The 57671-nt window shown below is 34.7% G+C and carries 29 protein-coding genes (1 of these 29 running past the window's edge); all 29 read right to left on the reverse strand.

Annotated elements, in window-relative coordinates; genetic code table 11:
- Nucleotides 1–2379 carry the 5' portion of a glycosyl hydrolase gene (locus tag JS605_RS07680; RefSeq protein ID WP_203257111.1) on the reverse strand. 498 nt of this gene lie to the left of the window's left edge, so 2379 of the gene's 2877 nt are visible here — the first part of the coding sequence; its start codon is at nucleotides 2377–2379; its stop codon lies beyond the left edge, outside the window.
- 108 nt (nucleotides 2380–2487) lie between these two features.
- On the reverse strand, nucleotides 2488–3270 hold the full coding sequence (locus tag JS605_RS07685; protein ID WP_203257112.1) for a DUF1961 family protein: 783 nt from the start codon (nucleotides 3268–3270) through the stop codon (nucleotides 2488–2490).
- A 5-nt stretch (nucleotides 3271–3275) separates the two neighbouring features.
- Complete coding sequence (locus JS605_RS07690; RefSeq protein WP_203257113.1) at nucleotides 3276–4694, reverse strand: sulfatase; 1419 nt, start codon at nucleotides 4692–4694, stop codon at nucleotides 3276–3278.
- A 56-nt stretch (nucleotides 4695–4750) separates the two neighbouring features.
- Nucleotides 4751–6244: a sulfatase gene (locus JS605_RS07695; RefSeq protein WP_203257114.1), complete on the reverse strand. Its 1494-nt coding sequence runs from the start codon at nucleotides 6242–6244 to the stop codon at nucleotides 4751–4753.
- A gap of 23 nt (nucleotides 6245–6267) precedes the next feature.
- A complete protein-coding gene (locus tag JS605_RS07700; RefSeq protein WP_203257115.1) occupies nucleotides 6268–8196 on the reverse strand; it encodes a hypothetical protein in 1929 nt (642 codons plus the stop codon).
- Nucleotides 8197–8228: 32 nt separating this feature from the next.
- Nucleotides 8229–9557 (reverse strand): sulfatase-like hydrolase/transferase, encoded by a 1329-nt coding sequence (locus JS605_RS07705; RefSeq protein WP_203257116.1) that lies wholly within the window; start codon nucleotides 9555–9557, stop codon nucleotides 8229–8231.
- 21 nt (nucleotides 9558–9578) lie between these two features.
- Nucleotides 9579–11000, reverse strand: a complete 1422-nt coding sequence (locus tag JS605_RS07710; RefSeq protein WP_203257117.1) for a BNR-4 repeat-containing protein — start codon at nucleotides 10998–11000, stop codon at nucleotides 9579–9581.
- A complete protein-coding gene (locus tag JS605_RS07715; protein WP_203257118.1) occupies nucleotides 11000–14488 on the reverse strand; it encodes a glycosyl hydrolase in 3489 nt (1162 codons plus the stop codon). The genes JS605_RS07710 and JS605_RS07715 overlap by 1 nt, the downstream gene beginning before the upstream one ends.
- Nucleotides 14489–14491: 3 nt before the next feature.
- Nucleotides 14492–17872, reverse strand: a complete 3381-nt coding sequence (locus JS605_RS07720) for a glycosyl hydrolase (protein WP_203257119.1) — start codon at nucleotides 17870–17872, stop codon at nucleotides 14492–14494.
- Nucleotides 17872–19020 (reverse strand): alginate lyase family protein, encoded by a 1149-nt coding sequence (locus tag JS605_RS07725; RefSeq protein ID WP_203257120.1) that lies wholly within the window; start codon nucleotides 19018–19020, stop codon nucleotides 17872–17874. The genes JS605_RS07720 and JS605_RS07725 overlap by 1 nt, the downstream gene beginning before the upstream one ends.
- A gap of 112 nt (nucleotides 19021–19132) precedes the next feature.
- Nucleotides 19133–22165, reverse strand: coding sequence for a sugar-binding domain-containing protein (locus JS605_RS07730; RefSeq protein ID WP_203257121.1), 3033 nt, complete (start codon nucleotides 22163–22165; stop codon nucleotides 19133–19135).
- 112 nt (nucleotides 22166–22277) lie between these two features.
- A complete protein-coding gene (locus JS605_RS07735; RefSeq protein WP_203257122.1) occupies nucleotides 22278–26327 on the reverse strand; it encodes a hybrid sensor histidine kinase/response regulator transcription factor in 4050 nt (1349 codons plus the stop codon).
- A 214-nt stretch (nucleotides 26328–26541) separates the two neighbouring features.
- Nucleotides 26542–27582 (reverse strand): GntR family transcriptional regulator, encoded by a 1041-nt coding sequence (locus JS605_RS07740; RefSeq protein ID WP_203257123.1) that lies wholly within the window; start codon nucleotides 27580–27582, stop codon nucleotides 26542–26544.
- Between the two features lie 137 nt (nucleotides 27583–27719).
- Nucleotides 27720–29153 (reverse strand): sulfatase, encoded by a 1434-nt coding sequence (locus JS605_RS07745; RefSeq protein ID WP_203257124.1) that lies wholly within the window; start codon nucleotides 29151–29153, stop codon nucleotides 27720–27722.
- Nucleotides 29154–29306: 153 nt separating this feature from the next.
- Nucleotides 29307–30839 (reverse strand): sulfatase family protein, encoded by a 1533-nt coding sequence (locus JS605_RS07750; protein WP_203257125.1) that lies wholly within the window; start codon nucleotides 30837–30839, stop codon nucleotides 29307–29309.
- Between the two features lie 25 nt (nucleotides 30840–30864).
- Nucleotides 30865–31842 (reverse strand): family 43 glycosylhydrolase, encoded by a 978-nt coding sequence (locus JS605_RS07755; RefSeq protein WP_203257126.1) that lies wholly within the window; start codon nucleotides 31840–31842, stop codon nucleotides 30865–30867.
- Entirely contained in the window at nucleotides 31842–34595 is a 2754-nt protein-coding gene (locus tag JS605_RS07760; RefSeq protein ID WP_239000298.1) for a family 78 glycoside hydrolase catalytic domain, read from the reverse strand. The genes JS605_RS07755 and JS605_RS07760 overlap by 1 nt, the downstream gene beginning before the upstream one ends.
- Nucleotides 34585–37386 carry an alpha-L-rhamnosidase gene (locus JS605_RS07765; RefSeq protein ID WP_203257127.1) on the reverse strand — a complete coding sequence of 934 codons (2802 nt, stop codon included), beginning with the start codon at nucleotides 37384–37386 and terminating at the stop codon, nucleotides 34585–34587. The genes JS605_RS07760 and JS605_RS07765 overlap by 11 nt, the downstream gene beginning before the upstream one ends.
- A 389-nt stretch (nucleotides 37387–37775) precedes the next feature.
- On the reverse strand, nucleotides 37776–38477 hold the full coding sequence (locus tag JS605_RS07770; protein ID WP_203257128.1) for a fibronectin type III domain-containing protein: 702 nt from the start codon (nucleotides 38475–38477) through the stop codon (nucleotides 37776–37778).
- 1 nt (nucleotide 38478) lies between these two features.
- Nucleotides 38479–40665, reverse strand: a complete 2187-nt coding sequence (locus JS605_RS07775; RefSeq protein WP_203257129.1) for a BNR-4 repeat-containing protein — start codon at nucleotides 40663–40665, stop codon at nucleotides 38479–38481.
- Nucleotides 40666–40787: 122 nt separating this feature from the next.
- On the reverse strand, nucleotides 40788–41102 hold the full coding sequence (rhaM, locus tag JS605_RS07780) for an L-rhamnose mutarotase (protein ID WP_203257130.1): 315 nt from the start codon (nucleotides 41100–41102) through the stop codon (nucleotides 40788–40790).
- A gap of 97 nt (nucleotides 41103–41199) precedes the next feature.
- Nucleotides 41200–42075: a T9SS type A sorting domain-containing protein gene (locus JS605_RS07785; protein ID WP_203257131.1), complete on the reverse strand. Its 876-nt coding sequence runs from the start codon at nucleotides 42073–42075 to the stop codon at nucleotides 41200–41202.
- Between the two features lie 181 nt (nucleotides 42076–42256).
- Nucleotides 42257–44431 (reverse strand): beta-xylosidase, encoded by a 2175-nt coding sequence (locus JS605_RS07790; protein WP_203257132.1) that lies wholly within the window; start codon nucleotides 44429–44431, stop codon nucleotides 42257–42259.
- 138 nt (nucleotides 44432–44569) lie between these two features.
- Complete coding sequence (locus tag JS605_RS07795) at nucleotides 44570–46153, reverse strand: RagB/SusD family nutrient uptake outer membrane protein (protein WP_203257133.1); 1584 nt, start codon at nucleotides 46151–46153, stop codon at nucleotides 44570–44572.
- A 10-nt stretch (nucleotides 46154–46163) separates the two neighbouring features.
- Nucleotides 46164–49205: a SusC/RagA family TonB-linked outer membrane protein gene (locus JS605_RS07800; RefSeq protein ID WP_203257134.1), complete on the reverse strand. Its 3042-nt coding sequence runs from the start codon at nucleotides 49203–49205 to the stop codon at nucleotides 46164–46166.
- Nucleotides 49206–50060: 855 nt separating this feature from the next.
- The gene (locus JS605_RS07805) at nucleotides 50061–51215 is read right to left on the reverse strand and encodes a hypothetical protein (RefSeq protein ID WP_203257135.1); all 1155 of its coding nucleotides are present in this window, start codon (nucleotides 51213–51215) and stop codon (nucleotides 50061–50063) included.
- Between the two features lie 17 nt (nucleotides 51216–51232).
- Nucleotides 51233–52831 (reverse strand): SusD/RagB family nutrient-binding outer membrane lipoprotein, encoded by a 1599-nt coding sequence (locus JS605_RS07810; protein WP_203257136.1) that lies wholly within the window; start codon nucleotides 52829–52831, stop codon nucleotides 51233–51235.
- Between the two features lie 11 nt (nucleotides 52832–52842).
- Nucleotides 52843–56268: a SusC/RagA family TonB-linked outer membrane protein gene (locus JS605_RS07815; protein WP_203257137.1), complete on the reverse strand. Its 3426-nt coding sequence runs from the start codon at nucleotides 56266–56268 to the stop codon at nucleotides 52843–52845.
- Between the two features lie 163 nt (nucleotides 56269–56431).
- Nucleotides 56432–57574, reverse strand: coding sequence for a FecR family protein (locus JS605_RS07820; protein ID WP_203257138.1), 1143 nt, complete (start codon nucleotides 57572–57574; stop codon nucleotides 56432–56434).
- Nucleotides 57575–57671: the final 97 nt, after the last annotated feature.

Genomic DNA, 57671 nt, shown 5'->3' on the forward strand with positions numbered 1-57671 from the left:
ATCTTCAAATATTAATAATAAAGATTGAAGTGGTTGTAAATTGATTTGTAATTCGCTTGAAGTTTTTTCAAAATAATAAGGCTTGCGCTCGCCTGTTTCAGGATTCCATAGATAAGGATATTTATTTTGAAATGGAAATATCGCTGTAAAACTTGAAGTCTCGTAACGATTGATATTTGTAAAGAAATAAATGATTTCTTTTGAAGTCGTTTGATGAATTTGAAACACGTTCTTGCTAGGGTTACTAATTTCTACATCTGTCGAAAGTTCAGATTTCTGTAAAATTTCCTTCGTCCAAGAGAATAGTTCCTTAATCGAATTTGGTTGTTTTACACTGATTATTGATGATGCATAATTACTTTGAATATCAGTCATCATATCTGAAACAATTGCATCATTGGACTTATAATTGTTATACCCTAAAGATTTATCAGGCAACCCATCAATAACAACAATCTTACCACCAGAAGCCACAAATTCTTTCAATGTTTTAGCCACTTCAACATCTACTGATTGCAAATTGGCTAAGACTAGCAATTTAAAATTCATATCGCCATACGATAGAACACCATTGTTTACCTCAGCATTAGCCAACACATTTTGGTTAATATAATCGCAAGAATATCCTAACTGACTTATAGGTTCCCACAATCTGTATAAATACTCTGGTTCCAAATGAAATGGTGCTCTTGCCAAACCTTCATCTCCCCATAAATCGGAAGTTGGTCCTAAAATGGCAATAGATTTTTTAGCTTGGGAATTTTGAAACACATAAGACAACCGTGCATTGTAATCTACCCAATTGCTTAAATGTTTCCACCATGGATTTTGCTCACTAAAATAAGCGCCGTAACGAATCCAACCAGGAAAGGGGGCGCCTTTAGGGGAATAATTATACCCATGTAAAACAGAGTGATTGATACCCGTAATAAAATTCATATCATCATGCTGTTTAATCTCTTCCAGTGTGGTTTTAAAAACACCATTGGTATTGGTCATCGCCTCGCAACTGGTTATTTTTTTTCCTGTTAAATGTGCTGCGGAAGATGCATATAAATTCCAAATTTTATCGCCTCTATGTTGGCTCCATTTTAAATCTTCATCTTTCATTTCCGCAACATAAATCCAGTTATTACTTTCAGGAATATCAGGTATCATGTAACCATCCATCATCCCCATTAAAAATGGGGTGCCATAGGCTTGATAGCGACATAAAATCCCATTTTCTTCACAGAAGGCTTTATAGGTTTTGGTAAAATTCTCCAGAAAGGTTTCAACCAACATGTCGTTATAATCAAAACGCACGCGCTTTATTTCCGTTTTAAAATCCTCTGAAAACCCTTCTAAATATGTGCTTTTAGAATATTCTCTATGCCCCTCATAGAACACAAAAGCCAACCAAGGTTCTAATTTATAACCATAAGTTTTAAAAAATAATTCTGAAAAACCATCGCTCCAATTAGCACCGGAGACCTCTATACTATCGCAAAACAGTGCTCGGATTAATTGGTTTAAAGGTATTCCTGAACGCTCAGAAATTTTTTTCATCCTGTTTAAATAGGCCAAAGTCATTTCCTTTTTATAATGGTCTATAACAGGACCCGCACCTCCCGGAGCTCCTAAAGTAACATCCCTAAAATCTTGTTGTAATAGTTGATAAGATAGCAAATAATTACCTTTACCTTCAATAGTGTATTTAATGTTACCAGCCTCATCTAAATGATCTTTAAGATTAATAATTTCACTTGGAGAATTGCAATTTAAAGGCATCAGAGAAACTCCTGCAAGACTCAATTTTGTACGGGCGCTGTTATGTCTCTCTTGGCGGTTCTTTTTATACTTCTTTTTGTAAAATGATATTAAATAGTCCTCACTTACCTCAATTACATCACCATTTTTATAAGAAATAACATCTGTCACCATCCGTTGACAGGTTTCATCCTGAGTTAGAAACTCTCCCCCAAAAGGCCATCCAGTCCCTGCAATAATATCAGCAACCATACCTAAATCTTGCGTTTTTTTACAAGCATGTACCACAAGGTCTACCCATGCATCACTCATCCAGACCAACGATTTTTCATCTGTTGACGTCTCATTAGGCATGGCAATAGGATTTATTTCAACACCACCAAAACCAACACTTTTTAAAGATTCAAGCTGTCTGTCTAATTCCTCCCTTTTAATTTTGTTGCCATTCCACCACCAACGCACAAAAGGTCTTGCCTCGGCAGGCGGATTTTGAAAACCTGAGAACAAATCTTGAGCCAAAGCTTCAGATTGATTGGATTTAGTTTCATTGTTTGAATTACAACTTAAACATAAGATTAAGAGTGCAATGCGTAAGGCTATTCTACTAAAAAAGAGCGTGAAATCTTTCATAAGGAAAGGTTAAAGTTTAGTTATTATGTTTCAATCTATGAATTGATTTAATTTTGAGAACAACAAAATAGTTATTACTGCTATATAAACCATCCTGAGCTATCTTGACTACTTGGTATAAATTTTGAAATTTTTATAAATAGCGGTACGCGTGTACATGTGCCGCAATCCTATTCTTCCCTCTGAAATTGGAGCTACTTTAGTAATATCCCATTCAAAATATTGTGCGTTACCTGCATGCTCCATGTTAAAACTTAGTTTTTTTGAAGTTTTAATGGCGGTTATATGGTAGGATTTTCCTTTTTCAAATAAACCTTGCATATCATACGACGGTTCTACCACAATACTATTAAAAGGTTTGTTATCTGGTTTGGGATAGCGACGCGCACGAATATAATGCAACCCATTACCTTTATTACCAAAAGCTGAAAAACTGATATGAAACGTGTTCATGTTTTCAAAATACAGCTTCATTTTAGGAACTTCTCGTAAGATCTTCCATTTAGATATATCTTTGTCATGAACACCCTCTTGGTCGCCTGTTGCTTGAATATACAGAATATTTACATACTTATTGGCGTCATCGGTTTTAATGTAATCAAACTCAATTTTCACATCCCCTGAAAATGATTCTTTAGTCCATAAAACTGCATGATGGGCATCATTTTTAGCTTCAGAGCCTGCTTTAAAATGCATACCGTCATCAGAGTGTTCCACCGTAGCTGTCAAACCATCCAGCGTCCACTGTTTGGACCAATCTTTAGTACAATCATCCTCAAAAGTTAATTTCCAATCCTCTTGGATATCATTATTCTCTCCGTTTAGAAGCTTGTTCGTCTTACATGATAAAAAGAAGACAAAAAACACTAATAGAAATATATTCCACTTCATAAACACTATTTACTTAAGAAATCTTTTCCCCATTTTTCTCTAAGCTCTACAGCAAGTTGATTTACAGTGTCTTGATATTCTGGTTTTTCTGCAAGATTATCCAATTCTAAAGGATCAGTTTTATGGTCGAACAGCATACGAGCGTAAGCTATTCCATCATCTTTAACCCATTCCGTATAGAACAAATCGCCTTTAATTAAGGTAACCATATCTTTAAATTTCGATACTGCCCAATCCTTTTTTGGCATTAGTCCATTAATTACAGGCACAAAACTTTGCCCTTCAACATTTTCAGGGCTATCCAATCCAACCAATTCAGCTAAACTTGGATAAACATCTATATATTCAGCTATAGCATTTGTTTTTTGTCCGCTTGTTTTACCCGGTACTTTTATGATTAATGGTGTTCTTAGAGCAGTTTCAAAAGTGACGTGTTTACACCATAATTTGTGGTCTCCTAAATTCCAACCATGGTCGCCCCATAGAATTACGATGGTATCCTCCTCTAGCTCTAAACGCTTTAACTCGTTCAAAACCAAACCTATTTGTGCATCCACATAGCTTACACAGGCATAGTAACCATGAATCAATTCTTTAGCCATAGCTTCTGGAACATCGCCTTTTTTAGGAATATTATGATATTTACGCAGTTCCCCAAATTTATGAAAGGCCTCTTTAGGCGTAGATTTTGGTTGTATGTAGCTTTCAGGAAGTTCGATAGTACTTCGATCATACAAATCCCAATATTTTTTTGGCGCATTGAAGGGCAAGTGTGGTTTCATAAAACCGAGTGCCAAAAAAAATGGTTGGTTTCCTTCTTTTAGTTTTTGTAGGTCTTCTATCCCTTTTTTGGCAATTTTGCCGTCAAAATAGGCATCATCTTCAGCAGCTATATTTTCAAAAGGTGGACCATAGCTTGTCGTTATAGCCTGCTTTATACTTTCAGATAATTGATAGTCTCTAACATTTCCTTCAGGAAACCATCTAGAATCCCAAGCATTATTGTCATCTTTTCCACTATGATAAATTTTTCCATTTGAAATGGTGGCATATCCATTTTGCTTCAAAAGCATAGGCAATGATACCGTATCTGGAGCATCTACATCCTTCTCTGTTCTGGCATCTAAAAATCGATGACGTGTTGGTCTTATGCCCGTAAGCAAGCTCGCTCGTGAAGCACCACAAACTGGCACGTTGCAATAGGCTCTGTTAAACACCAAGCTTTCGCTAGCCAATTTATCTAAGTTGGGAGATTGGATATGATTGGCTCCGTAGAAATTAAGTTCTGGCCTTAAATCATCTACGGCAATAAATAAAATATTTTTGGGCTTGTTTTCTTCTAATACCTCCGATTTGTTTTTCTCATTTTTACAAGAAACTAAAGCAAAAAGGCAGATAAAGGTACAGTTAATTATTTTAAGCATGGTTTAATTTTTACTGCTGATAACTACATAATTTAAGACTGATAGACTCTATCCCACTACTCAACACTAGTTCTCACTTTCTGCTCTACAAAATAAGGTTGAAACGTATACTTCGATTTTTCATCCCATCTAGCATTTTTAGTAGGTAATAGCTTTTTTAACTCTTTTATAGTTTCTTTATATTCTGAATTACCAGCTACATTTGCCCATTCATTAGGGTCGTTACTATGGTCGTACAATTCTTCCTTACCATCCTCATACTGAATATACCTATAGCCATTCATTTTAATAGCATGATTATTCATTCCAAAAGTAGTAATAGCCCGTGCTTCGCTAAGACCTTCATCATTTTGCATCATAGCCACCAAGCTATTGCCCTCATTTCTCTCATAAGCAGGTAAGGCACTCAACTCTAACAAAGTTGGATAAATAGATAACATCTCTACTGGTGCATCTATCTTCTTCCCTTTTGGCAAGTTTGGTCCCGCAAATAACAATGGTGCTTTTGTTGCCGTTTCCCAAAGAGCATGTTTTGCAAAAGTGCCTTTTTCGCCTAAGCGATAACCGTGGTCTGACCATAAAACAATAATGGTATTGTCGGCATATTTACTGTTTTCTAAAGCGTCTAAAACACGACCTAATTCATAATCCACAAAACTTATGCAAGCCAAATAGGCCTGTACAATTTTTTTCCACTCCCCACTTTCTTTGGCCCATTCTGTAGATGGCATCATAGGCAAATCGTTAATTTTCATACCAACGGGAGGAATATCATTTAAATCATCAGACTTGTATGGTGGTGTTTCAATTTCTTCTAAAGGATATAAATCGAACCATTTTTGAGGCACATACAATGGCACATGCACACGTAAAAAACCAAGTCCCATAAAAAATGGTTTGTCATAATTTCGTTGTAATCTTTCAGTAACCCAATTTACAGATTGATGATCAGGCAATAATGAATCTTGTTCAGGAAAAGCTCCCCAATCGGTGCTTGTTCGTCCATGTGTTCCTCTGATACCTTTTCCAAATCCATCCCAGACAAAACGTTTTTTAGGATATGGGCCAAAACCTTTGACGCGTCCTCCAGATTCATTAAACACACTATCAGGTGCATGGATATGAAACAACTTTCCTATTCCCATAGTGTGATAACCGTTATTTCTAAAATATTCAGGAAGAAACGTGATATCTTTTGTTTCAGGATTGCCATCCCGACGTACTTCATTATCAGGAGCCATACCATAAATACCTGTGGTTGATGGGCGCAACCCCGTCATAATCGATGCTCTTGATGGTCCACAAAGTGGTGCTTGAACATGCGCGTTGGTAAAGGTAACTCCCATATTAGCCAACCTATCAAAATTTGGTGTTTTTACGTTTGAAAAGTTATCGATTGGACCTATCATGTTGTTTAAATCATCTACTGCTATAAACAACACGTTTGGTTTGGTATTTTGAGTTTCGGTAACTTGTTCCTGTGATGCTTTGGACTTACAAGAGCTTGCAAACAAACCCAAAACACTTATTACAAACACTATTTTTTTCATATATGATATCGTTTAAATATTTTTTAAAATGCAAGAACCTCAATAGCAATTTTAACTTGACTACTTACATTTTTAAATTCTGCTATAATTGGAATCGCCTCTACCCCTGGCACCATATTGAATAGCCTTCCCTTTGGTGTGTCTTTTATTTTTATAACTGAACTTGAAGTGATTTTTACTACTCCATCTGGTTTCTCAATAGTAATTTCATGTTCTGAAACTTGTGTTACTTTTTCTCCTGTTGGAGATACTATTGGTAATACAAAAGCAGTTGGTGTTTTTATAGCCTCATTGGTAGTCGCAAGTATTTCTAATTTTTCAGAAGTTGCAGTATAGTCTAAATTGAAATTTGAAGCCGTTTCAGATACCGCCTCAAAAGCTTCGTTTTTTAGTTGTACTTTAGCCTTGTATTCCAAACTATCCGTCTCATCTTTTGATGTAAAAGTGGCTTCTAAATCAAATAAATTGGTGTACCAAACCTCATTTTTAAATGTTTCAATGCGTGGAGTTAGCGCAAAATCCTCTCCCGGTTGTTCCTGCTGATTGTGCGCTTCTAAGAGTTTATATATCGCCAAACTTGTAGTACACAGTAATCCCACTTTCATGTGATATAGTGTACAAAGCGATGCGCCCGTGGCTTGCCTTACATCTTTTCTGGTACTGTAAATGGAATCGTAAGCGGATACCGTTCCGCACCAATCGCCTTTGCCAAATAACGACACATCTAACTCTTTAAAATAGGTTTCCCCGTTTGCTACTGCCCTTGGTAGCGGAGTAGACGTATCAATTTTAGGTAAGTCATCCCAATGGTCTAAAATGGCGGCTAATGGTTTAGCATGTGTAAAGGTGTGATGCACACTAGCCTCAACACCATGAGACACATAATGTAGTCCCCCATAGAGCAACCCATCTTTGGTACATTGTTGTAATAATTCTGTATTCCTGAATGTTGCTGTTCCCAAAGCTGGATTATGCCCTGCCATAAACGTAAATGCAGGTTGCATACCATCACTGGTTCTACCGCCCCAATAGGTCCACTTAAACATGCGGTTTCCAAAACTGTTATCTACACCGCCATCGGGTAATATAAATTGTAGGTGCGAGTTTAATGATTTTTTAAGCAATTGTAAAAGCTCCTCATCTTTTGCTTCCAAGGCATACATTACAAGGTTATTTAGCGATTCCTCAATATTGTATCCTAAATCTATACCTGGCAACCCTTTAGGACTCAGTGCTTTTTTATTCTTATTTTGAATTTCGCCAAAAAGTAAAGCATTAGGCTCAGAGAAATGACTTTTAATTTGATTCGCCATGTCCTTACTTCTTTTTAAATACTTTATATTGTTTAGCATATTGCCTATTAAATGCAAAGCATAAATCGTAGTAGCGCTGTAATTGATATTGGAATTACCCACTACATGAAATCTATGATACACAAACTCCATTGCTTGCCCTAAACGCTTATACCAGCGTTCTTTTCTCGTTTCATCAATTAAGTCGCCATGAAACTTCAAAGTGTCTGCTAGTGCAATGGCTGCAAAAACGGTAGTGCCCTCCCAGGATTTTGGGTCTACATCGTTAGTCCAAGCGCCATTGGGTTTGGTAACATTTTTACCCCATTCAAAAACAGCAATACCGGCATCTAAATATTTTTGCTCGCCAGTAATTTTAGCCATACAAAAAAATGGATACACAGCATCAATAACACGACCATGCATCCATCCTGTTGGACATTTAAATTGCCCGTGTAGTGTTGGGTCTGATGGATTAATGATTTGAATTTTAATCATGCCATCACACCATTCCTTCAATAAATCAAAAACTAATTTTCTGTATTCAGGAGAATGAAATTCTTTTACCTCATTGATACATGAACTTAACAAGCTAGTTGCTGAAAGCGACAACCCAACACCTGTTATAGTTGACAACTGAATAAAATCCCTACGCTTCATCTGAATATAATTTTTAGTTTAGTAATTTTGATTTATTCAGCTCTAAACGCGGTAATTTTATCCTGTAAATCTTTTACAATATCTGGGTTTGCTTCTGCAATGTTATTTTTCTCGAATGGATCTTCTTCAATATTAAATAGTTGTACTACTTCATTTTTCTTTCTTACTGGATCTGGAACAATAATTTTATAAGGAGGGAAAATCGCCATATTGTAGAACATGCTGTTTTCTATCGTATCAAAATCGTGTGCATATACCTCTCCAAAAACACCTTTTCGTTCATTTAACGCCTTTTCATCTAAAACACTAATTCCAGGTAAATTTTCAGGTTTTTCAATCCCCAAAATATCTAGAACTGTTGGCACCATATCTATACTACTTGTTATTGTATTTTCATCCATTTTAGCTGTAATTTTTCCTTTCCACTTGTACATGATTGGTGTACGAATACCCATATCATAAGGCGCACGTTTAGAATGCTTTAAATACCCACTTTTTTCTGGATTTTGCGCCCAACCGTTATCGCATACATATACAAAAAGTGTGTTTTCTGTTAAGCCTTTTTCTTCAAACATATCAAATAATTGTCCGCAAGTTTCATCAAACCACTCACACATCGCCCAATACTTTGCCAAATGCTCTGAGTCTGTTTTCTTCTTATACTTTTCAAATAAACGTTGCGGAGGATTATGAGGCCTATGTGGTAAAAATGGCGCATACCATAAAAAGAAGGGTTTCTTTTCTTTTAATGCTAAATCCACATAGCTGTTAATCGTATCTAAACCTTTTCTTCCAATTTCTAAACCATAATCACCATGTCTCCCTCCACGTGTTGGATCTCCATGCGTCATACCATAATCGAAACCACCAATTTTATGGTTACCGTGCCACCATTTACCCGTTTGAAAAGACAAATAGCCTTTTTCTTTTAGCATATCTGGAAGTGTCGTTTTCTTTTCGAAAGCAGAAATAACAGGTTTATAGGCTTCTGCCCTTTCCTTTCCACGGATATTTCCACGGTCGTAGACCTTATCATTTCCTAAAATGCCATGATCTTTAGGATACAAGCCTGTAATAATTGTTGCCAAAGAGGGAGAACATAAAGGTGTTGGCACATAGGATTGTGTGAAGGTTAAACTTTCTTTTGCAAACTGATCTATACGTGGTGTTTCAATATTTTCATCTCCCATGAAGCTGTAATCTGTCCAAGATTGGTCATCGGAAAGAATAAAAACAATGTTCGGAGTTTGATTTGTCTCTTCAGACTCCTGCCCTTTTGCTTCTAATGTTTTTGTTTTATTTCCACAGGAAAAACATATCAATAATAATACGATATAACCTAGTTTGTTCAATTTATTCATAGTTGTTACTTATTTGTTCTGTTATTTGTTATTTTTTAAAACTTTAGTTTCTGTTTGTAAACGTTGTATTGGACCACTATCTCCTAAAAGGTACATTTTTCTGAAATCTGAATCTTCTTCTTTTTGTGCTACAACGATTCTAGCATCTGGATGTGGATTATCGATAAGCGCAGATATGATAAAACCGGAATTCTTTCGACTTAAAAAAACGGTGTTCTTCTTAAATGTTTTTCCGCCATCAAAACTATCCCATCTACTAATTTCTCCAACATCTGCTTGAGTTTGACTTTCTAAATATAAGCTTACTTCAGAGGCAGATTTCACTTCAATATCTGCATCACCTTTGGGTAAATTATCGGTATTTCCTTGTAACCACTCTTGTCCATCCCATCTAAAATGCTGTATGCGCTTAGTACCACTTCTTTTAGCTCCTACATCTGGACCAACCATTACACCAACTTGAGGATTCCCATTAGAATCTATATCTGTTATAGCTTGAAATGTCCAATCATTGGGTATTTGCTTAACCAAAGTTTTTTCGTCTGCCATTTCTTTGGTTAAAGGCATTGCTAAAGGTTCGTTTTTAACATTTTTCCAGACACCTGTTTTTGTATCAAAAACCATATAATACAAATTATGTCGTTCTGGGATATGACCTCGTGGGTCTTGCGCATTTTTTTTGTCTCTGCAAATATGATAATCAAATGCTACAATAATATCGTCTCCATTCCCTTTAGAAAGCCAAGGATACCAAGAATCTTCTGCTTCTATATCAGTTCTTCTTTTATGCTTTAAAAAGGAAACTGGCTCATCAAATGTTTTTCCATTATTGGTTGATTTTTGATACACCCAATTGCTTCTGTGTGCTCCATGACGATAAAACAAATACATGTCCCCGTTATCCATTTTTATAAACTGACTGTAGGTTCCAAATAATGAAATGTTATCTAATGTCTCCCACTCAGAAATATCTAAAGGTTTTTTAGAAACTGCATGTAAATTTTTCCCATAGTGATGATTTCCTAATGGGTTTTTACCATCATCGGGTGTTCCACCATGACCTCCAAACGCAATATGAATATATCCTGCATCGTCAATAAGCAATGCCGGTTTACCATGATTGTCTATTTTTTTCTTTCTATTAGGGTCCTTACCCATTTCACTAACTCCCGCTTTAAAAGGGCCTTTCCATTCTTTAGTAGTATGATTGTAAGACGCTACATAAGGATCTTCTAAAGCCCCTTGATAAGCTACATAAGTAATGCCTTTATGATATACACCTGATGGATGTTGTACAATTGCAACTGCATTACCAAAACCATTATCGGCAAAATAGTCTACCATTTCGTTCCCTGCTTCAATTGTTTTGTCTTCTTTGGCTTTATTTACGCAACCCAACAAACAAAAACAAATAAAGAGGTGTATATAAACATAATTAGTCATTAGTTCTCTAACTTTATAGTTTCAAAAAATATCAATTTTACAGGTCCGAGCAGACCAGACTTTAGCAAATCATCATTCTTATTATAATGATTCCAACTGGCAAATGTTGTTCTTTTCGATGGTCGTTCTGTATGATTTAATAACCAATCTGGAAGCGGTTTTGCACGTTTACCTTGTCTTGGATAATCCAATTTTAGTTTTTCGTTACCAATCAATCTATTGGCCCATAAGTTTGTCACTTTAACTTCTAAGGAATTTTTACCTTCTTTCACAAATTCATCAATGTTTACTCTGAAAGGGGCCTTCCATAAAGATACAACATTATTACCGTTAACTATGACCTCTGCAATAACGGATACACTTCCTAAATCTAAGGTCACACTTTTATTCGGCTGTATCATCTCTTCGGATAACACAAACTCTTTTTTATAAGATGCTGTTCCTGAAAAATGTTTAATCGCCTCGTCTTGCACATCGGTCCACGAAATCAAATTAGGAAACGTCTCTTTATTTGAAGCTTCTGAATTTATTGGAAAAGAAACTTCCCAAGCGCCTGATAGCTCCATTGGTTTTGAAACGGATGTCACTTCTGCGGTTTTTGATTCTCCTGATGCTAGCGTGTAATTTATCTTTCCTGCATAAGGCGTTGTCCAGCTTATTGCATCATTTTTAAATTCTAATTTTGGTTTTGCTACGTCTTTAGATAATTTTAAAAATTGACCTTTTGGAATAAACATAGTGCGTTCTTCTCCATCAGTTTTATAGCTGATTTTTAAAACGGTTTTATCTCCTTCTGGAATTTTATTCTCAATTAATTGATTAGACACCAAAATATCATAAGTTCCCGAACTTACTAAGTTTTGTATCTTACTAGTGACATCATGAGTTTTATAGTGCTCAGGAATACCAATCGTTTCAGCTTTAAATTTACCGAAGACAGCTTTTAGTACTTTTAGTTTTTGATGACCTGCATCTATTTCGATATGTTCGCGTTCTTCGGCATACAATTGTTTTTTAGTATTACCAATTTGATATTCCATTCGAAACTCCTTTTTATAGCCCATTGCAGGATCACAATCGCAAAAAGCTCTGCTCATTTTAAAATCTAATGTTCCGTTTTTGATGGCTTTATTTACTTTGTCTGTAATATCAATTAAGCCCTCTTGTAAAAACGTACCGTATTCTGCTTTTATAATTTCTAAATTCGAAAGTGGTTCTGTTTGAGAAGGTTCTAGTTCTGTTGAAACTTCTAATATATGGTTAGCTTTAACAGGCTTTTTAAAGACAACAAAAACTGATTCTTCCATACCTAAGGATAACGGAACTGTGGTTGTCCCATCTTCATTTTCTTTAAAAAATACCACATCTTTTGTAGTGCCTTTTTCTGAGTCCCATAGTTCTGGTTGCTTTCCTGAAACTCGAAAACGCGCTGTAATATCTCTGGCTTCCTTTCTAGCATTTGCTATAAAATAGATATCTGCATCAGCTGTCTTTCTATGCATAAAACTCAAATCCGAATTATCACTACTTTCAATTTTAAAATCTGGTGTTGTATCGCTGAGCGCTTCTTCAATAGTCATATCTTTTACCAAACCTTTTCCCCATAATGCATCGACGAAAATTGAAACTTCTTCATCACAATTTGGATAATCAGTTAAACTTGGCGATTGCAACGGTTTTTTTCCAATGACCTTTGCGCCACCATTTACCAATTCTTTTACTTTTTCTAACGTTTCTGGTTTGATAAAGTCTGATTCCGGTAAGACCAAAAGCTTATATGTATTGCCTACGGATGAATATATTGTTCCATTTTTAACGGTTAGGTCCTTTAATTTATTCGCACCAATCAAATCATAATCAAAACCCATGGCTTTAATTTCAGGTTTAATGAAGCCTGTATTTGGCGATGATTCTCCTGTAAACACTAAAACATCGGCTACATTTTTACCTTGTTGCAATATATATTGTGAACGAGCTACGTAATCCATATAACCCTTACTTTGTTTCCACCAAGTATTTAAACGGTTAAAATCAAAACCATGGTAACTTAAGGCCAACCCTGGTGCGACATCCCAAGGTTGATGTACATAAGTATGAAAAATGAAACGGGTTATGCCTTCTGCCCAAGCACGATCGCCAATTGATTTTATATCTGCTGGATGCTTGTCCCAACCCCCAATGCCAGTAAAGGACTCTGCACCAACAATTGAGCTTCCATTTAAATGTGCTATGGATGATACAAATTTAGGCGAATCAAAAAACGGATAACCACCACTCCAAAATTCACACATAACAATATCGCCTTGAGCACCTACTTGCATATTATCAAAAGGGCCCCAATAGGGTTCTACAGAAAATTTCAAATTATTTTTATGACATAATTCTCCAAAATGCCCATAATAATTCTCTGCGATTAAGTCGCCAATAGTTCTTCTAAAATCCCAAAGAAATCGTTCTGAAACTTCTCCACTTTCTACATAATAGCCTGCTAAAGTTGGTAAATATGCTGTTAAATCATAACCTCTTAAACTTTCAAACTGTATATCGAAACCAGTAGTCCAATTGGTAGTTTCTACTTCGTAACTATCAATTAAACAATTGTTAACGGTTGTACCTACTAAATCGCCCAATTTATCAATAATGGGTTGTATACCAGCTTCCCAATACGCATCTAGTGCTTTTTTACTCATTTTATCCACTTCTAAACCTTTGGCTTCTGGGGGTGCTGGCCTGTTGGTTGTTCCTATTGGTGTATGTCCTAAACGTAAAATAACCCAGTCGCCTTGAGGTACGTCCCAATTTAAAACCCCATCATCAGATAATTTTGAAGTTATATTGATAATGGCTTCTTTTTGGATAATAGCTTCTTTTGAAATTGCTTTAGTATCAGGTAATAAATGATTTCGAACACGTTCAGAAAGCATTTTATAGTCCAAACCATCAATTTTTATAGCTTGGTTAGGCTTCGGAAATGCTAAAACTACAATGTCTTTATAGTAGTCGAACTTCGTTTTAGGTTTTGGTAATTGTTCTTTTATGGTTTTCCCGCCTTTAACTATAAGTTCACTGAAAACAACTGTTTGCATTGCATGCTCTTCAGTAACCCAAGGTCCTCCAGAAGACGACCAACCAGCACTGTTATGAAATGCCATTTCTAAACCTAAACGTTGTGCCTCTTCCGCAGAAAATTTGAATAAGTCTAGCCATTCCTCACTTAAATATTTTACTGATCCTTGCGGAAATCCCAAATGCACATTAAACAATTGTGCTTCTTGAATACCAACCGCTTTCATAGCTTCTAAATCTTTGGTAATTCCAGATTTAGAGACGTTACCACTTATCCAATGCCACCATGTCCTTGCCTTGGCTTGGTTTGGTGAATTTTTAAAGCCTTCTTCTAAGGTTACATATTGCTTTTCTTTTTCTAAAGACTGGTTATTACACCCAAAACATAAAAAGAGTATACCTAAAATGGCTAGTTTTTTCATTGCTTATTTTCTTTTTACAATTTGTGAAGTGGTAATAGTCACTGGCCCTAACAAACCTGAGGGCAGTAATGTATCTGTTGGTTTTTGAAAACCATAAACGCTAAATGTTTTGCGAGGACCTTCTGGTAATGGTTCGTTGTTTCGATACCACTCTGGCATTTTTTTAAACTTACCCCTAAATTCTGAATCGCCAAAACCTGGACTTCCTCTTCTAACGTCATAACCCGTTTGATTCGGTAATTTTTCATTACCAATTAAACGATTTGTCCATTGGTTGGTAACTTGTATTTCTAATGCGTTCTCCCCTTCTTCTAAAGCATCCGTCACATTTATATTGTGAGGTGCTATCCAACTTACGCCAACATCTTTTCCGTTTACAAGAACTTTAGCAATTACATTTACTTTTCCCAAATTGAGTTGAAATTGTCTGTTGGACTGCAACATATCTTTTTCAATATTGAATGTTGTTTTATAAATTGCTGTACCAGAATAATGTTTGATTTGATCTGTATCATGTGTTGACCAATCAAATAATTTGTCGGTTCGTATGGTGGCTTTGTAAAAGTCTTGTTCCCTAAAATTGATTTCCCAATTCCCTTTAATTTCTATGGGATTAGGAATATCGTTTACTTCAATATTCCAGTTTTCTGAATCATTTACTAGAGCTGAATAGGTTCCGTTTTCAAAAACCTCAGCCTGTAAATTATTATCGCCATCTAAACTAAATACAGGCTTGGATACATCCTCAGATTGATTATACGTAACTCTTGGTTGCACTGTTTCTGCCTCTTTAAAAACCACAAAAACCGACTCTTGTGGATGCATTTCTATGGAAATATCGGTTCTTCTATTTTTTGTAGTGTAATCCACCAACTTGGTAATTTCTCCAGTTTCGGCATTCCATAATTCGGGTACTTTTCCTTCCACTAGAAAACTACAATTTAACGTTTCTGTTTCGGTTAGATTATGGTTATACACAAAATAAATATCTTCCTTTTCAGTGCGTCTGTGGTAGAAATTAAAATCGGGTTGGCCTTCTACAGTCAAATCTTTATGAATGCTATTTTCTTCAAAAATTTGCTCCCATTCTCCTGAACTATAGGTTCTTTTACTCGACCAAATTTCATTGACCAATGTATCAAACTCCTTTTGCATTGCTTCAGTTACAACATAACCTCCCAATTTTTGAGGCTTCTTACCAACGACTAAAGCACCTTGCTGTGATAATTTATGAATACCTTTTAAGGTTTCTAAATTAATGGCTTCATTTCTCTGTAAAGACAAGGCATTATAGGTAATGCCATTAGGTAATTTCAGCTTCCCATCTTCTACACTTAATCGATTGATAATCACATCAGAATTTACACAATCGTATTTATACGACGCTGGTAATTTTGGTCGCATTTGTTTTGCATGTATCACATGACTTGGCGCTCTGTCGCCCACAAAAACCAACACATCTAACACCGGATTTCCTTGACGTAACATATATGAACCTCTTGCCAAATAATTAAACCATTCTGGTCCTGCATTGTCCCACCAAGTTTGTGTACGGTCTATATGCGAGCCAACAAAACTCATGCTCATCCCAGGTTTTACATGGGTATTGGATTGATGTGCGAAACGATGAAACATGTATTCGTTAATCCCGTTTGTCCACTCGTAATCGCCTTTTTGTTTGGCTAAAGCCGGATGGAAACTCCAATTTAATTTGGTGCTGGTAAACGCTTCTGCAGAAATAACATTTTTTCCATAAATATGCGCTGAAGATACTGGTGCTCGTTTGTGATTATTCGGTTTTCCCAACCAAAACTCTCCCATTGGTATATCGGCTTTTCGTCCCGCATCTAAACTATTAAAAGGTCCCACAAATCCGTACGGTTCCACATAGGATATTAAACCATCTTGATGACATAATTCTGTAAAATAATCGAAATAATTAGTTACCATTAAATCGCTTACCAACTGTTTCATATCCCAAAAAACGGACTCAATAGTAGCTTCATTTTCTATATGTTTTCCAGCAAACAATGGTAAAAACGGAACAAAATCATATTTAAAACGCTTTTCAAATAGTTGTTCCATATCGTCAGTCCAATTTTGTGGACCAACTTCATAGCTATCAATTTCTACATATTGTAAGGCATTTGGTGCATCAATTTTGGCTTGCTTTACAAGTTTCCCAACAAAGGCATCATAATGTATTTTTAATGCTTTTTTGCTGAATTTATCTACTTCAAGCCCTGTGCCTTCATCAGACGCTGGTTCGTTTGTTGCTCCTGAGGCTGTAAAACCGAAACGCATAATAGTCCAATTTCCTTTAGGTAGTGTTGCTTTCAGTACACCATCTGCATCCATTTGGCCGGTTAACACAATGATGTCTTCTTTTTTGATATAAGCATTTGCATCTGCTTTTGTAATAGGGCGTCTATTTTTTCTGTATGACGTGTATTCCATTACATTTCCTAACACTGGACTTGCAGAAAGTTGCATTTCATAAATACCTGCATCCATTTCGGTTTTTATTCTAAAATAACGGGCTGTAATAGGTTTAAAACTTTCATAGAAATAACATTCGTCTTTTCCAATGCGTTCTTCCTTAGGCTTGTGAGCTATTGTAAAATTAATACCATCATTTGATTTTAATAAGGTAAACCTTCCTTTTCGTTTATTGATAAAAACATTCATGGAACATATGGTGTGTGGTTTCCCGTAATCGTATTGCACCCATTGGTCCGCCTTTAAATCGGCATGGGTATTGGTTTGTTTGTCTGTGGCTAAATTTACTTTAAACGCTTTGTCTGAAGATGTGATTATAGGATTTACATTGTCGTCAATCAATTCCGTTTCTAACGTTGGATACGCCACAACAGCAATATCCTTATAAAAATTATGTCTTGCTGGTGGTTGCGGTAATTTTAGGTTGATTTGCTTACCACCTTCCGCAATCACTTGACTATTAACAACAACTTTCATGGCATTTTCTGGGGTAACCCATGGGCCACCACTAGACGTCCAACCATCACAATTATGCACACCAAAACTCAATCCTAACTTTTCGCATTCTTTAGCCGCATGTGTTAAAATATCTCGATGTTCTTGAGAGTTGTATTTTACATACCCTTCTGGCAAACCCATAGACACATTAAACACTAAAATACCGCCAATACCAGCCTCTTTTATGGCTTTTAAATCTTTAGTAAATCCTTCTTTTGATGCATTACCACTATTGATATGATACCATGTTCTGGGTTTGGTTTCTTGTGGTGGGTTTTTAAAACCTTCTTCAAGACTGATTTTTTTTTCTGAATTACTGTTAACTTTCTGATTTTTACAAGCTATTACAATAATAAACAAACAAATTATATGTACTATTTTTTTCATTAATGATGCTTTAGTATTTCATCAAAAGTGTCTTCTTTAAAAATTTTATGCGCTTTCTTTAAATCGGAAACTAATTTCTGTTTTGAATATTTTTTACTTTTAATTTGTGTGTATTCCCATTCTTTTTCACCTGTTAAATAGGGTAACATATACTGATATCCAGCTTTTATACTTCTGCCATCTTTAGAAGAGGCATCCCAAAGATTAACACCTACTTTTTTACCAATAATTGCCAACTCTAAAAAACCGTGTAGATTCATAACTGAATATGAAAACGATTTGGTTCTAGCTAATTCTAATGGTTGTCGACCATCTGGTTCGATTTGACTGTAAATTCTATTCTTTGATATTGTTAAAAGGTGATTTTTTACTTCCTCAATTCGATTTAAATACAACAAAATATTAAGCAATAGGACATCATAATGAGTGCCATGGTTGTTTTTTCTTGTAGCCTCTTGTTTACCTAAATCACTATTTTGTAACCAGTATGCAAATTCTGAAAACCATTGGAACATCGCCTGTTCTGTTTTGATACTTAGTATTTCTTTTTGTTTAGCTATTTCTAAAAATTTTAGAATCTCAATAAAATCTCCAAACTCTATAATTCCAAAACATCTTCCATCAAAACGCCCAGGAACACCTTGACCAAAATTCACATTAGGATTCATTTTAGAAGCATCATTAATAAACCACGCTTCAATAAAAGCTATATTTTTTCTAGCATACTTATCATCTTCACTAAAAAAAAATGCTTTTGTCAATGTTTTTACAGCCGAAACAAAATTGCTTTTTTCTAAAATATCTGTGAAGTTATTTCGTGTTTCTGGGTTAACTTTTCCATCTTTTCTGATGTAGGGTAAACCATTTTTACTTTTTGGATTTGGCCAATAGTATGGAGCAATACTCAAGTAATCGTGTTTGCTTTTGCTTGGAGGAACACCTGTTTTATGCACTACAGAAAACACATCTCTACTTAATAATTTATTTGCCTGTTTGATTAATGCTTTATACTCTCTTTTTGTAATAAATGCTTTTTGCTCTTCTAACTCATCAAAAGCAGTAACGTGGACGTTTTGATTTTGCTTTTGGGCAATTGATAATGATGAACAAAAAAGGTATGTGCCAATAAATGCTAGAATACGTATCACTGTTCTCTTAAATCAATATTACTTACTGTCATTATTACTACTAAACTTAAATAATAAAACATTTAGCACAAGTAAAACACCTATTATGTATACAACTGTCATCAAATTTCATCTAATCTATAAATAGTTCATCTATATATGGCCCACTCTTTCCTGATGTTTCAAGTCTTATATTATTGGCTCCTGCTTTTAAGGTAATAATAGTAGGTACAAATTTCCATTCCTTTTCCCAACCTCCTGTGGGTTTGAACTCTAATGTTCTTATGTATTCATCATTAACATAAAGTTTCATAGGGTGTAGTTTTCCTTCATTATTGTGCATATATCTGAAACGTATGCTATAATCTCCTTGTTCGCCATCATTTTCTTGGTACCAAGTGATAGCACCTTCCCCATTTTGAAATTCTACAAAACCACTTCCCTTATACCGACGTGCCTTTGAACTCGCTTTTGCTGTTCCTTCAAGGCTACCATCTTCTGCAGAAATATTAACGCCTCTTCCTATCCACATATCGGCAGAGTGCTCATTTCCCCAAAACAAACCTTCGTTTTTACCAAAAGTCTCTTCCATGGTTAAAACAACGGTTCCATTTTGTTTTACTATCGCCTTTACGGTAGTACCATCATCAATGTTAAACGGTTTGGAATATTTTTTTCCGTTAGAATCAGGATTACTTCCATCTGTGGTAAATAATATTTCTAACTCAGGAAATTTTGAGTTTTCTCCAATGAGACCAATTTGCTGAGCTTCAATATTGATTAAATTAGAAATGTATAAACTCTTATCTCCTAAAATAGCTCCTGTAATAATTGACGCTTGTTGTGCATTTGGTTGTTCTTTTAAAAACAGTCGCGTTTTCCCGAAGAACATTTTCCTAAAATCTGATTTGGTACGACTAGTAGGGTCTATAGGGTCTCCATTCTCCATAGAAACCTTGGTTAAATCGCCTTTAATGTTATAATACACTCTATTTTCTCCGTATGGATATAGATTATTCGAATTATCTGTGGCTTGCGAGGTTATAATGAAGTTTGCAGGAAAACCATCTTCAGCTAATAATTTTTCTACACTTGTAAGTAGTTTTGAAGGATGCTCACTTGTGCTAAAATGTGTTCTCTTAACTTCTTTACCCTTTATGTAAGCCACTGCTTCAATAGTACCTGCCTCATATGGCACCATCCACTCACATTGCATTTCATTCCAAATGGTACCTGGCTTATCTTTTCCGAGGGACTCTCCGTTTAAAAACAACTCTACTTCATCAGCATTAGAATACACCCAAACTGGAATAACAGTACCTTTTTGCATTCTAGGGTGTGTCCAATGTGGCAACATATGAACCATTGGTGCTGAAGTCCACTGGCTTTTATAGAAGTAAAATAGATCCTTTTTAAAACCAGCAACATCAAGCGCTCCTCCCATAAACAAGTTAAAAGGTAACCCTCCATGAACTAAACCTGCTTCTCCGTAATAATCGAAACCTGTCCAGCGGAAATGACCACTATGCCATGGCGTATCACGCATTACTTCCCAATATTTTCTTGCAGACACACGTACTGTAGCATTGTCATAAGAGGAGTTAAATCGTTGTTTTCTATTTCTCCAATCTTTTGGGTTTAAACCTTCATAAAAAAAGATTTCTTTTTCTGTAAGATTTGGTAGTTCATATGTTCCGGGCAACTCATTATCCCTCCACCATGTTTGTGTTCTATAGTACCCTCTTGTTTGCCATGTATGAGGTGCTTCTGTGGAAATAAATGGTTTGTCAAAATGCTTATTTTCTATAAATGTTTTAGTTTCAGAACCACCGTTAACGCCTTGTATATCCATATCTTCTGGGTTCCCAGCTCCTGAGGTAAACAATCTGGTAGGGTCTAAACTCTTGCCGAACTTAACCAATTCTGGTGCCACATCATTATGGGTTTCATTACCCAAACTCCACACAAAAATACTTGGGTGGTTTCGGTCTCGGGTTATCCATTCTTTCACGTCGCGTTGCCACCACTCATCAAAGGCTTGTTTTCCATAATCTTCAGGTGCTTTTTTATGCCATCCATCAAAAATTTCGTCCATAACCAATAACCCAATTTCGTCACAGATATCGTAAAACATAGGTGGTGTTGGATTGTGTGACGGACGTATGGCATTAATCCCCATATCTTTTAAAGATTGTAATTTCCAACGCAACATAGGCTTTGTCCAAGCACCACCAACAGGCCCTCCTTCCCAATGTTCGCAAACACCTTTCAGTTTTATATTTTCGCCATTTAGCCAAAAGCCTGTATCGGTTTTCCATTCAACCGTTTTAAATCCGAAAGTGGTTTCAACCTCATCTATTACTTTTTTGCCATCCAAAATTTTAGTAACTGCTTTGTATACATTTGGTGTCTCTGGGCTCCACAATTTTGGGTTTTCCACTTCTAATTGATATGTTGGCTTAGTGATATTTAATTTCTCACATTTATTTACCAACTCTTTTCCCTGAGGAGAGAATAATTTCACTTCATACTTTAAACCTTTTAGTGCTCCATTAATCTCTGCATCAATTGCTACGCTTGCCTTTTCTTTTGAAATTGAAGGTGTTTTAATAAAAATAGAATTGGGTTTAAAATGAGTTTGATTTACTTCTATTAATTGTACTTGCGCATAAATACCACAAGGATGATACCATCGTGCCGATGGTTCTAAACTATTATCAACCCTTACTGAAACTATATTTTTTCCTTCTTTTAGGTATTTTGAAATATCATATCTAAAACTAATATATCCATAAGGTCTTTTGCCTAGATAATTACCGTTAACCCAAACTTCGCTATTCATATATACGCCATCAAAATTGATATAGGTAATTTTTGAAAGACTTCCTTTTTTAATTTCAAAATACTTTCTATACCAACCAATTCCCCCATCATGATAACCACCGCCCTGTCCTTGGTCTCCACCTTTACGAACACCTTTTTCAAAAGACCAATCATGTGGTACATTTAGGGTTTTCCAGGACGAATCATCATAATTTTCTTTTGAAAATGATGTATTGTCTTCCAATATGAATTTCCAATCATTATTAAAGTTTGTTGCAGTTCTTTGAGAGTAAATTGATGCAGAACTTAAAGCTAAAAATAAAGCTATGAGTATATTTTTCATTAGTTAGTTTTGTTACTAACAAACTTAATTTTTTAAACTCTAAATGTAATCCTGTTGTGTCCTGCAACCATCGATACTTAGATACGTACAAAAACGGCATGAAAAGCTATTTTTAACTACTTGTATTTGTGAATTTTTTTGAAAACTCTGAAGGTGTTAATCCAAATTTTTGCTGAAAGCGTTGGCTAAAGTATTTTGGACGTTTAAATCCTACCGCATAAGCGACCTCTGTAATATTTAGTCTATTCAACTCTAATAATTTCATAGCATGATTTAGCCTTATATCTTGAATAAAATCGTTTGGGGTAACGTTAGCCCAGGCTTTTATTTTTGTAAAGAGTATGGAACGGCTCACTCCTAACTCTTCTGAAAAATGAGAAATATTAAAATCCTGATTGGACATATTTCTATGTACTATTTCCAGAGCTTTATCAAGCAATTGCTGATCTAAGGACGTTAAAGACACATCTAGGGCTCCAAAATTTTCATTTGATGAAAACTTATCTTTTAAGCGTTCTTTAAACTCCAACAAATTCTGGATTTTAAGCTTAAACTCCTTAAGGTTAAATGGTTTACTTATGTAATCGTCTGCACCACTTTCAAGCCCTTCAAATTTATAAACCAAAGCGGAACGTGATGTCAACAAAATTACAGGTATATGGCTTGTAGCTATAGTAGTTTTAATCTTAGAGCACAACTCAGTACCTACCATCTCTGGCATCATTACATCACTAATAATTAAATCGGGTAAATATTCAATAGCTTTTTGTAATGCTACTTTTCCATTTTCGGCTTGTATGATGTTGTATTTAGGCTTGAGTATTTCTTTTATAAATGACCTGAGTACTGTATTGTCTTCTGCAATTAAAATGGTGTATTTCTTCTTCTCTAAAAGTAAATCTTTTGGACTATTGGTGTTATTAATTTCTGTATCTGAAATGCTAATTTGAGTAACGTATTGAGATACATCATCACTCATTTTAAAATTCTTTAGTATTTCGTTTTCTGACAGATGCCCTTTTCCCAGTTTTAATTTTACGATAAAAACTGCTCCCTCAGGTTTTATATTTTTAACTGATATTTCTCCATGATGGAGTTTAACAATGTTACTGGCAATAGACAACCCTATACCCGTACCTTTATTATAGGCCGTATTGGTTTCACTATTATTTGAGACTTCAAAAAAGCGGTCAAAAATCTTATCTAAAAATTCTTCTGGCACCCCATTACCTGAATCTTTAACTTCTATAACAACGTCATTGTCTTCCTTATATATATTAACAGTTATATCTCCCCCATTTTTTGTATGCTTGAAGGCATTAGATATTAAATTATAGAATACTCTTTCTAGCTTATATCTATCGTAAAAAACTAATATTTCATCGTCTGAGGTATTAAATTTATAATTGTATTTGCCATTTTTGGCATATTCACTGAAGGACAAAAATATCTCCTGTAAAAACTTAACAATATTTCCTTCTGCTGCTTCTAATTGTAATTGGTTACTTTCTAATTTTCGAAAATCCATTAATCTATTAATAAGCCGTAGTAAGTGATTGGCACTACTATCCATAACCTTTAGCTTTTTGTATATCGTCTTAGATCCTGAATAATCGTTTAGTATGCTTTGAAGTGGCCCCAAAATTAAGGTTAAAGGTGTTCTAAACTCATGGGAAATATTAGTGAAAAACTTTAGCTTAGCCTGATTTAACTCTTCCTTTTTTTTATTTTCGATATACTCCAGTTTTAACTTATGCTGTAGTCTAGATTTAGATTGTAGTATCCATACTATTCCGAACACTAATCCAAAGGAGACAATACAATAAATAACGTAAGCCCACCATGTTCTCCAGGGAGCTGGATGAACTTTAATTTTTAGTTCTGTGATTTCGTCACTCCAAACACCATCATAATCAGCTGCTTTAACCTGAAATGTATAAGCACCTGAGGTTTGTAGTGCAAAAAAGGCTTCTGTTTGTTTTGTGTAAAACCAATCGTCTTCTAACCCTTTTAATCTATATGCGTATTGATTATTTTTGGAGTTAATATAATTGGGAAAGGCATAGCTGATAGAAAAACTTGCCTTATCATGGGTTAACTCTATTTTTTTTGTGTAGCTAATACTTTTTAATAAAATTTGATTACTACTTTTTGCTGTTATCTTTTCATTTCTAATTTTTAATTCTGATAGTATGACTTTTGGTTTAAAATTATATTTTACAATCTTATCTGGATTAAACATTATTATACCTTGTAAAGCCCCAAAATAATATTGATTATCAACTTTTAAAGCGGCATTCATTATAAAGTCATTATTAGGCTCTATATTTTGTTGATTGTAAATGATACTTTCCTTTTTAAAAACATTATACCTAACTATACCTTTATCTGTACCTATCCATAAGACCCCATCTTTATCGTCTTCTAAAATTGAATTGATGGTAAATATTTTATTGTTAGCTGATATTACCACAGGCTTAAAGTCTTTACCATTGAATTTATATAATCCTCTGGTTTTAGTACCTATCCAAATAATATCATTTGAATCTTTATAAATCGTGGTAATATTAAATCTCTTTACGGATGCTTCATTGAAATAATTTGAAATTTGAAATTTAGAACCATTGCGCTCTAAAATACTTACACCTCCTAAACCACCTGCAATTACACTATTTTCATCTACATGTATTTTCCGAATGATACTTGAAGCCAATGAGGGCTTTTTATATACTTTAAGTCTTTTTGTTTTTGTGTTATACTGAAGTAATCCCCTACCATAAGTACCAATCCAAACATCATGACCTGTTCCTTTTTTAATATCTAAAACCGAAGTGTTTTCTGTATAATTTTTAAGTCTATTTGATAATATATTTTTTAGCTCTTTCTTGGTTTCTAAATCATATATTTTTAACCCCCTGTTTAGTGTACCTATCCATAACAAATTGTTTTCGTCACAGTATAAAGACCTTACAGGATAAGAAATAGTTTTGGTAGAATCTTGAATTTTTATGATCTCTGTAACCTCGTTATTTTTTTCCAAAACATTTACACTACCTCCTTCTGTTCCAAAATAGATATTTTGCTCTTTATCTGTGATAATGGTATTTGTAATATTGTTGTAACTGTTAGGGTTTTTAATCTTTTTAAAGTTTTGGTTAGACTTGTGCCATGTGGATACACCAAAACTCTCTGTTCCTAACCAAATAGAGTTACTTTTATCCTTATAAATTGTTTTGATTCTATTTTTAATACTCCCATAATTTTCATCTTCATTCTCCGCTATACGTATTATTTTTTTAGAGGATGTTACTATAAAAAGTCCGTTAGTAGTCGCTACCCACAGATTGCCATCTTCATCTTTCTCTAAATCTTGTATGTCCAGACTTTGGAGTATGTCTAAATGTTCTGGGTAACTAAATTGTTCTGTTTGCGTATCAAATAATAAGTATCCATCGTATTTACTCGCTATTCCCAAAACCCCCTTTTCTATTTCTAGTATTTTATTTACATGAAATCTATTTTTCGAATTCTCTATGCTATACGCTCTGGTAGTAAATTTTCCTTCTCTATCCCTATTTACTCTTATAATATTATTTTTTGTAGCCAACCATACAACATTTCTTTTATCAACATATATGTCATATATAGGTCTATTTTTTCCCTTTCCTTGTAAAAACCTAGTAAAAGAATCTGTTTTTTTATCATAGATTGAAACCCCGTTTGATGTTCCAAACCAAATACTACCACTCTTCATCTCTAAACTAGAAATAACAGCATCACTACTTAAAGAGTTTTTATTGGACGATTTAAAATATTTTTTGAACAGATTACTTTGAGGTTCGTATTTGTTTAAGCCATTAAAAGTACCTGCCCAAATATTACCTTCTCTATCTTCTAAAACATTAAGTATATCACTACTGCTGATACTGGATGTCTCATCAGGTATATTTCTGTATATAACAAATTCTTTTCCATTGAATTTATTTAAACCATTACTTGTTGCTATCCATATTTGCCCTAATTTATCTTGGGTAATTGATGCAACCGTATTATTTGAAAGACCATCTGAAATATTAAAATTTCTAAAATTAAAATCACTAATTTGAGCCTGTAATAAATTAATAGAAACTAAAAACAGTATGAGAAATGATCTATAATTCATTAAGAATTTAGTAAAGTATTGGTAAAACAAAAAAGTAGTTTTTTAAAAAAAATATTAATACGATATCTCAATTTAAACCAAACTCATCATTTAGTAGAAAAGTATACCTATTACACATCCTAATTTATTTACCTAATATAGACTTTATTTTATTTAAAAACGAAAAAGGAAGCCTAATTAATAGGCTTCCTTTTTTTACTATATTATTAAATATTTAGACAGATTCTCTATCGACAAAAAAGAATGGTGCCTTAACTTTTTCTTTTATATTTTCAGTTATCATTTTTGCTGTTTGTTTTCCCATATCATTAAAATCAATAGAAATAACCGTTATTCCTAATATTTGTTTTAAAGGGGTGTCGTTGTATGATATAATACCGATATCAGATCCTAATTTAAAATCATTTTCTTTAACTTGATGCATTATACGTACCAAATCATCATCTTCAATGGTAATGTATAAATTCTGTTTTTCTAACACAAACTCATTGGAAACCTCCTCAATGATTTCAAAATCACATTGATATTTAGTACAATATTTTGTAAAGCCATTTAAAATGGCTCTTGGGTATGGGTAGAATGATGCTTTAGGGTAGACAAGTGTTAGTTTATTATACTTATCTATTTTTTGTTTAGCATTTTGAAGTGCTATAAATATATCATTTTCAAAATCTTGGAAAACCTCAATAAAATTCCCTTCAATTTCATGGTTATTATTATCCAACAAAACCAAACTATCTTTTGGTATCTCATTTACTACCTTACTTACTTTACTTGTAAAACTTACATAAGATAGATCTTCAGTTCTAAAATGTGGTATTATCACATAGTAATCATAAGTATTATTGTATTTGGTCATTAGCTCTAAAAATAATGCTTCATCACAGTGATAGCTATGCAAATCGATATGGCACGTATTTCCCATTTCCTTTAGAAATGAATTGTAAACCATCGTTTTGTATGGACTCAATTTATTTACTAGAAATAAAACATTTAACTTTGATATTAACTGCGTGTTTGCAATATAAGAGCCTTTACCTTGTACGGATACTATGATATTACGTTTTCTTAAAACTTTGTAAGCCCTTTCAACTGTATCTCGAGAGAGATAGAATTCTTGACTTAATTTATTTATGGAAGGTACTTTATCTCCAATCTTTGCATTACCATTTGAAATATTACAAACTATGGAGTTAATAATTTGCAAATATTTTGGCACAGTAGAGTTTACATCTAGCGTTATAAGATCTAACATGGCTTAAATAGTTTTAGTCATGTCAAAATTATTAAAGCTTAGTAAACCAAAAATCTTAAATAGGGTAACTAAAAGTTTTTTTTAATACATCTTGTGGTTAAATTAATACAAAATTATGCTTTTATTACCTCTTTTATCTATTTTTTCCTAGGAATATCGTTTTGTAAAAAAGGGCTTGCGTTTCTCGGAAATTGGGTTTCTAATAAGCGTTTCATTATTTCTTCTACCTCTTGATACTCTGGCTTACCTGATACATTTACAAAAGACAATAAACTATTTTTATGTTCATATAATTCTACTCCTAACACTTCATGGGTGTTTGAATCCCTCCATTCTGTGTAACGCCAATTGCCATTAGTTGCTGTACAACCCATTATTTTTTTTCCTCTTGCAAAAACACTTGTTGCTACAGCATCCCATTCCATATCTGGGTTATCCAATAGCCCAACTAAACTTTTCCCATCAGAATTTAAGTGCTTAAGCCCACAAACCTCCGCAAGGGTTGAAAATATGTCTACATTTTCCACTAATGCATTGGACGTCGCTCCTACTAATCGATTTTTATAATTTGTTTCTCTACTTATTATTAAAGGCACCCTTACATCTATTTCTACGTTAGAGTGTTTGCACCAAGCCCCATATTCTCCTATTTTGTAACCATGGTCACTCATAAAAACAATCATGGTATTTTTACGAAGATTTAATTCTTCTAGTGTTTTCATTACCTTGCCTACTTGGGCATCCATATAACTTACACAAGCATGGTAACCATGAATCAATGTTCTTGTTATATCGTTATTCAAGGGGTCTTCCTTTGGTATTCCATGATATCCTTTTAACTCTCCCCATTTACTCAATGCTAACCTGTACATATCTTTGGGTTTGTCTTTTAAGGGAATTTTAAATTGGTCCTTATCATACAAATCCCAATATTTTTTGGGTGCATTAAAAGGCAAATGTGGTTTCATCAAACCAACAAACATTAAAAATTTATCGTCTTTATATTGGTGCAACATTCTAATAGCATCGTTTGCAACAATGCCATCTTTGTATCCATCATCTGCCACGTCAGCATCTTCATAGGCAGGACCTTTGGCGCGTTTACCAGCCATAACCTCAAGACTCTCTGGTTTTAAGTATATGTTAGAAGGTCTTTTTACCAGTTCTGTCCAACTTTCTTTATCATCCACAAAATGATGATATACTTTACCCGTACTAATAGTTTTGTAACCGTTTTGCTTGAAAAGTTGTGGAAGCGTTACAACATCTTTATGCACTTTTCTTAAAGGTGTAAAAATGCTATAAATACCTAAAGTTTCTGGTCTTAAACCAGTTAAAGTACTCATTCTAGAGGGGGCACAAATGGCTTGTTGGGTATAGGCTTTGTTAAACATTACACCTTCTGATGCTAGTTTATCAATATTTGGAGTAATAGCTGTTTCGCTTCCATAGCATCCTAGTTCTGTCCTTAAATCGTCTATATAAAAAATTAAAATATTTGGTTTCTCATTTTGTGCAGATACTTTTAGAATACAACACGTGATACAAATTAGTAGAAATAGTTTTCTCATTTTATAATTTTAGTTTTTAGACAAACCTAACTTTTAAGGTTTAAAAATTACTTTGGCGGATTAGCCCGCGTTAGGGATTGAACGGCTTGTTTGAGCTCCTTGAAAAGAGCGAGTAGTGAAAGCCCGACCCCTTGTGGGTAACGCCCAAATTAATTACTCTTGCACTGGTTGTGGAGATTGTACAACTGGCTTAGTATCTCCTACGTTAATCAGTTTTCCCTTTCCTTCATTAAATCCCCCAAAAGGAATAGCTTTTTTCTTCTTGTCTAACATATAATTATATTTCTTTAAATAAAAGCTGCGTGTTCCAAATTCATCATTAATTTTATTTAGTGCTAAATTTAACTTAGTATCTAAATCTTTTTGAATTTCCTTTAATTGAGTACTTCCGAGCAAATTGTTTTGCTGAAAAGGGTCTGCTATGTTATCGAAAAGCATACTTGGACCACTTGGTGTTCTAGCGTAGGTGTACTGCTTGGTTTTAAGTGCTCGATAGGGTTCGTCTTTAAAATTTGCTCCAAAAGGAGCTGGATTCATGACTAATGCTGCCCTATCTACATTTGGATCTGGATTTTTAATTAAACCTTCTAAATTCTCCCCTTCTATGGCTTCAGGAATTTCAATATTAGTAAGCCCTAATAATGATGGTAATATATCAGGGGTTGTTATAGGTGCGTTTACTACTGCTCCTTTATGCTTTTCTATTCCTGGATAACTAATTAAAAAAGGGACTCTGATAGACTCATCCCATGCCAATTGCTTCACAAAAGGTTTAACACCGTGCGCTCCCATCATTTCACCATGATCTGCAGAAAAAACTACAATAGTGTTATCCATTAACTTAAGCTCTTTTAGTTTATTTATAACACTTCCTATAGCTTCGTCTGTAGCTGTTGCATGCGCATAATACCCATGTAACTCCTGACGGCAACGTTCTTTAAATTCCTCTGGTATGTTTGGATTTAACGTTAAGCCTTTTGGAGGATACATATTCTTATATTTCTTAGGTGCCGAATTATGTGGGTAATGCGGTGTAGCTATAGAAATAAAGGCTAAAAATGGTTTATCATCTTTGGAATGTTCAGTAATATAGTTGTTTGCGTCTTTTACAATAGCAAATGGCGAATACTCCTTCCAGTGTTTTAACTCTTTATTATCATTATCATAATATGGCATTCTTGTGTAATTGTGAGAGCATTCAAGAGCTTTCCAATAGTCAAAACCTTGACGTCTTTCCTTAGGAATAAAGCTAGATCTTCCATGACCATCTAAGTGCCATTTACCCCAATACGCTGTATTGTAACCTTCAGACTTGAAGATTTCTGCCATAGTTAACTCCTCAGCAGGTAAATACAAATCGTTTAAAAACATACCTGTAGTTGTTGGAAACTTACCTGTTAGCAACGATGCTCTATGTGGTGTACAAACTGGCTGTACGGAAACTGCATTGGCAAAGTTTACAGATTCTTTAGCAAAAGCATCTAAGTTTGGCGTTTTTACATCTGGATTACCTGCATAACCTAAAGCAGATCCTCTCCATTGATCTGTAAGAATATAAACGATGTTTGGTTTCTTTTGCTTGGTTTCTACTGAAGCTTTGTCTTCGTTTTGCTTTACTTCTTTTTTACAGCTTGATAAAGTAAATACTAGTACTAAAATAGCTGCTGAAAATAATTTAATTCTCATTTTTCTGATTAAATTGTCTGTTTGTTTATTGATTTATTTTTTGTACCCCTTCCTCAGTGGCGTTAATTTCTTGTATTGTTCCGTCTTCGTTATAATACAAATATTCTATACAAGTATTTCTACTAAATTTTGACCCTCCATTCCAATTTTGCCAATGATAAAAGAAATAATCTTGCCCTTTGTAGTTTACGATAGAATGATGGTCTTGCCTTTGTTTTGGGTTGATAGCCCCTTTGTATTCAAAAGGGCCATAAGGATTGTCTGCCATCCCATAAAAACCTCCTAAACCAGCATTATAGGAGAAATAATATTTTTCATTGCGTTTATGCATGTAACTGGCTTCAAAGAAATTTTTAGCGCCATATTCAATGGTTCTTGGTGCTTCGGCTAACTCCAAAAGATTATCTTTTAAACGTGCTACTTTAGGTGTTCTGACGCCCCAGTATAAATACACTTTACCATCGTCATCTTCAAAAACACAAGGGTCTAACCATTTTCCTTCCACACCTTCAATCCAACCGATATCTTTAAAAGGTCCTTCTGGCACATCGCTAACAGCGACTCCACATCTCATATCGTCTTTTGATCCTTTTACTGAATGCGGATATAATAAATAATATTTATTGTTTTTGTATATGGCAGTTGGCGCCCACATCCATCCTTTTGCACCCCAAGGAATATCTCTGGAATGTAATACTTCGCCATGGTCTGTCCAATTTACCATATCTGTTGATGAAAACGCACGATAACCATCCATAGAATCGTAAAACGTAGCGTCTTCCATATCACGAGACGTGTACATCCAAACTTTGCCATCGTTCCAAATATGTGCAGAAGGGTCTGCGGTTCTAATATGACGAATTACAGGGTTATTCCCTTCATTGTGTGCCGAGGATTTTACTCCAACAGCTGGATTAGCTTTCTGTTCTTTTTTTTCATTTTTACAGCTTACCAAGGATAAACCAAATATCAAAACAACAACTATTTGAAATCCTTGTTTCATTATAATTTAGACTTAAACGTGTAGGTTCCTGGTTGTACCAATAATTCAGTATCGTCAGTTTCTGAGCTTATCGTTTTTATATCGTTTGTATCTTCAATCGATTCTACAGTTCCAGGTAATATAACTTTTGCTGTTGTATTTGGTGGAATAGTAACATTTATAGTAAAAATGTCTTCATTAATTTCCCACGAAGAAGCTACTTTCCCATACGGTGTATTTAATTCAGCTGATGCTGAAGTTAATGGACTTTTAGGTTCTGGAGCAATACGAATGACTTTATAACCCGCCTCTAATGGTTCAATGCCTCCTATTCGTTCATACACCCATTCGCCTATCGCTCCGTAAGCATAATGATTTAAGCTATTCATTTTTTGAGGGTTAAAACCCTCTGCCTTACTATAGCTGTTCCAACGTTCCCATATAGTTGTGGCTCCTTGATTAATAGAATAGAACCACGATGGATAGGTTTCATTAAATAATAGTTTATATATTAAATCTGTATCCCCCATTTCGTCCAGAACTCGTGATAATAGTGGTGTACCTAAAAAGCCTGTTCGTAAGTGATTATCTGCTTCAGCTATTTTTTCTAATAGGTGTTTTTTTGCATTAGCCTGTTTACCTTCAGACAATAAATCATAAGCCAATGCTAATAGATATGAGGTTTGTGTTTCTTCAACGCCTTTTACTTTCCCCGATTCATCAAAAAACTTATTTTCAAAAGCATTTGCAACAGTTTTAAATAAAGCCTCATATTTAGCTTGCTCATCTTTTTTACCTAATACCTCAGCAGTTTGCGCTGTTAATTTTGCTGAATGTGCAAAAAATGCTGTTCCAATTAAGCTTTTAGATGTATCTCCTCTGTTATCGCCGTTTTTAGGCAGTGGTTGCAACCAGTCTGCAAAAAACCCCATAGAAGAAATATAATTTTTGGTAGTAGCCTCATGATATGCTACCCAACCCTTCATGGTTTCAAAGTTTTCTTCAAGAATTCTTTTATCCCCAGTTCTGTTGTATATATCCCAAGGAATTATGGCGCAGGCATCTCCCCAACCGGCACTTACCTTGTTATTAAAAAGCACATCTGGTACTACCCAAGGAATTCCTCCATCTTCATATTGGGATTCGCGTACACTTTGTAACCAGCTTGCCCAAAACTTATACACATCGGCATTAAATATAGAGGTTGGTCCAAATACCTGTGCATCTGCAGTCCAACCCATACGCTCATCACGCTGTGGGCAATCGGTTGGAATATCAAAAAAGTTTCCTCTTAAGCCCCAAACAATATTACTTTGTAATTGATTTAATTTTTCGTGAGAGGATGTAAATGTTCCATTTTCTTCAAAATCTGAATACTGCACCAAACCTGTTACCCAATCAGTTGATGGGGTTTTTGAGGTATCAAACCCACTTAACTCCACGTATTGAAATCCATGAAAAGTAAATTTTGGCACCCATTCTATAACACCATCTTTTGATGCTGTATAATAGTTGGTAGATTGTGCTGTCCTGTAATTATCTGTGTAGAAAGTTCCATCTGGTGATAACTTTTCTGCAAATCTAATTTTTAACTTTTGCCCTTTTTTCATAGGAACTTTTAACAATGGCACACCTACCATATTTTGTTTTAAATCAAAAATAACAGCACCATCTTTTTCAATAACCTCTTGTGTAGCTAACTTTATTTTCGATTTTACGGTTGTATGCCTTTTTGGTTCTAAACGAATTTTATCATTTATAGGAAATACATTTACTTTTTCCCAATTCTTATCACTGAAATTATTGGTTGTCCAATTAGGCATTTCTAGATTAGCATCGTAAGTTTCGCCATCATAAATTTCTGAAAGTCTTATTGGTCCGTTGGTTGTAGCTTTCCAACTTTCATCAGATACAATCACTTTTTTAGAACCATCTTTCATGGTTAATTCTAACTGACATAATATTTTTGGAGCTTCTGTATCAACCCACAATTCTTTTCTCCAACCTAATCTACTGGAATGCCAACCTGAAGCTAATTCTACTCCAATAGTATTCTGACCAGATTCTATAACACCAGTAACATCATAAGTAATGGTTTCTATACGTTCTTTGTATGGTGTATATCCTGGAGGCATTACATCGTCACTTACATCTTCGCCATTAATGGCAACATCAAAAACACCTTTAGCTGTAATATATAATCTTGCAGATTCCACATCGTTAGATAGCTCAAAACCTTTTCTTAAATATTGCGGACGATGAATTATATTATCTTGACTTCCTAATATTTTTTCTTTTTTGGTATCTAAACCAATCCACTTCGCTTTCCAATCACTGTTATTCAATAATCCTAATTCAAATTGATTTATAGCACTCCACTGGGAAGCATTTTCATCTTGATTCCAATACTTTACCTGCCAATATACTTTTTGGCGAGACTCTAGGGGTTTACCTTCATATTTTACCCAAACAGATTGGTCTTTCATTTGTTTTCCAGAATCCCATAAATCTGCATTATCAGGCAATAAATCTAGACTACTTGCTACTACAATTTGATATGCCGACTGACTTTTTACATCTTTAGAAACTGGTAGTTTCCAAGAAAATGTTGGTTTAGCATCATAAAATCCTAAAGGATTTGTAAACCCCTCGGAAATGGTTAAGTCATTGGCTTTTTCCAATATAACTTTTTCCTGACATGACGTTACACTTAATAACACAACGCATAAAAGTGTTATTAAAAATCTATTGATTTTCATTTTATTATTCATCATAATTTAGTTTAGTTTGAAATTGATAGGTACCAGCATCGACTGTTACGACTATAGTTTTGTCTTCTACTTCTTCTAGTTTTAAATAAGAACCTTCTCGTAATGCCCTACCATTTAATAATATGTCTTTTTTTGAAGTATTGTAAAGGTAAATTTCTGCAGTAGTATTTGGTGGAATTAAAGCTTCTAAATTAAACATATTCTTTTCTATCTTCCAAGAAGATGACCCTTTACCGAAGGGTGTATTCACACTTGCCGAAGCTGAATTTAAAAATTCTGTATTGGGCACAGGAGCGATTTTTATTTTTTTATAACCTGGTGCTAAAGGTGCAATACCTGCAATACGTTCGTACATCCATTGCCCAATAGCACCATAAGCGTAATGGTTTAAGCTATTCATTGGTTGTTTATTATAGCCTTCTTCTATGCTGTAGCTATTCCAACGTTCCCACATGGTCGTTGCTCCTTGATTGATGGAATAAAACCATGATGGGTAGGTTTCTTTAAAGATTATCTCATACATCAAATCAATTTCTCCCATATCATCTAAAACCTTTGGTAAAATAGGTGTTCCCAAAAATCCAGTTCCTAAATGATTATCTGCTTTTTTAATTTCTTTTAGCAAATATCTCTTCGCGTTTTCCATTTTTTCAGCAGAAAGCAAATCAAAATAAATGGCTAATAGATAAATGGTTTGAGTTTCCTTTTCTCCTTTATACCTTCCATTTTCATCAAAAAACTCATTTTCGAAAGCATTAGCTATATTGTTATATAAGTTTTTATACGAGCTTTCGTCTTCCACATTTCCAAGTACTCCTGCAATTTTAGAAACCAAATGTGCCGAATGCGCAAAAAAAGCTGTATTTATAAATACTTTAGGTGTGTCCCCTCGATTTCCTGTTTTTCCTGGTTTTGAAGGATAGGGTTGCAACCAATCTGCAAAAGAATGCATAATTGGAATATAGACTTTGTCTTTTACTTTAGATTGATAGTAGCCTACCCACTTTTTTGCAGATTCATAACTCTCTTTAAGTGCATTAATATCTCCAGTAGCATTGTAAATATCCCAAGGAATAATGACGCTGGCATCTCCCCATCCCGAACTTGCACTCTTGTTTTGAAGCACATCTGGTACCACAAAAGGTACTGCTCCATTTTTGTGTTCAGATTGGTTTTCTCTTAAACTTTGCAACCATGCCGTCCAAAAGGCATGTGTATTATAATTAAACAAAGCAGTTGGCGCGATAACTTGTGCGTCTCCAGTCCATCCTAAGCGCTCGTCTCGTTGAGGGCAATCTGTTGGAACATCAAAGAAATTATCGCGCAAGCCCCAAGTAATATTTCGTTGCAAATGATTCAGCTTGTCATGAGATGATGTAAACGTTCCGTTTTGTTCAAAATTTGAATGTTGTGCTAACCCCTTTACCCAACTTGCTTCTGGTTTTGCATTTTTATCAAAACCACTCAACTCTAAATATTGAAACCCGTGAAATGTAAACTTTGGTGTATATTCTATAATACCATCTTTTGAAGCTATATAATAATCAGTTGAATGCGCAGAACGGTAATTTTTGGTATAGAAAGTATTATCCTTTAATAGCATTTCAGAAAATCTAATCTTTAAAGTATCGCCTTTCCTCATAGGGACTTTCACTTTTGGCACACCCACTATGTTTTGTTTTAGATTGAAAACGGCACGATTTCCCTCTGAAGAAACCAACTGTACATCATCAATTATAGTCTGCGTTTTTACAGTACTATGTCTTTTAGGTTCTAATTTAACAGTGTTATCGATAGCTTGTACTTCAACCGCATGCCATAAACTGTCATTAAATTCAGGATTCGTCCAATTGGGCATTTCTAAATTGGCATCATAGGTTTCGCCATCGTAAATGCCTGCTAATCTTACAGGGCCGTTTGTAGTTCCTTTCCAAGTTTCATCAGAAACTATAGTTTGCTGTGAACCATCTTCAAGGGTTATTTCTAACTGGCACAACACTTTTGGAGACGCAAAATTTTCATAAAGTGCTTTCCCTCTACTTATCCTTCCAGAGTGCCAACCTGATACCAATTCTACTGCTAGTGCATTCTCGTTGGATTTTAAAAAATCGGTAACATCATAAGTTAGTGTTTCAATACGATGATTATAAGGCGTCCATCCCGGAGGCATCACATCATCACTAACGTCTTTTCCATTTAAGTGCACATCAAAAACACCTTTTGCTGTAATGTATAATCTCGCTGATTTAACTTCTGAAGGTAAATCAAATGATTTTCTTAAATATTGAGGTCTGTGCATTAGGAATTTACGAACTCCTTTTATACTGTCTTTAGCCGTATCTAAACCCGTCCATTTTGCTTTCCAATCTGAGTTTTTTAATAGTCCCAATTCGAAGGAATTAATATCGCTCCATTCTGAAATTTGACCATCTTGATTCCAATACCGTACTTGCCAATATACCTTTTGTCTGGATATCAGTTCTACTCCCTCATATTCGACCCAATTAGATTGTTCTGAAATCTGCTTTTGAGAATCCCACAAATCTGGATTGTTGGGTAATATATCTTCAGATGAAGCCACAATAACCTGATAGGCTGATTGTGATTTTATATCTTCAGAAATAGGTAATTTCCATGAAAATGTAAGATTATCATCGTAAAACCCTACAGGATTTTTAAAGCCTTCAGAAATAGTTAAATATATGGGCTGTTCAACCAGAGTAGTGTTACAGGATAGCAATCCCACAAAAATACTTAACAAAAAAACTCTAAAAACAATAGACTTGTATCTCATAAATGACTCATAAACAATAAGGCGCACATGTAATAAAGCAATTTCCAATTTTTCAAAAAAAAAACTATCCTGTTGTATCTCGATTTATAGAAGTTATTTGATCTACGCTTATAATAAAGAATAATGCGTTTTTCCTTCTATTATTTAGAAATCACCATACCAAGAACTTAATTAAAATTATATTCTTATTTCATTTTTTATGATGGATTCGGGTTTTTAGTTATTTTAGGAAATCATACTAACAAAAAACCAGAAAGTTAAACTTTCTGGTTTTTTTATTTTTATATCTATTATGTTGTGAATTCTAAATAAGAATCAATTAAAAAATAATTATCTATTATTAACTTGATTTATTACTTTCAGCACAACAAGTTTCTTTTGACACATAATTATTTGGTAGTAAAACTCCAAATTTGACCTATAGTGGTTCCTCCATTTCCATCTTTTACAACTATTTTAAAATAGTAAGTTGAAGCTGCTGCTAAACCGGTAGCATTATATGTTGTTTCAGATTGATTTTCTGAAACTTTTGTTGTTGGATCACTATCTGTATCTAAATACACATCGTAAATTAAACTATCGTTATCCACATCACTAGCTGTCCAACTTAGTGTTGTACTAGTGGCATCTATTTCAGAGTTTAATGCAGGTTCAACAAGGCTAGGAGCAAATGGTAAATGGTTAGAAACACCATCACCTTCAACCAAAAATTGACTAATGGCAGAATATGCACTTTCCTCTCCCTTACTATCTCTGGATTTTAGCCGCCAATAATACGATTTCCCTTTCTCTAAGCTAATAACTCTAGACGTTGTCGAGCTTGAAACATCATATGCTAGCGAGGAGAAGTCACTTTGTTCAGATACTTCAACTCTATAAGTTATCGTATTTCCTTCATTATCTGTAGAAGCATTCCATTCAAAAATTACGTTATTATCAATACACAACGTATTGCTTAATGGATAAACCTGAACAGGGACAGAAGGTGCAGTGTTTACTGGATCTGGTTCTGGTGTACTATCATCCCCACCACTACTACATGACAAGATAATACTTGCGAGAGCTACTAAATATATATATGACTTTTTCATTTTAATTTTTTATTAACTTAATAAATACTGGCTTTTCTACATTTATTTTTACAAAATAAATACCGTTAGGCTTATCTTCTATGTTCAACATCATTTTCCTCGAGTTTGCCTGATATTTCTTCACATCGATTAACTGAGAATGAATATTATATATTTCTACATCTACTGCCTTTAAATTATTTGGCATAAAAATCTCAAATACACCATCAGAAGGGTTTGGATAAGCCTTAATGTCTTCAAGAAGATTTACAGTTTTTACCATTTCTCCTTGACACGCATCTTTACTTTTTACAACCAGATTATCGCCATGGTTTACTTGCACATTGAATTTGGACTGATATGTTTCCATAATTTGAGTTCCATTTTTGTAAACCGTGTAAGGAGGAGCCCCCTCATCAACAGATACCTCTACAGATTGCTTAACAACTTGCATCTTACCAGACAAATTAATCCCTCCTTCAATTACTACTTCATAGCAATGGTTATAATTTTCTCCTACTACTTCAATACAAAAATCGTAAGTTCCTGGACTCAAGTCTTCAATCGTGGCATCTTTAGTAAAGTTGTAATCTACACCATTAATAGTTGTAGCATAATCATGAACTGCCCCTGCATTAATAACCAGTTTACCATTATTTTTACCTACACATGTCTCACCAACAGATTGAATAGTAAAATTATCAGGTCCCAAAGGGTCTACTGGGACAATACCTAAATCGATAATTTGTAGATATAATGGCTGCGCATTACCAGAACTATCTTCCATCAAATAATAGTATGCTTTTCCATTTTCTATATGAACAACGCCGTGATCATACTGTCTTCCACTGGTAGCCTCATAAACCCTCTCAAAATTATCAGTTCCACCTTCTGCTTTGTCTACAACAACTCTACCGTTATTTAAGCCTACTGCATAAACATTAGCCCCAGATGTGTAAAACGAACCTGCTATAGATTTTTCTGTAGTTATAAACTCTGTAGCACCTGCCGGTTTGTAAGTGTGTAAGCTTTTAGTTACGTTACTATCTAAATCTCGTACCTGACTCTTAATATGTACATCACCATTGGCGGTTACCGTCCAATCAAATCCACCAACTATATGTACTCTATTTGGATTTGTTGTCTCTACGTAATCTCCAGGTTCCATGACTTTTATAAAATCAGCATCCCATAATGGAAGACTAAAAGATTCTCCTTTATAATTCTTCCAACCCGTAGCAGCCGTTTGATCATCTGAATAGGCATAATATACTCCATTTTGATAAAGATATTTATCATCATTATTTTGAGATCTGCGTTGAAAACCAATACGAAACTTACCGTTTACGTATTTCATATCACCGTAAAGTCCCCAATTATAATCAATCCCTGGTTGGCTTCTTGCATTTAACCTATTAAAATCTATGAAGTTACCCCATTCTCCAGTATTGGCATCATATTTTACAAACTTATACATACCATTGTTATTTCCACCTTCACGCATAAGCATAAAAATTTCTCCATCATCATTTTGGAAGAATCTTGGGTAGGTTAATGATACGAATTCTGATTGAGCAGCAGTTCCCGGCATTCTTAAATGCTTATATCCACCGCTACCATTTTGAACAAATTTATCCAAAGTAAAATCAGCATCTGGTAACGAAGCTGCATCTTTAACTGAATATGAATATCTAAAATAATCATTAGCTAGACTTCCATTAGATGGTCTTGAAGCACTATAAGCATGCATATCGTACAATAAATGAATTGTTCCGTCTAAAGGACTTATACCAACAGCTATGGTATTATGAGATTCTCCAATCCAGTATTGATTTTGATACCCCGTATGCCTATGAGGAAACTCGATGGTTGCCATTGTGCCGGTTACTATATTGTAGCGGGTAAGCATTACATGGCGGTCTGCTTTACCACCACGATACCAAGTCATGAAAACATAATCCCCATAGGTTTTTATGGCATCTCCATGAGCTGAGATATTTCTCCCAAAAAAATAGTCATAAGGAGCATTATCTCCAGTATTTGAAGCTCCGCTAGTTACTTTACTACCATCGAAATGTAGACCTAAGTCTGTAATTTTAACTTCGGTTTCTAAAACAACTTGAGCATTTAAAGTGACAGAGAGTATCAGCACTACAACTATTAAGACATAGTTATGCAAACTCTTTTTTCGAGAGTATTCTTTTTTCATAATTTTTCTTTTTATTACCTTATTTAATAAGGCTTACATATACAAATTTATGTAATTTCAATAAAAAAGCATCCTGTAGTATGCTGACGACGTTTTAAGAATTATCTTCTCCTAAAAATTAATTATTCCAGAAAAAACACTTCTTGTAGTGGAATAGAAACAGGTGAATTATCTGAATTTACCTCCATTATATCTGCCATAAAATCCCACCATTTTTTAACAATTGGATTATTGGCCAAATCCTGTGATCCACCTTCTCCAGATACTTTTTGAAAGGCAAATAATGTACTGGTTTCTTCATCTAAAAAAATAGAGTACTCACTTACACCACTGTCTTTAAGCAATTTTTTTAATTCAGGCCATAGTTGGTCATGTCTTTCTTTATAGGCTGCTTTTTGGCCTTTATTCAATTTCATTTTAAACGCTAGTCGCTTCATATTAGCATACTTTTTTAACCAAAAAATCATTCTATGCGTATTTTACGCATAGAATGATTTTATATAAATGTTTTATCTTGTCTAAGCTGTAAAACTATTACTGCTTTATCACTTTTTGGGTAAAACTTCCTTTTTCTCCAGTAAACTTAACTAGATACATACCACTTGATAAAGCACTCGCATCTAAAGTTAATGATGCTTCTCCATTTACTTCTCTGGTTAACACTTCTTTACCAATAAGAGAATATACAGAAACTGAATTAACTTCAGCAGTTAATCCCTTAATACTAATTCTGTTATTTACAGGATTTGAAACAAATATAGAGCTTGTATCAAACTCATCGTTACTTAATGGTGCAACAAATCTAAAACGGAAATTATCACCACTAGTATCTAAAGTGATAGGATCGTCTTCTACAGGGGTTGCACCAAATCTATAAGCAGAACTCTGACCTGCCCATGGAGTACCTGCGTAATCACCTCTAAAGAAGATCTGGTTTTGGCCAGGTAAATCAGAATTTGCAGCACAACATGGCTCACCAGAAGCTATTTTCCTCATCTGAATCTGCCCTAAATTGTCGTCAGGAGTAGTTGTCACTACCATTGGTGTAGCTACGCCTGTGATAGACGGATCTATTTGTACAAACCCAAGACTAGCACCGCTACCATTTTCAACAGTAGATCTCATTATCAACATACCAGTAACAGTAGGGTGAGCTTCAAATAACCATTGTTGTGTTGGAGAATTAGCAACATCTTGACTGTAAGCTAAACCAAGATCGTTTCGCAACGTTAGAAAAAGATCTACACCACCAACTTGATCACGAAGTTTTATTTCCCAAACTCCTAAAGAGCCTGAATTAAAAAACCCCCAATCATCGCCATCTCCGTCATCAATAGCCTGAGCATAACCTTGAAGAGAGAACATAGCTAGCATTAAAAAAGCAATAAACTTTAAAGTAATTTTTTTCATAATTTAAGTTTTTAAAAAGTTAATATTTAGTCTGTTAGTCATTAGAAAGACTACAATTTGGTACAAATTAAAAAAAATGAATAAATAGACTATCCTGCACTAACCTGTTATGCGTGCTTTAGTGCCAATTTTCAAATTAAAAATTTCATTATTAACATTTTAAAGTTCTACATAGAGCTGTCTATTTTACAGTTAAAACTACTTTTTGCAAATCTTTTTCTAAGGAAGAAGTCCCTACTGATATAGTGAAAGTTCCTGGCTCTACTACTTTTTGCATATCACTGTTTAATAAATTTAATTCGTTAAAACCTATTTTAAATGTAACTGTTTTAGTTTCTCCTGGCTTTAAAGTGATTCGCTCAAATCCTTTTAGCATCTTTAGATAGCGACCAACAGATGCGTAATCGTCCCTAACATACATTTGCACAACCTCATCACCCTCTTTATCTCCAATATTAGTAACGTTTACTGAAATAGTTGTGGAACCATCTACTGGAATTGATTCTTTTTCAAGCTTTGGGGTACTATATTCAAAAGTTGTATAACTTAAACCGTATCCAAATGGGAATAAGGGCGATTTATCAGTAAAACGATACTTTCCTTTTCCAGATCCAATAAAGTCAGGACGCTCCAGATAAGTTACAGGAACTTGCCCAACAGATCGTGGGAAAGACATCGTTAGTTTTCCACCTGGATTAACATCCCCAAAAATTACGTTTGCAACGGCATCTCCTGCTCTCATACCTCCATACCACGTTTCAAGTACAGACGGTATATTTTCGGCGATGTAGTTTATACTCAATGGGCGACCATTAATCAAAATAACAATTACTGGTTTTCCTGTTTTATGGATCAACTCTACCAATTCATTTTGTACGCCATATAAATCAAGATCGGAACGATCGCCGCCCTCACCACAGGTTTTGTGAGAGCTACCCACAACCAGAACAATAGCATCCGATTTTTTTGCAGCAGCAACAGCCTCGGGAAATCCGTCTTTTGAAAAACTGTCTATATCGCAACCTTTAGCGTAATTTATTTTTACATTATTACCTACTTTTTTCTTCAAACCATCTAAAACAGAGACATAGTATGGCGGTAACCCTGAATACCCTCCCAACAACTTATATGTTCCCTTTTTAGGTCTTTCTTCATGTGCATTAGGGCCTATGACAGCTAAAGATTTTATTTTTGATACATCAAGAGGTAAAAGTTTATTATCATTTTTAAGCATGATAATAGATTTTTCAGCAATTTCTAATGCAAACTCACGATGTTCGTCTGTTCCAGCCTCTACAGTTTCCTCATCAATTTCTTTTGGTTCTGAATCAAATAAGCCTAATTTATATTTGGCGGTTAAAACACGTGATGTGGCTTTATCTATATATTTCATCAATGCAGGATCCTGTATTACTGTATCCTTCAAAATATTATTATGATACGTTGCCAGGTCTACGTTTTTACCAATTACCAAGTCCATGTCAACACCTGCTTTTAAGCCTAAAATAGCAGCTTCGGTTCTGGTTTCAGCTATAAAATGCATGGTTTGTAATCTCCCTACATCATTGTTGTCGGATACAATAAAACCATCAAATCCTAACTCATCTCGTAGGATATCCTTTAACAACCATGTATTCATATGGCATGGAACACCGTTAAAATCTTGATGCCCCGGCATAGCACAGCCTACCCCTGCTTCTTTTACTGCAGCTTCGAAGGGTGGAAGGTAAACCTCACGCAAACGACGTTCGGACATATCGCTAAATCCACCATTTATACCACGGCGGTTTTCAGGGTATCCAACAAAATGTTTAGCCGTTGCAATCACATGATTTTCATCAAATTGCTCATTACCCGTTCCTTGTAACCCTTGAATAAATGCCACACCCATTCGAGACACCAAATAAGGATCCTCTCCATAGGATTCTTCAACACGACCGTAGCGGGCATCTCCTGCGTAAACATCTAAATTAGGGGAGTAACAATGCGTAACACCCAAAGCCCGCGCTTCTAGTGCTGTTTGAGACGCCATTTTTTTAATAAGTTCTGGTTCCCAAGTTGAGGCACAGGCCACCGCTTGTGGGTAAACTGTCGTATTGCCATAATAGTCAAGAACAAGCCATAATCCGTGTAATGCTTCTCCATATTTCATAAATGGAATACCTAATCTTTCATTGGCAGGAGCATCTTGTGTTAATTCTGCTATTTTTTCGTCTAAGGTCATTTGACTTAATAGCGCTTCTACTTTTTCATTTATTTTTTGATCTTTTTCATTTGCTTTTAAAGTTGATGTCTCAGATTGACAACTTTTAAAAAAGAAACTAACTAAAACTAGTACAAAAACAGAGTTTTTCATTTAACTTAATTTGTATTTGGCTACTAATCTAAAAGATATTTATCCTTTACCCATCCTGAACTATCTTGTATAAAAAAAGACTGGAGAAAAATTTTCTCCAGCCTCTTCAAACTAAACAATTAAAAAACTTACTGCTTATTAATTTCTGTATCCATTGTTTGTTGGATCTGATTCCAATAATGCTGGGTTATTTTCTAATTCCTGTAAAGGAATTGGCAACTTAACATGCCATGGTCTGATATTATCCGCTGGATTCCAAAAACGGAATTCCAAATCTTGAACCACATCTAATAAAATACCCCATCGTATCAAATCATATCGTCTATGCATTTCAGCAGCCAACTCCCACTTACGCTCATCGTAAATAGCTTCTCTAAAAGCTTGCTGACTTAAACCTAAAATAGCCTCAGCTTCTCCTTGTGTTGCAAAGGCACGCTCTCTAATTTTTCTAATATATTCGAAAGCTGTATTTGGGTTACCTCCAGGACGTTCGTTCTCACATTCAGCAGCCATTAAATGCACATCTGCTAAACGGAATACCATTCTGTTATCAGAGTGATTAAAACGAGGGGATCTATCCAACTCCAAATTCCAGAATTTTGCCATGTATGGGAAATTTAACTGAAACCCTAAATAGTTATCCACTATATTTAGCTCTCTTCTTAAATCATTCATTGGAAACTTTTCAGCAAAGTCCTTAGAAGCCACCTGTAATCCAGTACCATTAAACGCTTCACCTCTAGCAGCTAATGCATCTCCTAATGCAGCTCTTTCATCTGAATTTGCTGGCTCATCTCTTAGACGTGGATTAAACATACTTGGGCGCCAGTTATTGTTACCAGCAAATGATCTACCCGGGAATGCTGGATCAAATTGGCTATTAATATCTCTAGCAAAATCTAAAGACCAGATAATTTCATCATTGTATTCATTAAATTGATCAAACACCTCATTGTAAGTATCTAACAATCTATGAGGAGACTGGTTGATGATTTCCAAACATTTATCTAAACCTAGTTGCCATTGTTGCTGCTTCATATAAATCTTAGCCATTACAATAGCTGCTGCCCATTTTGAAGCTCTACCACTTTGATCACCTGTGTAAGCGTCCTGTAGATTATCTTGAGCAAACTGTAAATCCTCCATAACCCCTTCAACAATAGTTGCCTCTGGAGTTCTACCTAAAGAACCGATTTCTTCCAAAGTTAATACCTCTGTATAATATGGCGCATCCCCCCAAAGGTTAGTAATATGCCAGTAGCATAAGCCTCTAATAAATCTAGTATCTGCGAGGATATCAGTTCTTATTTCTTGGGTACCAATGGCCTCATTACCTGTTACTCTATCTATAATAACATTAGCATTTAGAATAATTCGATAAAGGTCTTTCCAAGTATCTGAAACACTCATTTTTTGAACAGATACATCTGCCAAGGCCTCATTCAATGTGTAGTTCCCTATTGGTTGCACAAAATTTGCATTACGGTTGGGTTCAATAATATCACACCCATTATCATAAAAATGGTCTAGTCCTACCTGACCATATAAAGAGTTGTTCTTTAAAATGGCATACATACCTTGCACCGCTTGTCTTGCGTCATTTTCCGAAGCAAAAAATGTTTCGGGAGAAATAAGTGCTTTTGGGTCTTCTTCTAAAAAGCTTTCACAACTAAAGCATGCGAAAACTATAAAGACGGATAAAATTATGTGTTTTGTTTTCATATTATTTTTTTTAAAAAGTTACATTTAAACCAAGTGTTACAACTCTTGGATTAGGATATTGCGCACTAATATAACCTTGTAAAAGATTATTACGACCAAAATTACTTGCTTCTGGATCTATTAACCTTGTATTAGAGAATAATAATAGATTGGTTCCTGATAGATAAACCGTAGCATTTTTAATACCATTTAATCCCATCTTTTCTGGTTGGAAATTATATGCCAATCGTACCGTCTTTAAACGGATATGAGATCCATCTTCAACATACTCAGAATTAGGTAATGTATTCGTTACATTATCTCCACCTGCTCTAGGAATATTAGATGTTGGGTTATCAACCGTCCAACGGTTACGTATGTCTCCGAATTTAACAGTCTCTCCACGGTTAAAATAATGATTTCTCATTGATAGGTTGTATACTTCATTACCTTGAGTTCCTTGGAAGTAGAATGAAAAGTCCCAGTTCTTGTATGAAAAATTGTTTTCTATACCAAAGATTAAATCTGGAAAAGGGCTACCTACCACCACGGCGTCTTCTGTTGATGCGATACCGTCTCCATTTATATCTTCAAAATGAGAACCACCAACGATTTGAGGATCCGTTCTGCCAGATGCATCTATTTCTTCTTGACTTTTCCAAGTACCTAAATACCTAACTCCCACAAAAGCAGGTACAGTTTCTCCCACAATTAAACGTGTATTGCCTGAACCCAAAATAGGATCTGCAACAATATCAATAAAATCAACACCACCAAGATCTAGAATTTCATTCTTGTTGGCTGATAATGTTACGGTAGAATTCCAATTAAAGTTAGATGTATTGATATTTGTAGAGTTTACCAAAAGCTCCCATCCTGTATTTTTTAGAGCCCCAATATTTTGTAATTGGCTATTAAAACCAGTCTGCCTTGGAATAGTTCTTTCCAAAAGTAAATCTTCGGTTTCCTTGTAGTAATAGTTAAATTCTGTAAATACTCTACCACCAAATAATGACGCTTCAAGTGCGATATCAAAAGAACTTGTAGTCTCCCATTGTAAATTAGGGTTTGCAGGTCTACCTAAAGTTACACCAGGAACTTCTACGCCGTTAAGTGTTGTGTTTGCCCCTGTTAACAATCCAAGAGTGCTGTATGGGTCAATGGCTTGATTACCTGATTTACCCCAACTCGCTCTTAATTTTAAGTCTTGAAATATATCTTGATCTTGCATAAAATCTTCCTCCGTTATTTTCCAAGCACCCGCTATTGAAGGGAAAAACGCATATTTATTACCTTCTGCAAAACGAGAACTACCATCTGATCTACCTACTAAAGTTAATAAATATTTATCTTTATAGGAATAGTTTAATCTTCCGAAAAAAGATGCGAATTGAAATCCAGTAAAGTCACTTGTTACTACAGACCTTGTAGGGTCTGAGTTATTTAAATTATTAAACCCTGTAGCATCACTGGTAATACCAAAAGCTTCAGCCTGAGCTACCTCTGTAGATACTTTTTGAAAAGAAGCACCTGCAAGGGCAGTAATACTATGGTCTTCTCCAATATCTGTTTGGTATTGTATCGTATTTTCATTGTTCCATCCATTAGTATTTACAGTACGAACGCTAGCACTTCCTTGTCCAAAATCCCCTACCGCAAGTAAACCTGGCAACTGGCTAGAACTAAATCTATTTTGCTTCGTATTATTAAATTCTGGACTGAACGTTGAGCGAATAGTCCAATTGGGAGCTGGACTATACTCTAAATACACTGTTGCTAATAAGTTATTAGTAAACGTTTCGTTTGTATTTAAATCTATAGCTGCCAAAGGATTGTTGAACGGTGAACCAACTACGTCATCAAAGCCATTATACGAACCGTCATCATTAAAAACAGGTTGTGTACGAAGGATACCAAAAGCTGCCTGACTAAAACTAGCCAGCGCATTATCTTGTTCTAGTCTCGAATAATTTAATCTAAAACCTGTTTTTAATTTATCACTTAGTTTAAGATCTAAATTTGTTCTAAAAATGTATTTTTCAATACCAGAACTTTTCACGATACCTTCTTGATTAAAATAATTCATTGAGGTATAGTAGTTAACATTATCAGTAGCTCCAGAAATGGAAACATCTGCATTGTAAATAGGAGCAGTACCTAATACTAAATCTACCCAATCATTGTCTGGATATGTAGACGGATCATCTGGAAAAGGAATAGCTACACCCCTGAAATTTGCGTGCTCATTAGTAAACTCTATTTGCTCTCTTTGGTTTAATCTGTCTGGTAGTTCAGGCAACATTTGTGAACTGGTATATAGGTTTACACTTACTTGAGGTTTTCCTGTACCAGCTCCCTTACCGCTTTTTGTAGTAACCAATACTACACCATTCGCACCTCTAGCACCGTAGATTGCGATAGAAGATGCATCTTTTAAAATTTCAATGGATTGGATGTCATTACTATTAATGTTGTTTAAGTTAAAGTTTGTACCTACAATAATACCATCAATAACCCAAAGTGGCTCGTTACTCCCCGTAATGGAGTTACCACCCCGCACTCTAATAACAGTACCCGCACCTGGAGCACCGTTAACCTGAGTTACCTGTACACCTGAAGCTCTACCTTGCAAGGCTTGATCTACCCTTGGCACTGGAAGGGCTGCTATATCTTCTGAACTTACGGAAGATACAGAACCTGTTAAATCAGACTTTCGTTGTGTACCGTAACCAATAACAACTACTTCGTCAAGCGCATTGTCCTGCTCAAGAACAACATCAATAGTAGTTTGGTTTCCTACTACAACTTCTTTTGTAGAATAACCTACATAAGAAAATACTAGTGTATTTTCTGAACTCGCATTAATGGTATAATTACCATCAAAATCTGTACTTGTTCCTGTGGTGGTTCCTTTTACCACTACCGTGGCTCCAGGAAGCGGCTGGCCATCTGCACTAACTGTTCCTTTAACAGTTTGGGCAAAAGACATTGCTACACATGAAAACAAGAAAATGGTAAACAGCCCAATTCTTCTGAAATTAGGTGTCTCATTTAGTTTAGTTTTTAGTTTCATAAATTTCAAGTTAAAATTGTTTATTAGAGTCCTAAAATATTTCTTAAAAATTAATGGAGTGTCCTGCACTACCCGTTATGAACTGTCCTGTTATGCTCTATCCTGTATAATTAGTACTACAAAATAATTATTAGGAGCCTAGGTAACATATTTGTCTCTTTGTGTTGTATTGTCTTTATGAAATATTATAGAGCTTAGTAACAAAAACTGCCAGAGGATACTTTGAAGAATTATGTTATCTAGCGGAATTAAAAAAACGACAAAAGCGATTTATTCTGAAAAAGAGATATTTACAAAACGTTTTATATCTTGATTTTTATTGGAGTGCGTAATTAAAAAATCAAATTTTACGGAGAATAAAAAACAAAATTTAAGCGCATGAGAATGTAGTATACTTATCATTAATTTCCCCTATAATCGATCTACACTTTTTCAAAAAAACAAACTAAATCCTATAAATATAACTCAATACTTTACACTAAAAAGTGAGCATACCACTAATTAAAAAAGGCATGAAAATTGATTTTCATACCTTTCTAATCTTCTGTTTAATATATACGATTACTAAAACTAATCTGCCAGGGTAATTTATTTATGTTGTAATAATAGGTTTTACTTAGCTTTTTCTCTTTTGTTTATTAAATAAAATTTTATTTTTCACATCGCCTCATCACAAAAAAGAAAGGCACAAGTAGCAAATATGCTAACCTGTACCTTCTTTAACTAACTCAAACAAACTAACTAAATCTAGTACTAAAAGTGTTTTTTTAATTTTAGACTAAAAATAGGCACTTAAAAAAGCAATCTATACCTATTTTATTTCTGATATTATGGTTATTACTAGATATTGTTATTTTATTCAATGGTATACACCATCATTTGATCAAAGAACAGACGCTCATCATCAGCTGTCGTAAGTGATTCAATGGTTAAGGTATAAGCTACGACATCTAACAAAAGACCAGAGTTAGCTGTGATCCAACGCCCCTCTAACCCATTATCAATATCATCTCCATCAATATTTAATAGTTCAATAGTTTCGGTCGTGCCATTAGCCCTTTCTATTTCTGCCTTAATTATAATTATATCTGATTGTTCGTAACCAGCTACCGAGGCATAATACTGTACTTGAACTCCTGTTCTTGGGTATACCGTATGATCTACTTCAACACGATCGAAAACAATACTTAGTATACCATCAGAATCTTGTGTTTCGTAAGCTTGAGAACCATCTGGAAAACCTGCTTCAATAATTCCATCTTCAGAGGATACACCTATTTTTTCGCTAGTAAAACCTGGGTTTGAGCCATTGTTAAAGTCCATAAAAGATCTAAAACCAATTTCATCATCTACTCCAGTACCCTGTGCTGTATATTGCACAGCACGTTCTCCTGGGTTATTTACCAATTCTTCGTCTTCGTTTGCCCCTCCTGGTTTAGTATAAGGTAAATCATTACCAAAGGGCTCTTCAAAAGAAGTTCCTCTTAATTTTGTTGGTGGTGGTAAAACAAATGTAAATCCAAATTGAATTGCTTGTTCTCTAGATGTCCTAAACACATTAGCACCATTATTACCTCCATTTTGAGTATTGGTGGAGAAATCGAAATCTGATCGTGTTCCTTTAAAAACGCCATTAGGGGTTGTTACCTTAGCTATAAATACTAATGGCTCAGATAAGCTAATTTGTTCAATGGTAAGGTTTAAAGCACTTAGTACTTCTGCACCTGTAAATTGCAATGTTGCGGGAAAAGCATCTATGGTTATAAAATTTTCTACTACAATATCATCATATATTAAATCCAATTGATAGAGTGTTGCATTATTATTAGGGTCAATAACACCCTCAGAAAAGGTAAACTCATCAAAAGTCAATAGGTTAATGGTATTTATCTCTAATTCATCGACAAATTCTATATAACCACCTCGTTCAAAATTTTCTTCAAATATATTGTCCACACTATTACAGGATAATCCTAGTATCAATAGTGAAATTAAATACGTTTTTTTCATAATTAAAATATTTTATATTATTCAATGAAGCCTGATGGGTTTGTATCCCAAAATACCTGTGTTGTAATTGGCTTCTGACTAATAGATGGATTACTATTAACTGCATTTTCTGGGTAAGCAAATGTTCTTGGAAAAGGAGATGCTGTTGTTATAACTGGAACTTGAAGACTTGACGGAAAACCTGTTCTCCTATATCCGTTGTAACCTTCCGTAGGGTTTCCATATGAAGCTATGTAGAATTCCTCTAGAATTATATCTAATTTACCCGTATTGTCTGCACTTCCATAGTTTGCCAAAACTTCTGCAACATAATCATTAACATCTTGATTTGATGCTGCAAACGGCGAACCTAATGCAGCTCCATTTGCAAAGTTCAGTACTTTGGTCATAGACTTTGTTATGGCAGATTCTAAAAGTGCTTCAGCATCGTCATTGGTGCTGAGTCTCAAAGCTGCCTCAGCTCTTAAAAAATCTACGTAAGAAGATAACATTATTGGAAGTATACCAGCCCCTCCAGCATGAGGTGCATTGGAACCAGTAAGTATTCCACTTGGCTCATCAGCTGGATTATTAGCATCAAAGGCTCCTCCAGCTGGGTAAAGTCCGTAAATAGTACGGAATTGAAAATCTGATGAAAATGGTCTTAAATCCCCATGATCTCTACCAAAATAAGAATTTCCTATGTAGCAAAAATCAAATCGTGTATCACCTTGACAAGGTAATACTGATGAAGGAGGATCTATACTTGCTTGTCTGTAAACATAATATCTTATTCTTGGATCTGGAGAGGATTTGCCATTTAACAATAGGTTTAAAAAGGAATTACCCATATAATTTCCTGCCAAATCATTTACATATGCGGCATCAAAATTAGGGTGACGACTTTCTGGATCGGTTTGGGTACCATAGCTAAATTGAAAATCATCATCTACACTATCAATAAAATTGTTCTCTGCTATTAAACTGTTTAAGGCAGATACATCTCCTAAATTAACCAGCATTTTTAACTTTAAGGAATTAGCAAGTTTTATCCACTTCTCTTTATCTCCTCTATAATACAAATCGTTTAATGGTGTTAAAGTTGCTGCATTCATATCCTCAATGGCTTCATCTAATTGTATCAGTAACGCATTGTAAATATCCAATCCTTTATCGGGTGCAGGGCTAAGTATACCCTCGTCTGCCCTGTTGGCTTCAGTAAAAGGGATTTCTCCCAAGTAATCTACCATTACAACAGTTGCGTAAGAAGTGATAATTGAAGACATTCCTCTGTGATACCTTAAATCTTCATTATTTGCAGCTATTGCTTCTAATACTTTTGCATCTTGTAAAAACGTGTAATAGTTTGACCACTCTCCTATTAACGCTCCTTGGTCTGCCTCTTCTGCATAAGCATTACTTAATGCTTTATATCGCATAATTTCATCATTCTCATTATCAATATCAGACAAGACATCTGCAAACTCTAATTGAATATTATTCAATATAAAGTTAGGATCAGCATTATCAGTAGTAAGAGCATTGGGGTTAACCTGAAGTTCTTCTCCAAAATTAGAGATTTCACAGGAAACGAGTATTACAGAAAGTAATAACCCTATTAGTTTTATATTTCTCATAGTTCTCTTTATTAAAAATTAATAGACACACCAAAAGCGTAACGTGAGGTTGTTGGGAAATCATTATCCACAACTTCAGGATCCATGTTAAATGCTTTTGGAAAATTAGGTGCTTTATGAAACACGTTTCTCCCTGTTAATGTAAACACTATACTATCAAATGGTAGTTTTTTAGTTACGGATGAATCTAAATTGTAAGACAAGGAGATTTCACGTATTCTAAACAAAGAAGCATCAAAAGTGTACCCTTCTTCAGAATTATAGTAATTACTAAACACAACCCTATTACCTATTTCTTGAGTTGTATTTGGTATGGTATTTCCATTTACATCAAGTATAGGTTCTCCTGTTGCAGGGTTACCATAAATACCAGGTACTACAAAGGTGCCTTCTCTATCTGCTGTAGAAGCAATAACACCTCTTTCAAAAAGTTCTTCTACAACTCTAGAGGTTCTGGTGCCTCCATGCGTATATTCCAACTGACACGATAAGGAAAAGTTTTTATATGAGAAATTGTGAATAGAGGTTGCTCTCCAATCTGGATTAAAGTTTCCTATAATTTCGTCATCAAGTCCAACTTCTCCGCTTACCAATAATTCTCCTGTAGTTGGATTAACAAGCGGAGTACCATTATCATCCCTAACAACATAAGTCCCAATATAAGTACCTAAGGGTTTACCTAAAATTGCAACTTGTTCTACTTCTCCGCTACTATCTAGAACAACTCTTTCTAAATCGTTTGGTAGTTCTACTACCTCAGTTACAAAAGAGGTAAATACATTTCTAACATTCCAGTTAAAAGCTTTGTTTTTAAATAATTTTACGCCTAAATCTATTTCTAGTCCCTCAGTATCTAACCTTCCTGCATTTATATTGGTATTGGTAAATCCTGTTGCTGGAGGTAAAGAGGTATTAAATATTTGATTCTCAGAAATTCTTTTAAATACAGATGCATTTAATGTAACCGCATTGTTTAAAAGGTTAGCTTCTAACCCTAGTTCGAACTCGCGATGTAGTTCTGGTTTTATATTAGGGTTAGCTAAAGTATTTAATAATGAATTAGTGATGATAAGCCCATCGTTAAGATCTTCAAACTCACGTGGGTCTGACGCTAAACTATTTCTTGTTCTATACCTACCTGGAAAACCTGCAGAAGTAGCATATGCCCCCCTTAGCTTAAGAAAATTAATAGTATTACCACCAAAATTAAATGCTGATGTTGGTATAAAAGATAGTGAAACCCCAGGGTAAAATAAGGTTTGATTTTCTCTTTCTAGAGTAGACGATATGTCGTATCTCCCCGATAAACCTAAATAGAGGTAATTTTTATAATCAAAATCAAACTGTCCAAAGAAACCTGCTAAATTATCTCTTCCTTCTGAATAGCCTGCATCTGCATTATTCCTAAAATTACTTGGTCTTAAAAACCCAAATACAATTTGATCTGTAAATCGAGATGAAGTGCTCTTGTCAACCTCCAAACGAGAATTCACACCTAACTGGGAACTAAAACCTAAAGTTTCTGTTATATCGTACTCAGAAGCTAAAATAAATGTATTGTCTACCACAAACTCCGTAGAGGAATCTATGTCTAAAACTCCGCTATTTCCAATAACACCATCAAACCGTCCGCCTCGATTTCTATAGCCAATAAAGCTTACAACTTCTGTTTGTAATCCACCTCTATATTTTAAGGTGTGGTGATCATTTAACTTATAGCTTAGATTTAAACTAGCAGTAACCCTATCAACCTTGGTGTCTCTTCCCGTATTATTGATAGTCCATAAAGGATTTTCGTTACCATTTCGATAGAATACATTTTCTCCAGTTTGAGGGTCTTGATATGGAAGATTATGAATATCTAAGCTACGAGGAAGCTGCCAGAGGCGATTAAACAAGAAACTACCTACTTGAGAATTTCTAGTTCTCGTGCTATAACCAACTGAGGAAGACACTACAATTTTATCGTTTAGCCTAGCTGTACCACCAACATTAATATTGAAACGCTTAAAATCGTTATTTCCTATAATACCATCCTCCCCTGTATAACCAGTAGAAAAACTAAAAGACGCATTTTCTCCTGTAGCTACTGCATTTAAGGCAAAGTTTTGACCTACCCCTGTTCTAAAGAAATCGCTAACATTATTTGGTGCAGCAACATAAGGTACTTCTACCCCTGCAAACTGTGAAAAACTAGGGTTATTGGCTAAGGGATGTGGTACCGTTTCAACATCACTAAACCTTGCTCCCCAACTACCACTGTTCCCTACTGTACCTGGATTTGTATTAAAATTGTTCCCAACGCCATATTCATTCTGAAATTCAGGTAAATTTGCTATTTGATTTGCATAAGATGTGTGAGATACATTCAAGCTAAAACTTTTCTTTCCCAATGCTGCATTCCCACTTTTGGTCTCAATCAAAATAACTCCATTTCTTCCTTCACTACCATATAATACAGCTGCGTTCAACCCTTTTAATACGGTTATGTTTTTTATATCATTTGGGTCGATATCTAAAAGGTTACCATCATAAGGAATATTATCTAATACTATGAGCGCTTGATTGGTTCCTGTAAGTGATAGATTCCCCCTTACAGTAATCGATGTAGCTGCCCCACTGCTACCATTTGGAGCAGAAATTTGAACACCTGATATCTTTCCTTGTAAAGTTCTTGAAATATCAGTCTCTGGTCGCCCTTCCGTTTCTTGGGTATCTACCTTAGATACAGAATATCCTAGAGCCTTTTTAGATTTAGAAATTCCCTGAGCTACAACAATGACCTCATCTAATTCGCTTGCACTTTCCTTTAAACTTATGTTCATAAACTCAATACTTGCGGGTAATTCAACCTCCAAGAATCCTATAGATGTAAATACAAGGGTTGCTCCTTCATCTACACTAATTTCAAAACCTCCGTCAAAATCTGATGCAGTACCATTAGTCGTACCTTTTTCTACTATTGAAACCCCTGGTAAAGGCAGTCCCAAATCATCTACAACTTTACCTGATACTTTAATTTTCTTTTGAGCTTCCTTTGGGTTAGATTTTGTTTTTAATGGAGGTAAAACGTGCTCCATTTTACTTAAAATAATTTGCTTACCCCTGACTTTATAAGTGGTTTCTGTATTATGGAATAGAGAGTTAAGTAAATTATGAATAAGCAATTGATCTACTTTTATAGAAACCCTCCTATTTAAATCAACATGTTTTACGTTATAAATGAATTTAAATTCGGTAGTCCTCTCTATCTCATCCAATACTTGATCTACTTTGGCATCAACCACATCCATTGTTATCCTAGTCTTCTGGGAGTAACCATTATTAGCATTCATGCAAAACACAATGGATAATAGTAAAATGGTTGTCAATTTCATTTTTAAATCATATTTGAAAGTAGGCAAACGTCTCCTCCTTCCTAATAAAAGTTTTTTCATATTTTTGTGTGTTAATTTTGGTTATTTCAGATAGAGATAATCAACTATTTATACCGGAAGATGCTCCAACATTTTCCGGTTTTTTTTACACCTATCTGTTTTAAAAGTTTGTTAGTTTTTTGTCATTCTAATTTGTATTCATATAGTGTGTTTTAGTTAAAGTTTATTTTACATTAATTATGTTGTTTTCTATGGCATAGTTCATATCATAGCTATCTTTAAAATAACTTAAAATATCCTCTATAGTTTCGTTATCAAAACTCGCATTAAACACCTCTTGGCTAAAAGTTGGGTTATGATTTACGATTGTTACATTATATATTCTCTCTAATTTTTTTGAAATGTTCTCAAAAGTTTGGTTTCTAAACATGAGTACACCATCTATCCATGAAGTGTAAAGCCCTGTATTAACACTTTGTTTGGCTATTATTCCTGTTTGGCTGTTAAGTACACCTATAGTTCCTGGAGTTAAGATGGTAGAATCTGTATGATTATCTTTTGACAAATCAACCGAGCCTTCCACGAGCACTACAGATGTATGTTTATCTTCTTCGTATAACGAAACCACGAACTGGGTTCCCAGAACCTCAACATTTAAATTATTGGCATTTACTATAAATGGATGTGCTTTGTCTTGTTCAACATCAAAAAATGCTTCTCCTGATAGAAACACTTCTCGTGTTTTACCCGGAAGAAATTTTATAGGATATTTTAATGAGGTTCCTGAGTTGAGTAACACTTTAGTGCCATCTGATAGCACCAGGTCAAACTTTTTCCCATTAGGGACTTTTAGTGTATTATACACCAAGTTTTCAGAAGTTATTTTATCTGAGTATACTAATTTATTTCCTGTTTGTTCCCCTATTACATTACCCTCATTATCAATTACATTGGTATTCCCATTTTCTTTAATAACTTGAATACTCCCATTATTAAGCTCAAGTGTTACAACTTCATATTTGGGAGTGAGTGCTCCTGAATTGCCTTGAAAAAAGTAACCCAGTTGGTATAAATATCCTGCTGTGAAAACACTAATAAAGATTACAACTACCGCTATTATTTTTCTTATGTTAAAAATATTGTCTCTTTTGGGTTTTGCCTTAATAATTTCATTGAACATTTTATCTGCATCCTTATCATCCATACCTGGAAACTTTTCCAACAATGCTTTTACCGAATCGAGCGTTGGAAAATCAGATAAATCTTTAGATTTCCTAAAGTAGGATACTATTTGTTGTATCTCTTCTTTTGTGCATTTTCTATTTATATATTTCTCAAATAGTACTTTTAGTTGGTCCGAATTCATTTTTCTTTTTATAGTTGTACATATATAATACCCCTAGGCCAGTCTCAAGTACCACTCTGTTTTTAATTTTTTTATTTTGAAATAAGAAAATGAAGCT

It is taken from the genome of Hyunsoonleella ulvae (genome assembly GCF_016827605.1).
Classification (GTDB): domain Bacteria; phylum Bacteroidota; class Bacteroidia; order Flavobacteriales; family Flavobacteriaceae; genus Jejuia; species Jejuia ulvae.

Excerpts from the sequence above, each read along its gene's own strand:
- JS605_RS07790 (WP_203257132.1), bottom strand. The coding sequence starts at position 44,431 with ATGAAAAACTCTGTTTTTGTACTAGTTTTAGTTAGTTTCTTTTTTAAA.
- JS605_RS07810 (WP_203257136.1), bottom strand. The coding sequence starts at position 52,831 with ATGAGAAATATAAAACTAATAGGGTTATTACTTTCTGTAATACTCGTT.
- JS605_RS07705 (WP_203257116.1), bottom strand. The coding sequence starts at position 9,557 with ATGAATAAATTGAACAAACTAGGTTATATCGTATTATTATTGATATGT.
- JS605_RS07750 (WP_203257125.1), bottom strand. The coding sequence starts at position 30,839 with ATGAGAATTAAATTATTTTCAGCAGCTATTTTAGTACTAGTATTTACT.
- JS605_RS07710 (WP_203257117.1), bottom strand. The coding sequence starts at position 11,000 with ATGACTAATTATGTTTATATACACCTCTTTATTTGTTTTTGTTTGTTG.
- JS605_RS07785 (WP_203257131.1), bottom strand. The coding sequence starts at position 42,075 with ATGAAAAAAATTACTTTAAAGTTTATTGCTTTTTTAATGCTAGCTATG.
- JS605_RS07775 (WP_203257129.1), bottom strand. The coding sequence starts at position 40,665 with ATGAAAAAAGAATACTCTCGAAAAAAGAGTTTGCATAACTATGTCTTA.
- JS605_RS07815 (WP_203257137.1), bottom strand. The coding sequence starts at position 56,268 with ATGAAAAAACTTTTATTAGGAAGGAGGAGACGTTTGCCTACTTTCAAA.
- JS605_RS07800 (WP_203257134.1), bottom strand. The coding sequence starts at position 49,205 with ATGAAACTAAAAACTAAACTAAATGAGACACCTAATTTCAGAAGAATT.
- JS605_RS07685 (WP_203257112.1), bottom strand. The coding sequence starts at position 3,270 with ATGAAGTGGAATATATTTCTATTAGTGTTTTTTGTCTTCTTTTTATCA.
- JS605_RS07740 (WP_203257123.1), bottom strand. The coding sequence starts at position 27,582 with ATGTTAGATCTTATAACGCTAGATGTAAACTCTACTGTGCCAAAATAT.
- JS605_RS07760 (WP_239000298.1), bottom strand. The coding sequence starts at position 34,595 with ATGATGAATAATAAAATGAAAATCAATAGATTTTTAATAACACTTTTA.
- JS605_RS07720 (WP_203257119.1), bottom strand. The coding sequence starts at position 17,872 with ATGAAAAAAATAGTACATATAATTTGTTTGTTTATTATTGTAATAGCT.
- JS605_RS07770 (WP_203257128.1), bottom strand. The coding sequence starts at position 38,477 with ATGAAAAAGTCATATATATATTTAGTAGCTCTCGCAAGTATTATCTTG.
- JS605_RS07690 (WP_203257113.1), bottom strand. The coding sequence starts at position 4,694 with ATGCTTAAAATAATTAACTGTACCTTTATCTGCCTTTTTGCTTTAGTT.
- JS605_RS07695 (WP_203257114.1), bottom strand. The coding sequence starts at position 6,244 with ATGAAAAAAATAGTGTTTGTAATAAGTGTTTTGGGTTTGTTTGCAAGC.
- JS605_RS07700 (WP_203257115.1), bottom strand. The coding sequence starts at position 8,196 with ATGAAGCGTAGGGATTTTATTCAGTTGTCAACTATAACAGGTGTTGGG.
- JS605_RS07820 (WP_203257138.1), bottom strand. The coding sequence starts at position 57,574 with ATGAATTCGGACCAACTAAAAGTACTATTTGAGAAATATATAAATAGA.
- JS605_RS07755 (WP_203257126.1), bottom strand. The coding sequence starts at position 31,842 with ATGAAACAAGGATTTCAAATAGTTGTTGTTTTGATATTTGGTTTATCC.
- JS605_RS07765 (WP_203257127.1), bottom strand. The coding sequence starts at position 37,386 with ATGAGATACAAGTCTATTGTTTTTAGAGTTTTTTTGTTAAGTATTTTT.
- JS605_RS07745 (WP_203257124.1), bottom strand. The coding sequence starts at position 29,153 with ATGAGAAAACTATTTCTACTAATTTGTATCACGTGTTGTATTCTAAAA.
- rhaM (WP_203257130.1), bottom strand. The coding sequence starts at position 41,102 with ATGAAGCGACTAGCGTTTAAAATGAAATTGAATAAAGGCCAAAAAGCA.
- JS605_RS07805 (WP_203257135.1), bottom strand. The coding sequence starts at position 51,215 with ATGAAAAAAACGTATTTAATTTCACTATTGATACTAGGATTATCCTGT.
- JS605_RS07795 (WP_203257133.1), bottom strand. The coding sequence starts at position 46,153 with ATGAAAACAAAACACATAATTTTATCCGTCTTTATAGTTTTCGCATGC.
- JS605_RS07730 (WP_203257121.1), bottom strand. The coding sequence starts at position 22,165 with ATGAAAAATATACTCATAGCTTTATTTTTAGCTTTAAGTTCTGCATCA.
- JS605_RS07735 (WP_203257122.1), bottom strand. The coding sequence starts at position 26,327 with ATGAATTATAGATCATTTCTCATACTGTTTTTAGTTTCTATTAATTTA.
- JS605_RS07715 (WP_203257118.1), bottom strand. The coding sequence starts at position 14,488 with ATGAAAAAACTAGCCATTTTAGGTATACTCTTTTTATGTTTTGGGTGT.